At 66.6% G+C, this 55,932-nt stretch carries 61 protein-coding genes (1 of these 61 only partly in view); 46 read left to right on the forward strand and 15 right to left on the reverse strand.

The features are described 5' to 3' along the window. The 3 genes from AB4Y80_RS09485 to AB4Y80_RS09495 all read right to left on the reverse strand — a co-directional run. Positions 1-309, reverse strand: the 5' portion of a protein-coding gene (locus AB4Y80_RS09485) for an SDR family NAD(P)-dependent oxidoreductase (RefSeq protein ID WP_442213820.1). 450 nt of this gene lie to the left of the window's left edge; 309 of the gene's 759 nt are visible here — the first part of the coding sequence; the start codon lies at positions 307-309; its stop codon lies off the left edge, out of view. Between the two features lie 363 nt (positions 310-672). After that, a complete protein-coding gene (locus AB4Y80_RS09490) occupies positions 673-1,509 on the reverse strand; it encodes a coenzyme F420-0:L-glutamate ligase (protein ID WP_442213821.1) in 837 nt (278 codons plus the stop codon). 170 nt (positions 1,510-1,679) lie between these two features. Beyond that, on the reverse strand, positions 1,680-2,864 hold the full coding sequence (locus AB4Y80_RS09495) for a thiolase family protein (protein WP_442213822.1): 1,185 nt from the start codon (positions 2,862-2,864) through the stop codon (positions 1,680-1,682). Positions 2,865-3,104: 240 nt separating this feature from the next. Between AB4Y80_RS09495 and cofC the strand changes: the two genes are divergently transcribed. Continuing rightward, positions 3,105-3,854 carry a 2-phospho-L-lactate guanylyltransferase gene (cofC, locus tag AB4Y80_RS09500; protein WP_442213824.1) on the forward strand — a complete coding sequence of 250 codons (750 nt, stop codon included), beginning with the start codon at positions 3,105-3,107 and terminating at the stop codon, positions 3,852-3,854. Here cofC and cofD read toward each other — a convergent pair. Further along, positions 3,816-4,877 (reverse strand): 2-phospho-L-lactate transferase, encoded by a 1,062-nt coding sequence (gene cofD / locus AB4Y80_RS09505; protein WP_442213826.1) that lies wholly within the window; start codon positions 4,875-4,877, stop codon positions 3,816-3,818. The two genes, cofC and cofD, sit on opposite strands and share 39 nt — an antisense overlap. Positions 4,878-5,231: 354 nt before the next feature. Here cofD and AB4Y80_RS09510 point away from each other — a divergent pair, with 354 nt between their 5' ends. Next, positions 5,232-5,534, forward strand: a complete 303-nt coding sequence (locus AB4Y80_RS09510) for an acylphosphatase (protein WP_442213827.1) — start codon at positions 5,232-5,234, stop codon at positions 5,532-5,534. Between the two features lie 120 nt (positions 5,535-5,654). Continuing rightward, complete coding sequence (locus AB4Y80_RS09515; RefSeq protein WP_442213829.1) at positions 5,655-7,142, forward strand: TIGR01777 family oxidoreductase; 1,488 nt, start codon at positions 5,655-5,657, stop codon at positions 7,140-7,142. A 121-nt stretch (positions 7,143-7,263) separates the two neighbouring features. On the opposite strand, the gene AB4Y80_RS09520 is transcribed toward AB4Y80_RS09515, so the two are convergent. Both AB4Y80_RS09520 and AB4Y80_RS09525 read right to left on the reverse strand, forming a co-directional pair. Beyond that, entirely contained in the window at positions 7,264-8,589 is a 1,326-nt protein-coding gene (locus AB4Y80_RS09520; RefSeq protein ID WP_442213831.1) for an MFS transporter, read from the reverse strand. A 131-nt stretch (positions 8,590-8,720) separates the two neighbouring features. Then, positions 8,721-9,692 carry a LysR family transcriptional regulator ArgP gene (locus tag AB4Y80_RS09525; protein WP_442213833.1) on the reverse strand — a complete coding sequence of 324 codons (972 nt, stop codon included), beginning with the start codon at positions 9,690-9,692 and terminating at the stop codon, positions 8,721-8,723. Positions 9,693-9,761: 69 nt separating this feature from the next. On the opposite strand from AB4Y80_RS09525, the gene AB4Y80_RS09530 reads away from it, so the two are divergent. Beyond that, complete coding sequence (locus tag AB4Y80_RS09530) at positions 9,762-10,367, forward strand: LysE/ArgO family amino acid transporter (RefSeq protein WP_442213835.1); 606 nt, start codon at positions 9,762-9,764, stop codon at positions 10,365-10,367. Positions 10,368-10,408: 41 nt separating this feature from the next. Here AB4Y80_RS09530 and AB4Y80_RS09535 read toward each other — a convergent pair whose 3' ends face one another. The 3 genes from AB4Y80_RS09535 to AB4Y80_RS09545 all read right to left on the reverse strand — a co-directional run bounded on the left by AB4Y80_RS09535 (position 10,409) and on the right by AB4Y80_RS09545 (position 13,238). Beyond that, entirely contained in the window at positions 10,409-10,792 is a 384-nt protein-coding gene (locus AB4Y80_RS09535) for a hypothetical protein (protein WP_442213900.1), read from the reverse strand. A gap of 96 nt (positions 10,793-10,888) precedes the next feature. Then, positions 10,889-11,899 (reverse strand): GmrSD restriction endonuclease domain-containing protein, encoded by a 1,011-nt coding sequence (locus AB4Y80_RS09540; RefSeq protein WP_442213837.1) that lies wholly within the window; start codon positions 11,897-11,899, stop codon positions 10,889-10,891. A gap of 139 nt (positions 11,900-12,038) precedes the next feature. Beyond that, a complete protein-coding gene (locus AB4Y80_RS09545; RefSeq protein WP_442213839.1) occupies positions 12,039-13,238 on the reverse strand; it encodes a toxic anion resistance protein in 1,200 nt (399 codons plus the stop codon). Between the two features lie 189 nt (positions 13,239-13,427). On the opposite strand from AB4Y80_RS09545, the gene AB4Y80_RS09550 reads away from it, so the two are divergent. Then, positions 13,428-14,456: an adenosine deaminase gene (locus tag AB4Y80_RS09550; RefSeq protein ID WP_442213840.1), complete on the forward strand. Its 1,029-nt coding sequence runs from the start codon at positions 13,428-13,430 to the stop codon at positions 14,454-14,456. A 69-nt stretch (positions 14,457-14,525) separates the two neighbouring features. Here AB4Y80_RS09550 and AB4Y80_RS09555 read toward each other — a convergent pair whose 3' ends face one another. Beyond that, the gene (locus AB4Y80_RS09555; protein WP_442213841.1) at positions 14,526-15,197 is read right to left on the reverse strand and encodes a LysE family translocator; all 672 of its coding nucleotides are present in this window, start codon (positions 15,195-15,197) and stop codon (positions 14,526-14,528) included. A gap of 103 nt (positions 15,198-15,300) precedes the next feature. Between AB4Y80_RS09555 and AB4Y80_RS09560 the strand changes: the two genes are divergently transcribed. The 6 genes from AB4Y80_RS09560 (at position 15,301) to fdhA (ending at position 20,771) form a co-directional block, all read left to right on the forward strand. Then, on the forward strand, positions 15,301-15,756 hold the full coding sequence (locus AB4Y80_RS09560) for an Lrp/AsnC family transcriptional regulator (protein WP_442213843.1): 456 nt from the start codon (positions 15,301-15,303) through the stop codon (positions 15,754-15,756). A gap of 84 nt (positions 15,757-15,840) precedes the next feature. Then, on the forward strand, positions 15,841-16,638 hold the full coding sequence (locus tag AB4Y80_RS09565) for a (Fe-S)-binding protein (RefSeq protein ID WP_442213845.1): 798 nt from the start codon (positions 15,841-15,843) through the stop codon (positions 16,636-16,638). Beyond that, positions 16,635-18,146 (forward strand): lactate utilization protein B, encoded by a 1,512-nt coding sequence (locus tag AB4Y80_RS09570; protein WP_442213847.1) that lies wholly within the window; start codon positions 16,635-16,637, stop codon positions 18,144-18,146. The genes AB4Y80_RS09565 and AB4Y80_RS09570 overlap by 4 nt, the downstream gene beginning before the upstream one ends. Continuing rightward, on the forward strand, positions 18,143-18,778 hold the full coding sequence (locus AB4Y80_RS09575; protein WP_442213849.1) for a LutC/YkgG family protein: 636 nt from the start codon (positions 18,143-18,145) through the stop codon (positions 18,776-18,778). The genes AB4Y80_RS09570 and AB4Y80_RS09575 overlap by 4 nt, the downstream gene beginning before the upstream one ends. A 66-nt stretch (positions 18,779-18,844) precedes the next feature. Continuing rightward, entirely contained in the window at positions 18,845-19,363 is a 519-nt protein-coding gene (locus tag AB4Y80_RS09580; RefSeq protein WP_442213901.1) for a mycothiol transferase, read from the forward strand. Positions 19,364-19,556: 193 nt separating this feature from the next. Continuing rightward, a complete protein-coding gene (gene fdhA, locus AB4Y80_RS09585; protein ID WP_442213850.1) occupies positions 19,557-20,771 on the forward strand; it encodes a formaldehyde dehydrogenase, glutathione-independent in 1,215 nt (404 codons plus the stop codon). 60 nt (positions 20,772-20,831) lie between these two features. On the opposite strand, the gene AB4Y80_RS09590 is transcribed toward fdhA, so the two are convergent. From AB4Y80_RS09590 to AB4Y80_RS09605, 4 genes are read right to left on the reverse strand one after another with little or no spacing between them, the layout of a single operon-like run. Continuing rightward, positions 20,832-21,221 carry a flagellar assembly protein FliW gene (locus AB4Y80_RS09590; protein WP_442213851.1) on the reverse strand — a complete coding sequence of 130 codons (390 nt, stop codon included), beginning with the start codon at positions 21,219-21,221 and terminating at the stop codon, positions 20,832-20,834. Further along, positions 21,218-22,108 carry a flagellar hook-associated protein FlgL gene (gene flgL / locus AB4Y80_RS09595; protein ID WP_442213852.1) on the reverse strand — a complete coding sequence of 297 codons (891 nt, stop codon included), beginning with the start codon at positions 22,106-22,108 and terminating at the stop codon, positions 21,218-21,220. The genes AB4Y80_RS09590 and flgL overlap by 4 nt, the downstream gene beginning before the upstream one ends. A gap of 2 nt (positions 22,109-22,110) precedes the next feature. Beyond that, positions 22,111-23,532, reverse strand: a complete 1,422-nt coding sequence (flgK, locus tag AB4Y80_RS09600) for a flagellar hook-associated protein FlgK (RefSeq protein WP_442213853.1) — start codon at positions 23,530-23,532, stop codon at positions 22,111-22,113. Between the two features lie 15 nt (positions 23,533-23,547). After that, entirely contained in the window at positions 23,548-24,030 is a 483-nt protein-coding gene (locus AB4Y80_RS09605; RefSeq protein ID WP_442213854.1) for a flagellar protein FlgN, read from the reverse strand. Between the two features lie 267 nt (positions 24,031-24,297). Here AB4Y80_RS09605 and AB4Y80_RS09610 point away from each other — a divergent pair, with 267 nt between their 5' ends. The 29 genes from AB4Y80_RS09610 (at position 24,298) to csrA (ending at position 48,514) form a co-directional block, all read left to right on the forward strand. Beyond that, the gene (locus AB4Y80_RS09610) at positions 24,298-25,137 is read left to right on the forward strand and encodes a sigma-70 family RNA polymerase sigma factor (RefSeq protein WP_442213856.1); all 840 of its coding nucleotides are present in this window, start codon (positions 24,298-24,300) and stop codon (positions 25,135-25,137) included. Between the two features lie 136 nt (positions 25,138-25,273). Then, on the forward strand, positions 25,274-26,437 hold the full coding sequence (locus tag AB4Y80_RS09615; protein WP_442213857.1) for a flagellin N-terminal helical domain-containing protein: 1,164 nt from the start codon (positions 25,274-25,276) through the stop codon (positions 26,435-26,437). 157 nt (positions 26,438-26,594) lie between these two features. Continuing rightward, positions 26,595-27,986 carry a flagellar filament capping protein FliD gene (gene fliD / locus AB4Y80_RS09620; RefSeq protein WP_442213859.1) on the forward strand — a complete coding sequence of 464 codons (1,392 nt, stop codon included), beginning with the start codon at positions 26,595-26,597 and terminating at the stop codon, positions 27,984-27,986. Continuing rightward, complete coding sequence (locus AB4Y80_RS09625) at positions 27,983-28,387, forward strand: flagellar export chaperone FliS (RefSeq protein ID WP_442213860.1); 405 nt, start codon at positions 27,983-27,985, stop codon at positions 28,385-28,387. Before fliD ends, AB4Y80_RS09625 begins: the two co-directional genes overlap by 4 nt. A 41-nt stretch (positions 28,388-28,428) precedes the next feature. After that, the gene (locus AB4Y80_RS09630) at positions 28,429-28,743 is read left to right on the forward strand and encodes a hypothetical protein (protein ID WP_442213862.1); all 315 of its coding nucleotides are present in this window, start codon (positions 28,429-28,431) and stop codon (positions 28,741-28,743) included. Positions 28,744-28,879: 136 nt separating this feature from the next. Continuing rightward, positions 28,880-29,221 (forward strand): flagellar basal body rod protein FlgB, encoded by a 342-nt coding sequence (locus tag AB4Y80_RS09635; RefSeq protein ID WP_442213863.1) that lies wholly within the window; start codon positions 28,880-28,882, stop codon positions 29,219-29,221. Then, on the forward strand, positions 29,221-29,607 hold the full coding sequence (flgC, locus tag AB4Y80_RS09640) for a flagellar basal body rod protein FlgC (RefSeq protein WP_442213864.1): 387 nt from the start codon (positions 29,221-29,223) through the stop codon (positions 29,605-29,607). Before AB4Y80_RS09635 ends, flgC begins: the two co-directional genes overlap by 1 nt. Before the next feature lie 3 nt (positions 29,608-29,610). Next, complete coding sequence (locus tag AB4Y80_RS09645; RefSeq protein ID WP_442213865.1) at positions 29,611-29,919, forward strand: flagellar hook-basal body complex protein FliE; 309 nt, start codon at positions 29,611-29,613, stop codon at positions 29,917-29,919. After that, positions 29,919-31,517, forward strand: a complete 1,599-nt coding sequence (gene fliF / locus AB4Y80_RS09650; RefSeq protein ID WP_442213866.1) for a flagellar basal-body MS-ring/collar protein FliF — start codon at positions 29,919-29,921, stop codon at positions 31,515-31,517. Before AB4Y80_RS09645 ends, fliF begins: the two co-directional genes overlap by 1 nt. Then, positions 31,514-32,536, forward strand: coding sequence for a flagellar motor switch protein FliG (fliG, locus tag AB4Y80_RS09655; protein ID WP_442213867.1), 1,023 nt, complete (start codon positions 31,514-31,516; stop codon positions 32,534-32,536). Before fliF ends, fliG begins: the two co-directional genes overlap by 4 nt. After that, positions 32,526-33,164 (forward strand): FliH/SctL family protein, encoded by a 639-nt coding sequence (locus AB4Y80_RS09660; RefSeq protein ID WP_442213868.1) that lies wholly within the window; start codon positions 32,526-32,528, stop codon positions 33,162-33,164. The genes fliG and AB4Y80_RS09660 overlap by 11 nt, the downstream gene beginning before the upstream one ends. Continuing rightward, a complete protein-coding gene (locus AB4Y80_RS09665; protein WP_442213870.1) occupies positions 33,161-34,516 on the forward strand; it encodes a FliI/YscN family ATPase in 1,356 nt (451 codons plus the stop codon). Before AB4Y80_RS09660 ends, AB4Y80_RS09665 begins: the two co-directional genes overlap by 4 nt. After that, the gene (locus AB4Y80_RS09670) at positions 34,513-34,932 is read left to right on the forward strand and encodes a flagellar FliJ family protein (RefSeq protein WP_442213871.1); all 420 of its coding nucleotides are present in this window, start codon (positions 34,513-34,515) and stop codon (positions 34,930-34,932) included. The genes AB4Y80_RS09665 and AB4Y80_RS09670 overlap by 4 nt, the downstream gene beginning before the upstream one ends. Then, entirely contained in the window at positions 34,929-36,440 is a 1,512-nt protein-coding gene (locus AB4Y80_RS09675) for a flagellar hook-length control protein FliK (protein WP_442213872.1), read from the forward strand. The genes AB4Y80_RS09670 and AB4Y80_RS09675 overlap by 4 nt, the downstream gene beginning before the upstream one ends. A 95-nt stretch (positions 36,441-36,535) precedes the next feature. Then, positions 36,536-36,874 carry a flagellar hook assembly protein FlgD gene (locus AB4Y80_RS09680; protein WP_442213873.1) on the forward strand — a complete coding sequence of 113 codons (339 nt, stop codon included), beginning with the start codon at positions 36,536-36,538 and terminating at the stop codon, positions 36,872-36,874. A gap of 65 nt (positions 36,875-36,939) precedes the next feature. Next, positions 36,940-38,115 carry a flagellar hook protein FlgE gene (locus AB4Y80_RS09685; RefSeq protein WP_442213875.1) on the forward strand — a complete coding sequence of 392 codons (1,176 nt, stop codon included), beginning with the start codon at positions 36,940-36,942 and terminating at the stop codon, positions 38,113-38,115. 101 nt (positions 38,116-38,216) lie between these two features. Further along, complete coding sequence (locus AB4Y80_RS09690) at positions 38,217-38,501, forward strand: flagellar FlbD family protein (protein ID WP_442213877.1); 285 nt, start codon at positions 38,217-38,219, stop codon at positions 38,499-38,501. Between the two features lie 3 nt (positions 38,502-38,504). After that, the gene (locus AB4Y80_RS09695) at positions 38,505-39,314 is read left to right on the forward strand and encodes a motility protein A (protein ID WP_442213879.1); all 810 of its coding nucleotides are present in this window, start codon (positions 38,505-38,507) and stop codon (positions 39,312-39,314) included. Beyond that, positions 39,311-40,120, forward strand: coding sequence for an OmpA/MotB family protein (locus AB4Y80_RS09700; RefSeq protein WP_442213880.1), 810 nt, complete (start codon positions 39,311-39,313; stop codon positions 40,118-40,120). Before AB4Y80_RS09695 ends, AB4Y80_RS09700 begins: the two co-directional genes overlap by 4 nt. A 32-nt stretch (positions 40,121-40,152) precedes the next feature. Continuing rightward, on the forward strand, positions 40,153-41,061 hold the full coding sequence (locus tag AB4Y80_RS09705; protein WP_442213881.1) for a flagellar motor switch protein FliM: 909 nt from the start codon (positions 40,153-40,155) through the stop codon (positions 41,059-41,061). Then, positions 41,058-41,768 (forward strand): flagellar motor switch protein FliN, encoded by a 711-nt coding sequence (gene fliN, locus AB4Y80_RS09710; RefSeq protein ID WP_442213882.1) that lies wholly within the window; start codon positions 41,058-41,060, stop codon positions 41,766-41,768. The genes AB4Y80_RS09705 and fliN overlap by 4 nt, the downstream gene beginning before the upstream one ends. Further along, a complete protein-coding gene (locus AB4Y80_RS09715; protein ID WP_442213884.1) occupies positions 41,769-42,197 on the forward strand; it encodes a flagellar biosynthetic protein FliO in 429 nt (142 codons plus the stop codon). 2 nt (positions 42,198-42,199) lie between these two features. After that, positions 42,200-43,054 (forward strand): flagellar type III secretion system pore protein FliP, encoded by an 855-nt coding sequence (gene fliP, locus AB4Y80_RS09720; RefSeq protein WP_442213885.1) that lies wholly within the window; start codon positions 42,200-42,202, stop codon positions 43,052-43,054. Then, the gene (gene fliQ / locus AB4Y80_RS09725; RefSeq protein ID WP_442213886.1) at positions 43,051-43,323 is read left to right on the forward strand and encodes a flagellar biosynthesis protein FliQ; all 273 of its coding nucleotides are present in this window, start codon (positions 43,051-43,053) and stop codon (positions 43,321-43,323) included. Before fliP ends, fliQ begins: the two co-directional genes overlap by 4 nt. Before the next feature lie 3 nt (positions 43,324-43,326). After that, entirely contained in the window at positions 43,327-44,094 is a 768-nt protein-coding gene (locus tag AB4Y80_RS09730) for a flagellar biosynthetic protein FliR (protein WP_442213887.1), read from the forward strand. Next, entirely contained in the window at positions 44,087-45,214 is a 1,128-nt protein-coding gene (locus tag AB4Y80_RS09735; RefSeq protein WP_442213888.1) for an EscU/YscU/HrcU family type III secretion system export apparatus switch protein, read from the forward strand. Before AB4Y80_RS09730 ends, AB4Y80_RS09735 begins: the two co-directional genes overlap by 8 nt. Positions 45,215-45,243: 29 nt before the next feature. After that, entirely contained in the window at positions 45,244-47,256 is a 2,013-nt protein-coding gene (locus tag AB4Y80_RS09740) for a flagellar biosynthesis protein FlhA (RefSeq protein ID WP_442213902.1), read from the forward strand. Continuing rightward, complete coding sequence (locus AB4Y80_RS09745) at positions 47,234-48,196, forward strand: hypothetical protein (protein ID WP_442213889.1); 963 nt, start codon at positions 47,234-47,236, stop codon at positions 48,194-48,196. The genes AB4Y80_RS09740 and AB4Y80_RS09745 overlap by 23 nt, the downstream gene beginning before the upstream one ends. Before the next feature lie 45 nt (positions 48,197-48,241). Next, positions 48,242-48,514, forward strand: a complete 273-nt coding sequence (csrA, locus tag AB4Y80_RS09750; RefSeq protein ID WP_442213890.1) for a carbon storage regulator CsrA — start codon at positions 48,242-48,244, stop codon at positions 48,512-48,514. Positions 48,515-48,536: 22 nt separating this feature from the next. On the opposite strand, the gene AB4Y80_RS09755 is transcribed toward csrA, so the two are convergent. Beyond that, positions 48,537-49,250 (reverse strand): nitroreductase, encoded by a 714-nt coding sequence (locus tag AB4Y80_RS09755; protein ID WP_442213891.1) that lies wholly within the window; start codon positions 49,248-49,250, stop codon positions 48,537-48,539. A gap of 189 nt (positions 49,251-49,439) precedes the next feature. Between AB4Y80_RS09755 and AB4Y80_RS09760 the strand changes: the two genes are divergently transcribed. The 6 genes from AB4Y80_RS09760 to AB4Y80_RS09785 all read left to right on the forward strand — a co-directional run. Next, positions 49,440-50,642, forward strand: a complete 1,203-nt coding sequence (locus AB4Y80_RS09760) for a CaiB/BaiF CoA transferase family protein (RefSeq protein WP_442213892.1) — start codon at positions 49,440-49,442, stop codon at positions 50,640-50,642. Then, entirely contained in the window at positions 50,639-51,454 is an 816-nt protein-coding gene (locus AB4Y80_RS09765) for an enoyl-CoA hydratase/isomerase family protein (protein ID WP_442213894.1), read from the forward strand. Before AB4Y80_RS09760 ends, AB4Y80_RS09765 begins: the two co-directional genes overlap by 4 nt. Positions 51,455-51,460: 6 nt before the next feature. Continuing rightward, positions 51,461-52,603, forward strand: coding sequence for an acyl-CoA dehydrogenase family protein (locus AB4Y80_RS09770; RefSeq protein ID WP_442213895.1), 1,143 nt, complete (start codon positions 51,461-51,463; stop codon positions 52,601-52,603). After that, positions 52,600-53,631 carry an acyl-CoA dehydrogenase family protein gene (locus AB4Y80_RS09775; protein WP_442213896.1) on the forward strand — a complete coding sequence of 344 codons (1,032 nt, stop codon included), beginning with the start codon at positions 52,600-52,602 and terminating at the stop codon, positions 53,629-53,631. Before AB4Y80_RS09770 ends, AB4Y80_RS09775 begins: the two co-directional genes overlap by 4 nt. A gap of 183 nt (positions 53,632-53,814) precedes the next feature. After that, the gene (locus tag AB4Y80_RS09780; protein ID WP_442213898.1) at positions 53,815-55,674 is read left to right on the forward strand and encodes an AMP-dependent synthetase/ligase; all 1,860 of its coding nucleotides are present in this window, start codon (positions 53,815-53,817) and stop codon (positions 55,672-55,674) included. Between the two features lie 52 nt (positions 55,675-55,726). Next, a partial coding sequence (locus AB4Y80_RS09785) for a TetR/AcrR family transcriptional regulator (protein WP_442213899.1) occupies positions 55,727-55,932 on the forward strand: 206 nt, incomplete at its 3' end.

Genomic DNA, 55,932 nt, shown 5'->3' on the forward strand with positions numbered 1-55,932 from the left:
TTCCAGGGAACCCGGGTTGCCATCACGGTCGACCAGGCGCAGCGTACCGCCGCGTCCGGCGCAGTGCACCAGGGCGCGCAGGGGGGCGAGAGTCTCCGCGGCGTCGAGCGCCTCATTGACGGTCTCCGGATCCGTGACGTCCGCCGGCACGAAGATGGCGCCGATGTCGGCGGCGACCTGGTCGCCGGCGGAGGTGGGCAGATCCAGGATGACGACCTTGGCGCCCTCGTCCGTGAGGCGGCGGGCCGTTGCTGCGCCGAGGCCAGAGGCGCCGCCGGTAACGACGACGGATGATCCGTTAATGTTCATGGGTGTTCTCCTGCTTGGTCGTGGGAACGCTCGATGAGGGTTGCGTGGTGGCGGACAAAGACGATTCCATACTATTGCTTATCATGATTGTTATCGTAGGGCAATTGCCCTCGCCTCCGCAATGCACCGCTGCCGAACGGCGACGAATGGCGCCTCTGCGAGGTGTGTAAGCCGACGTCGCACCCACGATGGACACGCGGAAGCGGCCGTCCCAGAGCGCCGTGTGCGCTTTCTGGCGCAGGCGTCCCGAGGCGGTTCACGGGGCCGGGGGATAGGATGATGCGCTGTGGGCGGAATCGGCCCATGCCGGCGGCAGCCCCGTCACCCGGGGCCGTTGAACGGTTCGCGATTCTCGGCGCCGCCTCAGATGGGCAGGGCCGGTTGTCCGGTTGGCTGATGGGACTGGGCGAGGGCGGCCGCAGCCTGGCCGGCGGCAAATCCCTGCTCGTACGCCTCGTCGCTGCCAAGCCTGAACATGTCCTGGTCCGCCGGTCGGATGAGCGCCTTGGCGGTGTCGGCCGGTGCGTCGTCGAGCGGATCGGCGAGTACCAGATGACGCAGCCCCCGGACGAGGGCGACGGGCCGTCCGCTGGACTTTCCCTTCACGAGATCGGCCGCACCGCAAATCTCATCAGCCACGGCGGCAGCGGACGCCACGAGTATGTTGCCGTGGGCGTCGCGAGTCCCCCGATAGTCCTCGAGAACCTTCAGTCCGGCTGCCCCGATCGCGGCGTCGGTCTGCCCTTCCCGCCACGGCCGGCCCAGCGTGTCGCTAATTACCACCCCGAGGGCCACCCCGAACCGCTCGCGGAGTCCGAGGCAGAGTGCGCGAGCGGAGGCGTCCGGATCCACGGGGAGCAGGAGCACCGTGCCCTCGGGCGTGTTGCTATTGTCGACGCCGGCGGCAGCCAGTACCAGCCCCTGGCGGTTCTCAACGATGCGGGTCACGCCGCCGGCATGTGACCGGCTTGCCACGAGGCGGACCGTTTCGGCCGTAATGGCAGCCTCGCGGTCGGTTGCCTCCACATGGCGGCCTTCCGCTTTCGAGACGATCTTGCTGGTCACGACCAGAATGTCACCGTCCCGCACCCCGTTGAGGGTGGGGTCGGAAGCCAGGGCGTTGCCAATGAGAAGTTCGAGGTTGTCCCCGGCCTGGATTTCGGGAATGCCGGCAAAAGCGCTAACAAGAAGCTGGAACATGGAAACCTTTGCAAAGCGGACAAGAGGCGGGTGGCGCCGGGCGGCCGGGCGTGCCGGTCTGGGCGGCCCGAGGTGACTAAAAAACTAACATGCGGATCGCGCTCGATTGCCCCGGCCCCTAGCGCCGGAGCCGAGGACGCTGACCGTTTCAATGGAGGTAGGCGGGGTGCTCATGCTTCATACCTCCTGATGAGAGCGGCCAGCGCCTGCCCGCCGCCGATGCACATGGTGACAATGCCGTACTCCAGTCCGCGTCGCTTCAGGTCCTTGGCGGCGCGCAAGGTGAGGATGGCACCAGTCGCTCCGACCGGATGGCCCAGCGCGATGGCTCCACCGTAGGGGTTGGTTTTCTCCGGGTCCAGCTTGGCATCGCGGATGACCGCGACCGCTTGGGAAGCGAAGGCCTCGTTGAGCTCGACGGTGCCAATGTCCGCCGGGGTCAGGCTGGTTTCGTGGAAGAGCTTTTGGAGGGCCAGTGCGGGGGCGTAGCCCATCAGCGCGGGGTCGATTCCGGCGGTGGCGACATATTCCAGCGTGGCGAGGCCGTCGAGGCCGCGTGCCCTGGCGGTGCTTTCCTTCATCAGCACCAAGGCGGCGGCGCCGTCGTTGATGCCCGATGAATTTCCGGCCGTCACCGTGCCTTCCTTGTGGAATGCGGGGCGAAGGCCCTGCAGACTGCCAAGGGTGGTGTCCGGGCGGGGATGCTCATCCTCGGTGACCCGCGCGGGGTACTTGCCGGAGGTCTCCACCGGCGTGATTTCCTCTGCAAACGCGCTTCGGGATGCTGCCAGCCCGGCCCGCCGCTGGCTTTCAAGGGCGAATTCGTCCTGTTCCCGCCGGGATACACCGTACGTGGCGGCGACGTTTTCCGCTGTGACGCCCATGTGCTTGTCGCTGAAGGGATCGGTGAGCATGGCAATCGTGCCATCGATCTGAGTACGGTTTCCCAACCGGGCGTTGTCTCGGGCATTGAAATCCAGGAAGGGCATCCGGGACATCGATTCGTCCCCGCCGGCCAGGATAATGTCCGCGCCACCCCAGCGCAGCTGCTGCGCGGCGGACCACACGGCCTGCAGGCCGCTGCCGCACAGCCGATTGACGGTGAAAGCCGGAGTGGAGTCCGGCATGCCGGCCGCCAAGGCCACGCGGCGGGCGTTGTACGCGTCCGGCCCGACCTGGCCGATGCAGCCCATGATCACCTCGTCGATCTCGTTCAGGGCCACGCCGCTGCGGTCCAGGGCGGCCGCGGCGGCGATGGCGCCGAGTTCGTGCGCCGGGACCGATTTGAGGGCTCCCGCGAATTTCCCAATCGGGGTCCTCGCGCCGTCAATGATAACGATTCTGTCTTCTGACATGGGTTCCTCCACTCTCTGCGGGGCTGGCCAATCCCGGGTCGGTAGTGCTGCTGCCTTTTATCCATCATAACCAATACATACAATATACTTGTTAAAGAACGTGGGCTGGGGTGGCAGGCGTCCTGTGGTGCCGGGACGGATGGTGGCCAAGGCTCGAACAGTCCGCCGGTGGCAGGTCGTGGCATGCTTGGCGAGTGGGCCGGTGTTCGCTTGGCTGCCGGAGTGGACCAGGAGGTTTGAATGACTGCGACGACCCTGACGGTTGAATCCGGCGTCGGGCCGGCAGACCGCGACGGTGCCGCGCGCGTCGGGCCGACAAAGCAAATGACGGCTGGACAGGGCAAGTGGCGCATCCTTTTGCCCGTGCGGGGGACCATTGAATCGAAAACGCGTCTGCTGCCCGAGGATAGAGCAGGTGTGCACCGGCGCAGCCTGGCCCTGGCCTTCGCCCGCGACGCGGTGGCGGCGGTCTTTGAGAGCGCCGAAGTTGCGGAGGTGACTGTCATTACCGCAGACCGTCACGCCGCAACCGAGTTTGCCGCGATGGGCGTGAGGATTCTCCATGAGACGGGCCGCGACGGCCTGAATGCGGCGATCCGCAGAGGCCTTAGATATATGGAAGACGCGCATCCCGCCAGCCCGCGCGCGGTGCTGCTGGCCGATCTTCCGGCCCTGACCGGCGCAGACGTCGACGCCGCGCTGGCATGGGCAGCGCTCTCGGGAACGGCGGTGGTGCCGGATGCCGACGGAACCGGGACCACCATGATCACGGCCCTTCCCGGACATGCCTTGGACCCCGCATTTGGTCCCGGCTCCTTGGCTCGCCATCGGGCGGCGGGCCTGCGCACACTCCCGTTGGACCAACGATCCACCATTCGCAGGGATGTGGACACCTGGTCGGATCTTGAGCAGGCGGCCCGGCTGGGCGTGGGCTCCCACACCCGCCAGACGTTAAGCGAGCTCGGCCTGCTGGCGGGATTCAGGCCGTAGGCTACTCCCGCTGCGGCGGCGCCGGATCCTCCCGGCTGCTCCCAGGGCGTCAGCGGCCAACGCGGCGCTCGTGACGGCATCCCGCATCCACAACGGCGCAACAGTCGTGTGAATTCCAGCTGACTCGATGCTTTCGGCCAGCCCCGCATCGGCTTCATCGATGAGCCAGCCGTCGAGAATCCCTCCGTTGAGGCGCGATCCGTAGTGGGCTGCGACCGCGTCGGCGCGTGTGGCCACGCCGACGGCGGCCAGACAGGCATCCGCCATCCCCCTGACGGGAGCCCCCGAAATGATGGGCGAAATGCCGACGACTGTTGCCGCCGTCGTGCGGATCGCTTCGCGGATTCCCGGCACATTGATGATCATCCCGATGGAGACGACGGGGTTCGAGGGGGCCAACAGCACCACGTCCGCTTCGGCGATGGCTTCCAGCACGCCCGGTGCCGGCACGGCGGCGCCCAAACCCTCCTGGACGAACTCCCGGACCGGCAGCGCCGCCCGGTGCTTGACCCACCATTGCTCGAAATGCATCGTGGTTTGACAGCCGGGGGTGTCCGGATCATCGACCACCACGTGCGTTTCGACCGATTGATCGCTCATGGGCAGCAGCTCAACGCCAAGATCCCATCGCGCCGCCAGCCGCGACGTCGCCTCGCTCAGCGTCAGGCCCTCGCGCAGAAGATGCGAGCGCGCGATGTGGGTGCCGAGGTCCAAGTCACCCAACGTAAACCAGGGCCAGCCGACGCCGTAGGAGGCCAGCTCCGCGCTGACCCGCTCGCTTTCACCGACGCGTCCCCAGCCGCGCGCCTCATCGTTGACCCCGGCCAAGGTGTACATGACCGAATCGAGGTCCGGACAGATCCGCAGGCCGGTCAGCCACATGTCGTCTCCGGTGTTGACCACCGCCGTGATGCGGGCCGCGGCGCCGACGTCGGCATCAGGCGGGGAAACCTGCAGGTGCTCCCGCAGACCTCGCAGGAAGCGGGCTCCGCCAACGCCTCCGGCCAGCACTGTGACCCTCATGGAATGACCACCGCGGCCTGGGCCGATCCGGTCATTTCAGGCTCAGTCAGTTCAGGGCGACCCGGCCCTGGCAATAAGACGTGCCGACTCGTTTCCGGATTTCTGCAGGTCCTGATGAACTGGCCGCATCCAGCGTTGGACGTTGCGATGCGCGGATGATCGAAAAGCTCCATCGTCCAAGTCTTGCGCATAGAGTTTCGGAAGGCCCGGTTAGACACACGGTGTGGAGATCTTGCACCAGCCTTTCCGTCTGCGTGTCCCCGCCCCGGACGAGTTGCGCCGGGCCATCCCCGCCGGCCCCGATCCGTGGGACCATATGGCCAAGGCAAGGGTGACCCGCGGACGGGAGAAAGCATGAGGGATGAGGAGGCGGCGGGCCCCGCAGCGGCGGTCCGGCTCACCGCCGTCGTGCACGGGACGGTCCAGGGCGTCGGCTTCCGCTACTTGGCCGCGCGCAAGGCACGGGAGCTGTCCCTGGCCGGCAGTGCCGTCAACCGGAACGACGGCACCGTTGAGGTCATCGCGGAAGGCCCGCCGGAGTCGGTCCGGGCACTGCTCGACTGGCTGGAATCGCCCGAGGCGCCGGGCGTCGTCACGACCGTGGAGGCGGCCGTCGGCCCCGCAGGCGGGCATCGGCCCGGCTTTCAGACCGGCTAGCCGCGACCATGAGTGCACTCCGTCGGGCCAGCGCGCTACAGTGGCGATGAGGGCCCCGGTCCGCGGGCGCCGTTGTTGGGCCGCCTTCGTGATCGGTGGTCGATCGACTGGAGGAATGCCATGCCAACGTTCGTTCACACCACCGCTGTGCCCTACCCGCGAGCGGACGTTTTCGCCTGGTTCGAACGCCCGGGCGCATTTGTCCGGCTCACCCCGCCGTTCACCGGATCCGTCCTGCAGGAGCCCAGCAACGGGATTGAGCCGGGCTCGACGGCGGCGCTGGGGATGGGTGCCCCGGGCGGGGTCGGGCTGTGGCTGGGGGCCGTGTCCGGCACCGTGAGCGGCGTACTGCCGGAACGGCTGCGCGGGCTGAACGTGATGCGCCCGCAGCTGCGCTGGGAGGCCCTGCACACGGAGCTCACGCCCGGGCGGGCGTTCACCGACGTCATGACCAGCGGGCCGCTGACCAGCTGGACCCATCAGCACACGTTCACGGACGGCCCGCAACCCGGCAGCACCGTCCTGAAGGACACCGTCAGTTACGAGCTGCCGCCGCCCACCGGCCGCCACTGGGTGCTGCGCCGCTTTGAGGCGGAGCTGGAGCGGGTCTTCGCGTTCCGGGAACGCCAGCTCCTGGGAGACCTGCGCTTTCATCACCAACACCCCGGGCAGCCGCGCACGGTTGCCGTGACCGGGGCGTCGGGGATGATTGGCACGCAACTGTGCGCGTTGCTGGGCGGCGGCGGCCACCGCGTGCTGCGGCTGGTCCGCAGGGCTCCGGGGCGCGAAGGGGAGATCTTTTGGGACCCGTCCACCGGGACACTGGACGCACAGTCCCTGGCCGGGTGCGACGTCGTCATCAACCTGGCCGGCCACACCATAGGAGGCCGGTTCACGGCCAAGACCAGGGACCTCATCTATCGCAGCCGGATCCCGGGCACGCAGCTGCTTGCCGAAAAACTGGCCGCCCTGGCGTCCGACGGCGTGCCGCGCACTCTGGTCAGCGGCTCCGCGGTCGGATACTACGGGGCCAGCCCGCACCGTGCGGCGGACCACCACGGCCAGCGCGACTCGCGGGCCCTGGTGGAAACCGATCCCGCCGGAAACGACTTCTTGGCACACGTGTGCCGCTACTGGGAGGCGGCATGCCGGCCGGCCGCGGAGGCAGGGGTCCGCGTGGTCAACATCCGCACCGGGCTCGTCCAGACCCCGTCCGGCGGCGTACTGCAAATGCTCCTGCCGCTGTATTTGGCGGGCGTCGGCGGGCCGGTGGGCAAGGCACAGTGGCAAAGCTGGATCGGCCTCGATGACATTGCCGGCATTTTCGCCCACGCCGCCCTCACCGGTTCCCCGACCGGTCCCGTCAATGGCGTGGCGCCTCACCCGGTGACGGCCGAACAATATGCCCGGACGCTGGGCGCGGTGCTGCACCGGCCGTCCGCCATGAAGGTTCCCGCAGCCGGTCCCCGGCTGCTTCTGGGCAGGCAGGGCGCACGGGAGCTGGCGCTCGCCGACCAACGGGTCTCCTCCGACAAGGTCGAGGCCAGCGGCTACGAGTTCCGGCACCGCTCGCTGGAGGAGGCGCTGCGGCACGTGCTCGGGCGGTGAGCCGCGGCGCCGGAAACTCACGTCCGGCATGCGTAGAACCCGCCGCAGGTTCGACGCCACTGAAGACGCTGCGCACAACCCGGAGCGAGTTCCGCGCATAAGGGAAGCCGGCCGGGGGCGCTTACCGGCGGTGCTTGTCGGCGGCCTGCGCCGGGGTGGCGAGTGCCGGCGTCACACGGGCGGCCCTCAGCCCCAGGATCACCATGGGGACCAGGACGGCCAGGGCCATCATGTTGACCCAGAAGAAGCCGCCGCCGGCCAGCATCGGCCCGGCGAGGGCGGCCATGGCGGCGGCACCGAAGTTCATCAGCATGTCGTTCGCGCCCTGGAGCGGGATGCGGATTTCCTCCGCGGCCGCCGTGCTGAGCAGGGACGAGCCGCCGATCAGGCACGCCGACCAGCCCAGCCCCAGCGTGGTGAGCGCGACCGACATCAGCACGGGGTCGCCGCTGTCGGAGACGGTCGCGCCGAGCGTGATGGCCGCCAGGAAGGTGGCGAGGCCCAGCCACACCACGCGGGCGGCGCCGACCCTGTCCACCAGCCAGCCAAACAACGGGCTGGCGGCGTACATGCCCAGGATGTGCAAGCTGATGACAATCCCGATGATCTCCAGCGAATGTCCGTTATGGTCCATGGCCACGGGAGTCATGACCATCACGCCCACCATGATCATGTGCCCGCCCGTCACCGCGGCCAGCGCAAACAAGGCGCGCGGATTGCGGCCCGCCAGGCGCAGCGCGGTCCAGGCGCCGTGCGTCCTGGCCGCCCCGGGTGGTGTGGGATGGTCGACGCCGGCACCGGCCGCGGCGGGTCCGTCACCTTGGGCGTGCGGTGTCTGGACGGTGCCCCGCGGGGACCTGGCGGCGCCCAGGAAGAACGTGGCGATGACCAGTGAGGCGGTAAGGAAGGCGACCAGGGAGAACACAAACGGCCCGGCGAGGGGGACAATGTCGAGGCTGATGCCCAGGCGGCGGCCCGGTTCCGACAGGTTTGGCCCCGCCACCGATCCCACGGTGGTGGCCCAGATGACGATCGCCATGGCCCGCCCGGCCGTTTCGGGCGGGGCGCCGTCCACGGCCGCGTATCTGGCCTGCAGCCCGGCCGCGCTCGCCGAGCCGAAGAACAGCATGCCGGCGGCCATGAGCCAGAACTGTCCCAGGCTCGCGGAGAGCAGGACAAGCGCGGCGCCCACCGCGCCGAGGGCAAAGCCGGCGCTCAGGGCCGCGCCACGGCCGGCGCGGACGGCCAGGTTGGCCAGGGGGACGGCCACCAGCCCGGCGCCCAGCGTGGAGGCGGTCTGGACAAAGCCGGACGCGGCCGTGGTTCCGGCCAGCTCGGCGGCCAGGATGCCGCCCACCGAAATGCCGGAGGCCACACCCACGCCGGAGAGCAGCTGGCCAACCACCAGGACCAGTTGGTTGCGGCGCTGCCGGGCTGGGTTGGTCATGCTGGTGGATCCTTCGGTCGGGGATGGTGTGGTGGGCGGCTTCAGACCAGTTTGGCAGACGGAAGGCCATATGGCAGGGCGGCGGGGACTCGCTTAAACGCTGCGGAGCCCCTCAAGCGCTGCGGAGCCGCTCAAGCGCTGTTGCCCGACGGCGTCTGAGCGGGTCCCCAGCGCTTGAGGCGTGTCCGGGCCTCGACGGGCGCTTCGGGCTGCCCGAGCGCGGCAGACGCCGTCGTGCCGACCGCCGAACTGAGCAGGTCCAAGGCCGCGGATTGGATCTTCCAGCGCTGCCAATACAGGGGGATGGCCGTGACGCGGCCGGGGACGAGTTCCGCGAGGCGTCCGCTGCGCAGCCCCTCACGGCAGTGCGCCTCCGGCAGGAGCCCCCAGCCCAGGCCTGCGCGCACCGCGGCCGCGAACTGCACGGTGTCCGGGATGAAGTGCTGCCCGCCCGTGGCGCCCGGGCCGGCGACCGAGGCGAGGAAGTTGGTCTGCAGGGTGTCGGTGCGGTCGAACTGGATGATGGGGGCGGCCCTCAGCAGCGCCGGATCGAAGCCGCCGGGGAACCAGCGGCGCAGAAAGCCGGCTGACGCCACGGCCCGGTAGCGCATGGACCCCAGCGCCGCGACGGAGCAGCCCTGCACGGGATCGGCCGACGCCGTGACGGCCGCCATGACGGAACCGGAACGCAACATGGCCACGGAATGCTGCTCGTCCTCGCGCAGCACCTCAAACGTCAGCCCGGCCTCCTCGGGGACGGCGGCCAGCGCGTCGACAAACCAGGTGGCCAGGGAATCGGCGTTGACCACCACCGGGATGGCCGTGCCGCCCCCGGGGCGCCCCCCGATGCCGAGCTCCGCGGCGGCGTCGGCCTCGAGCTGGCGCAACTGCAGCGCCAGCTTCAGCACAATGACACCGGCCGGCGTCGCCGCAACCGGCGTGCTGCGCTGCAACAGGACCTGCCCCGCCGCCTGCTCCATGGCCTTGATGCGCTGGGACACGGCGGAGGCCGTGACGTGCAGTTGGCCCGCCGCCGCGTCAAACGTCCCGGCCTCCAGCACGGCGACAAACGTGCGCAGCTGCTCGGTCTGAAAATTCAACATTAGATTTCCTTAGGCAGCGACAGAATACTTAGCTGTACCGAGAGTGCCCAGCCTAGTAGCTTCGAAGCTGTGATACCACTGGACATTCTCGCCGCGGCAGCCACCGGACTCGGCGCCGGGCTGGCCCTGATCGTCGCCATCGGCGCACAAAACGCGTTTGTGCTCCGCCAAGGCATCCACGGGGAGCACGTGTGGCTGGTCGTATTGGTGTGCATGGCCAGCGACGTCGTCCTCATCGCCGGCGGGATCTTCGGCATCGGCGAGGTGGTGCGGGCCGTGCCGATCGTCGTCGTGGCGATCCGCGTGGCCGGGGCCCTGTTTCTGTTCGCCTACGGCGTGCTGGCCGCCAAGCGCGCCTTCCGGCCCGGTCGCCTTGTCGCCGGCCGGCAGCTGGGGACACTGAGCCGGGGGGCCGTCCTGGCCACCGTGTTGACCCTGACCTGGCTGAACCCGCACGTCTACCTGGATACGGTGTTGTTGCTGGGCACGCTCGCCAACCAGCACGGGGAGCTGCGCTGGTGGTTTGGCGCGGGCGCGGCGCTGGGCAGCGTGATCTGGTTCAGCGCCCTGGGCTTCGGCGCCCGCCTGCTCCGCCCCGTCTTTGCCAGGCCCGCGTCGTCTTTGCCAGGCCCGCGTCCTGGCGCGTGCTCGACGCGCTCATCGCCGCCGTCATGATCCTGCTGGCCGTGCGGATGGCGGTGGGGGCATAGCCGGCGCTAGATGAAATCCATCTCCACCTGCAAGAAGGCCTCCGCGGACGCAATGGCCGCGTCAAACGCCTCCCGCTCCGTGGGCGACTTTTGCGGAGTCCGGGTGAACCACTCGTGGTTGTCCATGTGGACCTTGGTAAAGCCGCTGCCGGGCGGGGCATAAAAGACCGCAAATCGCTGGACGGGCCACTCCGGGCCGGTCTCGATCGCCACGAGCAGGGCCGCACGCAGCGCCGGATTGACCCATTGGGCGATGGGCCGGCGGCGGTCCTCGCGAAAGAGCCCGGCCGCGTACCGGGCCGCGGATTGCGGGCCCATCTCCGCGCACAGCCGATCCCACCACATCGGCAGTATCTCGGTGTCGTGGCGGATCCATTCGGCCGGAAGCATCGGCCCGTCCTGGCGCGGGGTCACGCTTTAATTTTAGCGATTGTTCGTGTAGTTGCCAGAGGTTCGCGCGGGGGACCGTGGCCCGGTCACGGGCGCCTATTCGCAGCCGACGCCGTCCCCGTCGCGGTCGAATTTGGGCTCGAAGCCGGGCTGGCCCGCCCGGATGGGCGCGGCACCGGCAGCCCGGACCGCGGCGCAATTTTGATAGTGCACGGAGGCGCCCGGCGGCTGCATCAGGGGAGCGGGGGCGGGCGGAGCGGGGGCGGGTGCCACGGGCGCAGCCGGCGCCGGGGCCGGGGGTGCCGGGGCGGGCGCCGGGGCCGGTGCTTCCACCCCGGCGCAATCGTTGAGGATGCGTGCCATTGCGTCATGTTCGGCCCGGGTGACCCACAGGCCGTAGGCGGCCTTCACGGAGATTTGCCGCGCCACGTAGGGGCAGCGGTAGTCCTTGTGCGGCGGCAGCCAGGTCGCGGCATCCCCGTCGCTCTTTTGCTGGTTCGTGGGGCCGTCCACGGCCAGCAGGTTCAGGGGATCGTTGGCAAAGGCGGTGCGCCGCTCGGCGGAGAGCTGCTGGGCGCCCTTCTGCCAGGCGTCGCTCAGGGCCACCACGTGGTCGATCTGCACGGCCGTGCTGGTTGTCTGGCCGCGCACAAAGGAAATGGTCCGGGCCGTGTAGGGGTCCGCCAGCACGCCGGTGAGGACCAGGCAATCCCGCGTCCCGGGCCTGAACGTCTTGGCTGTCAGGTCGCGGCCCAGAATGTCGTTGCGGGTGTCGCAGCCGTTCCGGTCCACATCCGCCCACGCGTGGCCGAATTCGGCGCGGCTGTATCCCGTTTTTGGCGCACGGCCCTTCACGGGCAGCGTAGCCAAGAGGTCCAGGGCCGTCGCCGCCAGTGCGGGCCGCGCATTTCCGGCCAGGTCGGCGGCCAGGTCGGCCGTTTCCGTCGGGGCCTGGGACTGGGAGCTTGGGGCGGCGGTTTCCGTCGGGGCCTGTGCCGCCGCGGGCGCCGGGGCGCCGCCGCACGCCGTCGTGATGAACAGGAGGGACGCCAGTGCGGGGGCAAGGATGAAATCGGAGCGGGAGCGGGAGGCGCGCAGGAGCTTCACGGGGACTTTCTGGAGGCGTTGGGGTACGAGGGGAAGGAGCGGAGGCGGGTTCGACTACGCCTTTCGTGTCATTTGGTCATTTAAACACAGCAGGTGCACGGCCCCGAACCTTCCGTGGCCGGGACCGGCGCAAGCCGGCCTATTTCTGATCGCCCTCCGCTGTCCGCGACCGCTCCAAATACGGCTTGGCGTGCTCCAGCCCGGACTCCAGGGCATGCACCGTCCCGTCCATGGTCGCCGCGGCCGTGGCCCGAAAGGTGTCGATCGCATCCATGGTGGCGAAGACGTTGTCGAAGGCCTTTTGGAGCGTCTCGACGTTGACCCCGGAGCCGGCGGCCTGCTGGTGGATGCGCACGGTCTGGTCCTTGAGCATCTCGGAGGTCTTGAGGATCATGGTGTTGGTGGTGGCGTTGATGGCATCGATCTGGTCCAGGACCATTTTCTGGTTGGCCAGCGCCTGGGCCACGATCACGGCCGTGCGCAGTGCGGAAATGGTGGTGGTGCGGGCCCGGTCCACGCCCTTGATCAGTTCCTGGTTGTTCTTGCGCGTCAGGTCCATGGCCAGGTAGCCCTGGACCGAAACGGCCAGCTGGGTCAGGACGTCCTGGTGGCGCTGGCGGATGGGGAACAGCACGTCCGCCTCAAGCTGCCGGGCCGCCTCCGTCCGCCCCGCCGCCTGCAGCTGCGCCACCGTGTCGACGCACGCGTCGTCGAGCGCCTTCGCATAGACGGCGGTCTCGCTCAGGCCCTGCATGGTCTCCCACAGCCTGACCTTTTCCCCCGCCAAGTCCGCGTTGTCGGCGCGCAATTCGTCCTGGCCCGCCAAAAGAGACTTGATGATCGCGTCCAACTGGCCCTGGGCGGACTCATAGCGCTGGAAATACTTGGCCACCTTGTTGCCCCGGGGGATGAAGCCCAGGAGCTTGCGGCCCGTACCCAGGTCGGCGTTGTTGGGGGTCAGCTCCTCCACGGCGCCGCGCAGCTCGTTCAGCGTCTCCGCCACGTGCGCCTGGGCGCTGCTGCCGCTGCGCTTGGCCCCGGAAACCGAGGTGGTGGAGCGCTCCAATATGCGCCTGGACGCGTCGGCGGAGGACGTCATGTGCGGGGCGGCCAGCCGGGAGATGCCTTCGACCTTGCGGGCAAACTCGGGGCTGCGCGCGTCCATTCCGGCGATCCCGGCAATAAAGTCCTTCGCCTGCCGGCTGATTTCAGCCTGGCGTTCTTCGGGGACGGGAATCATGCCGGGCACCTGCTCGGCAGTGACGATCTCCGGCGCGTCCGGGGCGTTCAGGATCAGCGCGTTGTCATCGCCGGTGGGGGGAAGCAACGGAGAAGTCATGATCAACGAGCCTTTCCTTCAGTGGACTCGGGCGGGGCGTCGCGCGTGACGGCGACCCGGTGCCCGGCAATCACTGACAATGCTATTGCCTTGCGGGCCCCACCTGGCGGCGGCGCCCCGACCCCTTTTGGTTCCGGCCCGCGGACGCCGGGGCCATCGATTGCGCGGGCCCCGCATAGAATGGCCGCCATGACTGCCATCGCCGCAACGCACACCTTGCCCAAGGCCGAACTTCACCTGCATATCGAGGGTACGCTCGAGCCCGAACTGATCCTGGAGCTGGCCGCGCGCAACCACATAGTCCTGCCGCATCCCACGTTGGAGGGGCTGCGCGCACAGTATGAGTTCACGGACCTGCAGTCCTTCCTCGACCTCTACTACGCCAACATGGCCGTCCTGGTCACCGAGGCCGACTTCACCGACATGACCCGGGCCTACCTGCGGCGCGCCCAGGCCGCCGGCGTGCGGCATGCGGAGATCATGTTCGACCCCCAGGCGCACCTGGCGCGCGGCGTCCCGCTGACGACGACGGTCGCCGGCATCACGGCCGCGCTCGCCGGCAGCGAGGCGGAGTTTGGCATCACGACCGGGCTGATCGCCGCGTTCCTCCGGGATGAATCCGAGGACTCCGCGCTGGATGTCCTGGAACGGCTGCTGGCGATGGCCGCGCCCATCATCGGGATCGGGCTGGACTCCGCGGAGGTGGGCAATCCGCCGTCGAAGTTCATCAGATTGTTTCGGCGGGCCAAGGAGGCCGGACTGCACCTGGTGGCGCACGCCGGGGAGGAGGGGCCGCCCAGCTATGTGTGGGGTGCCCTGGACCTGCTCGGGGCCGAGCGGATCGACCACGGCATCCGGAGTGTGGAGGACGCCGTGCTGATCACCCGCCTGGCCGCCGAGCAGGTGCCGCTGACCGTCTGCCCGCTCTCCAATGTCCGGCTGCGCGCCGTGGACACCCTGGCCGCCCATCCCCTGCCGCACATGCTCGACGCCGGCCTGAACGTGTGCGTGAATTCCGACGATCCGGCCTACTTTGGCGGGTACGCGGGCCGGAACCTGGACGCCGTGGCGGAGGCGTTTGGCTTTGGCGCGGACACGCTGGAACGGCTGGCCGGAAATTCGATCCGCTCCTCCTTTGCGGCGGCGGAACGCAAGGCAGAGCTGCTCGCAGAGCTGGCCACGTGGCGGGCGGGGCAGGGGTACCCTTCGCCGAAGTAGCCGGCGCCCGCCGAGACTCGCCGGCATGTGGACGGGTTTCGACGCGGGGCGGCTACCTCGGCGCGGGGGTCAGCCGAGCGCGAGCAGCTGCCCCGCGGCCGTGGCCACCGCGCCGGCCTGCTCCACGAGCAGCACCGCACCCAGGGCGCACATGATGATGCCGCTGCCAAGCGTGATGCCGCGGGCGGCGCCGGGCCGGGAGCGCAGCAGGCGCCGCGATCCGGCCGCCACAGCTGTGTAGATGACCGCGGCCGACGCCACAAACGTCAGCCCCAGGATGATCGACTGGACCGGGACGGAAAAGCCGGCGTCACGCCGAATGAACTGCGGGGTCAGGGCCACGAAGAACAGCAGCCCCTTGGGATTGATGCTGCTGGTGCCCACGCCCTGGAGGTAGGCGCGCAGGCGCGTGGCGGCGCCGTCGGGCCCCACGACGGTGCCGGCCGCCCTGAAGCCGGCGCCGCGCCAGGACTTGGCGGTGACAAAACCGAGCCACAGCAGGTAAAGCGCCCCGGCGACGGTCAGCCCGAGCAGGAGGCCCGGCAGCGCGGCCATGAGCGCGGCGATCCCGGCCGCCAGGAGCAGCGTGTGCAAAACGTAGCCGCTGCACAGCCCGGCCACCGCGGGAACAAAGCTGCGCCGGCCCAGCCCGGCGGCAATGGAATAGGCCCAGTCGGGTCCCGGCGTGCAGGTCAGGGCCACGGCGACGATGAGAAATCCGATGAGTGCCTGCGGGTCCATGGTGCTCCTGGGAAGTRGTGTTGGGAGCAAGTTTAGGGAAAATCGAGGCAGAAGTGCTTATCAATTCCTGCCCTGAAGCGCCCAAATGAGATAAAATCATTAGGTGATTGATCGCATTGACAGAGAAATTTTGCGCCGTCTTCAGGATGACGGGCGCATGACGGCCACCGCGCTCGCAACGGAGGTGGGCCTGACCGTTGCCCCGTGCCATCGCCGGCTCAAGGACCTGGAGGCGTCCGGGGCCATCAGCGGCTACCGTGCCGTCATCGACCCGGCCGCCGTCGGCCTGGGTTTCGAGGCATTGGTGTTTGTCACGCTGGCGCAGGTGGACCGGGCCACGATCGACGAATTTGAGGCGATGGTGGCCGAGATCGGGCACATCACCTCGGCCCAGCGCCTCTTTGGGGACCCCGACTACATCTTGACGATCGTGGCCCGGGACCTCCCCGCCTACCAGGAGTTTTACGACACCCGCCTGACGAGCCTGCCCGGCGTGCTGCGGCTGCGCTCCACCCTGGTCATGAAGAACCTCAAGCCGGGCGCCGGACTGCCGCTATAGCCATTGCCTGAGCAGCCGTACGGGATTGATCGGCCGCTCATGTGGTCAGTCCACAGGGGATGTGACGTGCCCTACAGTGGGTCTATGAAAATCGCGCTCTTTGCCACCTGCATCGTGGACGCCATGTATCCGCGCACCGCACGGGCCACCGTCGCCATCCTGGAGCGGTTGGGGCACGAGGTGATCTTCCCGGCCGGCCAGGCCTGTTGCGGGCAGATGCACATCAACTCCGGCTACTTCCAAGAGGCCCTGCCCGTGGTGGCCAACCATGTGCGGGCCTTTGACACGGAGGACTACGACGTCGCCGTGGCACCTTCGGGGTCGTGCGTCGCCAGTGTGAAGCACCAGCAGGCCATGGTGGCCCGGCGCTGCGGCGATGACGCCCTGGCGGCCCGGGCCGCCGCCGTCGGCGCCAAAACCTACGAGCTGTCCCAGCTGTTGACCGACGTCCTGGGAGTCACGGACGCGGCCGGGCAGCTGGGCTCGCACTTCCCGCACAAGGTGACCTACCATCCCAGCTGCCACGGCATGCGGTTGCTTCACCTCGGGGACCGGCAGCTGAACCTGCTGGCCAGCGTGGGCGGGATCGAACTGGTGGTGCTGCCCGAAGCCGAGCAGTGCTGCGGCTTTGGCGGCACCTTCGCCCTGAAAAACGCCGACGTCTCCAGCGCCATGCTGGCGGACAAGACGGCCAACATTCGCGGCACCGGCGCGGAACTGTGTACCGGCGGGGATGCCAGCTGCCTGATGCACATCGGCGGCGGACTCTCCCGGCAGGGCAGCGACGCGGGCACGCTGCATTTTGCCGAAATCCTGGCCAGCACGCTGGAAAATCCCGTCTCCGCCACCGGCGACGTGCAACTGGCGGGGAGCACGCGATGAGCAACACATTTCTGGGCATGCCGAGCCTGCCGGTCTTTGGCGGCGGCAACCTGCACGCGAGCGAACCGTTCCCGGCGGCCGCGCACCGCGAACTCGGCAACACCTCGCTGCGCGCCAACCTCGGCCACGCCACCCACACCATCCGGGACAAGCGCCTGCGCGTGGTGGCCGAGGTTCCCGACTGGGAGGCGATGCGCAGCGCCGGGGCGGCCATCAAGGAATCCGTCATGGCGAGGCTGCCGGAGTTGCTGGAGCAGTTTGAGGCGAACTTCACCGCCCGTGGCGGCATGATCCACTGGGCCCGCGACGCCCAGGAGGCCAACGAGATCATCACCGGGCTGATCCGTGCCACCGGCGAGACGGAGGTGGTGAAGGTCAAGTCGATGGCCACACAGGAGATCGGGCTCAATGAATATCTGCAGGGACAGGGCATTGCCGCGGTGGAGACGGACCTGGCCGAGCTCATCGTGCAGCTGGACCACGATCGGCCCAGCCACATCCTGGTCCCCGCCATCCACAAGAACCGCGGCCAGATCCGCGAGATCTTCCTGCGCGAGATGGACGACGTCGACCCCGCCCTCACGGACGACCCCGCCCGGCTGGCCGAGGCCGCCCGCAAGCACCTGCGCCGCAAATTCCTCGCCGCCAAGGTGGCCGTCTCCGGCGCGAACTTTGGCCTGGCGGACACCGGCACGCTGACCGTCGTGGAGTCCGAGGGCAACGGGCGCATGTGCCTGACCCTGCCGGAGACCCTCATCACCGTCATGGGGATTGAAAAGCTGCTGCCCCGCTTCGAAGACCTCGGGGTGTTCATGCAGCTGCTGCCGCGCTCCTCCACGGGGGAGCGGATGAACCCGTACACGTCCCTGTGGACCGGCGTCACCCCCGGGGACGGACCGCAAAACGTTCACCTGGTGATGCTGGACAACGGCCGCACCGCCGCGCTCGCCGACATCCAGGGCCGCTCGGCGCTGCACTGCATCCGGTGCTCGGCCTGCATGAACGTGTGCCCGGTGTACGAGCGTACGGGCGGGCACGCCTATGGCTCCACCTACCCCGGACCCATCGGCGCCATCTTGTCGCCGCTGATGACGGGCATCAAGAGCGAGGAGAACAACTCGCTGCCCTACGCGTCGTCGCTGTGCGGCGCCTGCTTCGATGCGTGCCCGGTGAAGATCAACATCCCGGAGATCCTGGTGCACCTGCGCGGGGTGGACGTCGATTCCCGGCGCGCCAAGATCAAGGTGCCGTCCCAGCTGGAGATGATGATGAAGGGCGCCGAGTGGGCCTTCTCCTCGGGGCAAAAGCTGAACATAGTGGAAAAGGGCCTGCCGCTCGGAAGGCTGGCCGCCGGACCGGACAAGGTGATCAGGAAGCTGCCCGGATTGGCCGGGAAGTGGACGCAAAGCCGAGACATCCCCGCCCCGCCCAGCCAGTCCTTCAGGCAATGGTGGGCCCGGGACCACGTTGCCCCCGAGTCCTCACCGAGCGCGGGAGAGCAGGCATGAGCGCCCGGGAAGACGTCTTGAGCCGGATCAGGTCCGCCCTGCGCGACTCCCCGGCCGCGCCGGAGATCCCGCGCAACTACCGCCGTGAGTCGTCCATGACGCCCGAACAGCGGCTGGAGCAGCTGGTGGAGCGACTGATGGACTACAAGGCCACCGTGTTTGCCGTGCCGGCCGCCGGCGCCGCCGCCAAGCTCGCCGAGCTGCTGGCCGGCAGCGCCTCCATTGTGGTGCCGCACGGCCTGCCGCGGGAGTGGCTTTCGGCCCTGCCGTCCGACGGCGGTGCGCCGGTCCGGCACGTCGACTCGCCCGGGCAGCCCCTCACCGTGGCAGAGCTGGACGCCGTGGACGCCGTGGTGACCGGCGCAGCCGTCGCGGTGTCCGAAACGGGCACCATCATGCTGGACGGGAGCCCGTCGCAGGGCCGGCGCATCATCTCCCTGGTGCCAGACCGGCACATCGTGGTGTTGCGGGCCGCGGACATCGTCGAGGTCCTGCCCGAGGCGATCGCCCTATTGGACGCCACCCGCCCGCAGACCTGGATCAGCGGCCCCAGCGCCACCAGCGACATCGAGCTCGAACGCGTCGAAGGCGTGCACGGGCCGCGGACCCTCGACGTGCTGATCCTGCGGTAGTTGAGCTGGCAGCTCCTGCGGGTGCGGGCGACGCCACGTACCGCCGGCGGTGGAAGCATGGCAGCCATGGATCCCTCGGAGCTGTTGGGCGACGCGTTTGGCCGGATCGGGCCCATCGTGAACGGGGCGTTGGAGGGCCTGGACGCCGACATGATGAATTGGCGCCCGGACGGGAGAGGCAACTCGATCACCTGGCTGGTGTGGCACCTGTGCCGAACCCAGGACCGGCAGGTGGCGGACGTGGCCGGGATCGACTCCGTGTGGAAGGCCGGAGGGTATGCCGCACGGTTTGGCTTCGACCTCGACCCCGCGGACACCGGCTACGGGCACACGCCGGAACAGGTGGCCGTCGTGCGGGTTGAATCCGCGGATTTGCTCCTGGAGTACCACGGCGCCGTCCTGCGGCAGAGCCTTGCCTACGTGCGGGGGCTTGCCGACACGGACCTGGACAAAGTCGTGGACCGGCGCTGGAGCCCGGCGGTCACCCTGGGCGTGCGGCTGGTGAGCATTCTCGCGGACTGCCTCCAGTACGGGGGCCAGGCAGCCTACGTCCGCGGCCTGGCCCTCAACGACCACCGCCATTAAATACGGACTATCCCTTACTTAATGGAGCATTCGAGCATACACTGGGCGCAACCCCGCTCCTTCGGCAAAATTCGTGCGCACTCTCCATTGGCCACCTAATTTGTTCGCCTGGAAGCTGCGCGGGCGGGGCGTGTTCTTATATGTTGCCGGGCGGCATTTTTCGATGTCGCCCGATTACGAGAGAGGCACAATCATGTCAGGAAACAAGGCCGTCGCCTACAAGGGCCCCGGAGTGGTTGAAGTCATCGACATCGACTACCCGAGCTTTGAACTCAAGGACGGACCCGGCGTCAACCCGGCCAACGTGGGCCGCAAGGTGCCCCACGGAGTCATTCTCAAGACCGTCGCCACCAACATCTGCGGATCGGACCAGCACATGGTGCGCGGGCGCACCACGGCACCGTCCAACCTGGTGCTGGGCCACGAAATCACCGGCGAGGTGGTCGAGGTGGGCCCGGACGTGGAGTTCATCAAGGTCGGAGACATCTGCTCGGTGCCATTCAACATTTCCTGCGGACGGTGTCGAAATTGCAAGGAGCGAAAAACCGGCATTTGCCTGAACGTCAATCCGGACCGCCCGGGCAGTGCCTACGGGTACGTGGACATGGGCGGCTGGGTCGGCGGGCAGGCCGAATACGTCCTGGTGCCCTACGCGGACTGGAACCTGCTCAAGTTCCCGGATCGGGACCAGGCGCTGGAGAAGATCATGGACTTGACCATGCTCTCGGACATCTTCCCGACCGGCTACCACGGTGCCGTGTCGGCCGGGGTGGGCGTCGGCTCCACGGTCTACATTGCCGGGGCCGGTCCCGTGGGCCTGGCCGCGGCGACCAGCGCACACCTGCTCGGTGCCGCCGTCGTCATTGTCGGGGACATGAACGCCGACCGCTTGAAGCAGGCGCGGACGTTTGGCTGCGAAACCATCGACCTGACCAAGGGCGATCCGGGCGATCAGATCGAGGCGCTGCTCGGCGTGCCCGAGGTCGACTGCGCCGTGGATGCGGTGGGCTTTGAGGCCAAGGGACACGGTGCCGATGCGGGTCATGAGGCGCCGGCCACGGTGCTGAACTCACTCATGGACGTCACGACCGCCGGCGGAGCCCTCGGGATCCCGGGACTCTACGTGACCGGGGACCCGGGCGGCATCGACGCCGCAGCGCAGAAGGGGTCACTGTCGCTGAGCCTGGGGACGGGCTGGGCGAAGTCCCTGTCCTTCACCACGGGGCAGTGCCCGGTGATGAAGTACAACCGCCAGTTGATGATGGCGATCCTGCATGAGAAGGTCCACATCGCCAAGAACGTCAACGCCAAGAGCATTCCGCTGGTGGATGCGCCGCGCGGCTATGCCGAGTTCGACGCCGGTGCCGCCACCAAGTACGTGCTCAATCCGAACGGGTACCTGAACTAGGACCGCCCTCCCAATCCGGCTCGCTGGGGACCGGATTGGGGCCCACTGGCCTTAAGTGGTTCAGGCGGGGTTCAGCGGGGCCCGCAAGGGCCACTCGGATCCCTCCAGGATGACTTGGGCGCAGGCCCCCGTTTCACTGTTCACCAGGATGGGTGCCGCGAGGTTCACGGTGCTGCGTGTGCCGGGGTTCACCACCACCAATACGGTGGCCCCGGTCCGATCCGTGCCGATGCCGGCCAGATCCGCCGCGGCCAGGCGGGGAGTGTAGTCGGGCAGGTGGATGGCCGCGTCCAGGACATACAGGCGGGCGGCGCCGTCCGCGGCCGTGATGGAAAACAGCCCCGTGGCGTTCTCGATGGCCGCCAGGGAGAAGTCAACCCTTGGTTCCAAGCCGGGCGGAGGCGCCGTGAAGAGCAGGTCCGCGGGCAGCTGCAGAGTCGCAGGACTCATCGGAGAAAGTCCATCAGGGTCGGCTGCAGGACTTTCGCCGTCACGCCGAGGGACGCCTGGTAAGCCAGCTCCTGTGTTTTCAGGTCAAGGATGGCCTTACCGATGTCCAGGTCCTCGATGCCTGAACGCTGGTTTTCCAGGTCCACGACGGCATTGGCGTTGGCGTCCTTGGCCCGCAACAACTCCGCGTGCCTGGCGCCGACCTCGGCCCGCCCGCCAATCACCTTGTCGAGGGCGGCGTCGACGGAGTCCAGGTGGGTGGACACGTCGGTCCCGGAACGCAGGTCATCGGCAATCTTCGTAATAAGCGCAAACACGGAAGTCGCAGCGTCCCCAAAGATCGCCGCACCGTCGGCATCCACGCGGATGGTCGCATCGGGGCTAATCCGCCGCTGTACGCTGCTGCCGGCCGCCCCGGTGAACGTGAAAGCGGTCGGCGTGTCAATAAAGGCGCCCGCAGCATCTGAGTTTCCGGCAAAAATATTTCGGCCCGTGAAGCGCGCGTTGGCTTGGTTGAGGAGATCCGCCTTGAGGGAATCCAGCTCAGTGGCAATCGCGTTCTTGGCGGCTTGGTTTATGGCCCCATTTGCCCCCTGGATGGTGGCATCCTTGACTTTTTGGAGCAGCGTGGTCGCATTTGCCAAGGCGCTGTCGGCGACCGTCATCCAGTCGTCGCCGTTGCCGATATTGCGCCCGTATTGGACGGCGGCGGCCTGTGCGGCGCGGACCGCCATGGAGTCGGCGGTGCCTGCGGGATCGTCCGAGGGCCGGGAGATTTTCTTTAAGTCCTGTGCACCCTGCTGCAGCTGCGCCAGCTTGGCGGCATTGGCCTGCATGCCGCGCTGGGCGGCCGCGGCCGTGGTTTGTGTGGTGACGCGGTTCAACATGATCAGCGGCCTACCCGTCCGGTCTGGTTAATTAAGACATCCAAGGCTTCATCGATCGCCGTCATGACCCGGGCGGCAGCCTGATAAGCGTGCTGGTACGACAGCAGGTTGACGTTTTCCTCGTCTATGTCCACTGAGGCGTTTGACCGCTGGCCGGCGACGGCATTGTTCAGGGTCGCATCCGCCATGGCCGCCTGTTGGAGGCCCGCCTTGATGTCGACACCAAGGCGCACCACGGTATTCGTCCAGAGGGTGTCCGGCGAGGCCGGGCCGTTGCCTAATTGGGAGATGGCATCGGCGACGGAGCCGTCCTTGCCCCCTGCGCTCGGTGCCCCGGCTGCAATGCCACTGGCGCCGGTGGGCACGACGGTAAGTCCCATTGCCGGCGGCACGCCCGGACTGAAGCTGAAGAAAGACAGGCCAGTTGTGCCGTCGGCGGTAACGCCAGCCACATGTTGGCCGTTGACAACACCGGCCAACTTTACCGCGAGGCTGTCGTAGGCGGCGGCGGCCTGGGCGATTGCGCCGCCGGTGCCGTCAGCGGCCGCGGGCGCCAGCACCGAGAGCGCACCGGCGAGCTGCCCACCGTCCAGATCGATCGAAATCCCAGGGCGCCTGGCCCACTCAAGGGTGACTGCGCCGCCGTCGCCCATCCGGACCGGAACGCTGGCGAGCTTCATCGTGCTGGCCTGGTTGCCCGAGACCAGGGCGCTGCCTCCGACCAGAATTTCGTTGGTTCCATCGGGCAGGTCCCGGACAGTGCCGCCGGCGAGTTCAGCAATGCGGGCGGTCAGGGCATTGCGCTGGTCGATCAACTCGTTGGCGGGAAGGCCCGCCGCGCCGGCCGCGCGGATGTGGTCATTCAGGGAAGCCACCTGGACGGCTGTCGCATTCAACTCCCCGGCAAGGGATTCGGCCTTGCCGCGGGTCTGTGACCATTGGGAGTCGAGTGCCCGGTATCCGTCTGCGATGGCGTGGAGCAGCGTGGCCGACTTTTGCAGCAATACCGCCGACTGGGCGGTTGCGCCGGGGTTGTTGGCCAAATCCTGCCAACCGGCCCAAAATCCCTGCAACTGGCTGGAGAGACCGTTGGCCCCGGGCTCATTGAGCGAGCTTTCAATGCCGGTCAGCGCATCCGCCCGCACATTCGCGTAGCCGGATGTGGAAAATGCGGCCCGGACACGAGCGTCCAGGAAAGCGTCGCCCAACCGGGCAATCCCGGTCACGCCCACACCCTGTCCTGTCTTCACACCCAGATCGCTGAGGGCGCCGCGGGCCGGAGCGCCGATGGCGGTGAAATCAACGCGCTGCCGCGTGTACCCGGCGGTGTTGACGTTGGTCAAGTTTTGTCCAACAGTGTTCAGCCCGGTCCTGGCAGCGTTCAACCCGGCGAGGGCTGTGTTCAATCCGCTAAAAGTACTCACAATGTCCTTACAAAATTAAACGCTCTTGTCCAGGAACCGGGACCCGGGATCCTGGCTGGTGTGTCCGCGGTGGTCGTAGGTGCCGGTATCGGGCACCAGTCCCGCCACAGTGTCCTGGGCTGACCGCAGTCCCGCGCGCAGGAATTGCAGGTTTGTGTCCCGCAAGCCGCGGATCTGTTCCACCTGGGCGCTCATTGCCTGCTGGTGGGACTCCAATATTTCCTGCCACGGGCCGTCAGGAGCCCCGTCTGCCATTTCCAGCAGGCTGGCGTCGTCAGCCAGCCCCCAGTCGACGGATACGGACGACGCCAACGCAGTTCGCTCCAACGACGTGGCCCGGAGGCGGCTTAAGACATGTTCAACTTCTCGAGTGGCGTGGTCCAGCCAGCGGCTTTTGCCGGAAGTGAGAATCAAGTGCTCCTCCTCCAACTTGAAGACCAAAAGGTCGAGCAGCTCCCGCTCACGCCACAGCAAGGTGGTCAATTCCTCGGGGCCCATGGGATGTGTCCTTTCATCGGGCCGGGGCGGTGTCACAGGATACTATCGGCGTACATTGCCCGTTCGTAATGTGTTAATTCCCTCACGTCCGCTGACCGCGGCGTCTGCGCAGTGGAAAATTAACCAAATTGATATAAATACCTGGCGAATCACCCGCCGTGGTGGCTCGATCTGACTTAGAGTGAAGTGTCACTTGTGCTTGATAGCTGGTGGCACACCTGGGGGGGTGTCGGTTGCGACGTTGAGTCACAAGTTGCAAGGGGGGCAGTGCCGTTGAATCGCGAAGAACGCGACCGACTTGTTGTGCAAAATTTGCCGTTGGTGGGCTACTTGGTCACGGAAATTTGCATGCGAGCCAGTCACTTGTCCCGGCCCGACCTCACACAGGTGGGAGCCATAGCCCTCATCCAATGTGCGGAGGCCTTTGACGCCAGCTTGGGCGTCCCGTTTGGCGCCTATGCCCGGCGGCGCATCAAAGGCGCGTTCGCGGATGAATTGCGCCGCGAGGACTGGGCCACCCGCGGCGCCCGAACTCGCATGAGCGAGCACGCCGTCATGGCCGAAACCCTCTCCGCCGCCCTTGGCCGCATGCCCTCGACCGAGGAATTGGCGGCCGCGCTGGGCGTGGACCGGGCGACGGTTGAAGCGGCCAGGCTTGATGCCGCGCGCAGCGTCACGCCCTTGACCGATGTGATCGCGGACATGGTGGCGGCAACGTCGCAAAGCCCCGAGGAAACGCTGTTGGCGGCCGAGCATGAGGATTTTCTGGGTGAGGCCGTGGCGGCGCTGCCCGAGAAGATGCGCTACATCGTCGAGCAGATCTACTATGGTGACCGCTCCGTGAAGGAGCTGGCGGAGGAATTGGGCTCAAGCCACTCGGCGGTCTCCCAGCAGCGCGCCGAGGCCATGCGGCTCCTGCGGGACGGCATGGAGCGGCACTATCTGGCAACGGCCGACGCCAAGTCCGCACCGCATTCGCGGATATCCGCCTCGCGCCGGGAGGAGTACCTGGCCGACCTTGGCGCCAGGACCCTGGGCGGCGCCACCCGAATGCTGGGGGCCCTGACCGGCGACCGCACGGCAAATACCATGCCGGCACTGGGATGACCACCGGGTGTGGGCCGCGGATGCGGAACTCCCGCCGGTAAGTTCCTAACCGGTAAGGAGGAAGTGCCGACAGTTGGTCGTAGCTGCCCACGGACGGGCGGCCCGGCACTACCCAAATCTCACGGAGGATTTACTCATGGGCATGCAAGTCAACACCAACCTCGCGGCAAACAATGCTTACCGCAACCTCAACAACACCCAGAACGCGATGTCCAAGTCGATGGAGAAGCTATCCAGCGGCCTGCGCATCAACCGTGCGGCGGACGACGCCGCCGGCCTGGCCATCTCCGAAGGCCTTAAGTCCCAGGTCAACGGCTACGCCGTTGCCGCCCGCAACGCCCAGGACGGCACCTCGGTCCTGCAGACCGCGGAAGGCGCACTGACCCAGGTCCACTCGATCCTGCAGCGCATGCGCGATCTTGCGGTCCAGGCCGGTAACGACTCCAACAACGCCGATTCCCGTGGCGCGATCACCAAGGAGGCCACCCAGCTGACCAACGAGCTAACGCGGATCTCCGACGCAACGAACTTCAATGGCATCAAGCTGCTCGATGGCTCCCACGCGTCCCTGAGCTTCCAGGTGGGTGCGAACGGTGACGCCAGCAGCCAGATCGCGGTTAACTTGAGCGGCGCCAACGTCAAGAACATCGCCACGGCCCTGAGCAGTGCCGCCGGCGGCACCAAGGTTGACGTCCTTACCCCGACGGACGTCACGGGCGCCATGTCTTTCTCGATCACCGAGGCTGACGCCAGCACGAGCACCGTGACCACGGCGAGCCTCGGTGCGGCCGGCTCCTTCACCACCGTTCAGCAGGTAGCCGACAAGCTCAACTCGGATACCAGCTTCAGCGGCAAGCTGGTTGCGACGGTCAACGATACCAACCAGCTTGTTGTCCGGGCGTTCAGCGGCGGAGATGTGGTAGGTGGCGCCACCGCCGGGACCGATGCCTCGGCCGGTACCGGCTTTGCAGTCAGCGCGCCGAACGGAGGCGCCGCGGGCCTGGACTTCTCAAGCGCGACCGGCGCCTCTGCCGCCGTCACGCTGCTCGACAGCAAGATCACCACGATCTCTGCCGCCCGTGCCGACCTCGGTGCCGTGCAGAACCGCTTCGAGTCGGCGATCAACAGCCTGAACGTTGGCAAGGAAAACCTGACGGYCGCCCAGTCCCGCATCACGGACGTCGACATGGCGTCGGAAATGGTGAACTTCACCCGTTCCAACATCCTGTCACAGGCCGGCACCGCGATGCTGGCCCAGGCCAACCAGTCCAACCAGGGCGTTCTGAAGCTGCTCGGCTAAACCGACTGACCAAGCGGTACGGCAGCCAACCGGAAACCGGTGGTGGCCGCGGGAGTCCACGCGACCCTCACGGCCACCACCGGGCCGGTGGTGCCGACAGCATCATCGCCCCAATAATCGTCGTCCCTGAATCAGCACCGTCGAGAGGAACCGCCACATGGGCATGGGAATCGATGGGATGGTCTCCGGCCTGGACACCACCGCCATCATCAACGCGCTCATCGCGGCCGAGGCCGGCCCGCAAACGCTGATGAAGTCCAAGGTCACTACGGACACGGCCCTGGTCACCGCCTTCCGGTCGCTGAACACCAAGTTCGCGGCCCTTGCCACCCAGGCCGGCGGCCTGGCCAAAATCGGCGGACTGGACATGTACCTGGCGACCTCATCGTCGGATGTCGTCACCGCCACCGCATCCTCAAGCGCCCGCACGACCAGGCTGGACCTGACGGTCAACCAGCTGGCCCAGAGTCACTCCGTGGTTAGTGCCGCCATGACCGCTTGGCCTGCCACGCCCCCCGTGCTGACCTTCGTCAAACCTGACGGGACCAAGACAGAGGTCACCGCCGCATCTACCTCCCTGGATGACATGGTTGCCGCCATCAACTCGTCGTCCGCCGGTGTCTCCGCCGTCAAAATGGCCTCCGGCGTGGACGGCTCCGGAACCACGCAGTACAGGCTGCAACTGACCGCCACGGGAACTGGGGCCGCCAACGTCTTCACGGCCTACCAGGGGGGTGCTGCCGAGGTTGGCGCCGGCACCGCCCCGGAGCTGATGGCCGCACCGGGCGCCGCCGTGCTGCGCACCGGCCAGGATGCCCGCGTCACACTGTGGGCCGGTACCGCTGCGGAGACCGCGATCACGTCCGCCGGCAACACTTTCACCGCCATCGCTCCCGGCGTTGACGTCACCGTCAACAAGACCTCCACCGACCCTGTGACGGTCTCGGTCATGCGGGACGCGGGAAAGGTCGGCGCCGCCGCCAAGGACCTGGCAAGCAGTGTCAACATCATCCTCGGTTCCATTTACACCCAGTCCACTGTCTCTGCCGGCACCAGTTCCGCCGGTGCGGCCACCATGACGGCAGGCCTGTTTACCAGCGAAAGCACCACCGCCGCCGCAAAGACGCGGCTATTCAACGCCGTCGCCGACCCCATCGACGGGCAATCCCCGGCAACCATCGGCATCAATACGACGAAGATTGGCGACCTGTCCTTTGACGCGGATGCCTTCGCCGCCGCTTACGCCAAGGATCCCACGGCCGTGGAGCACGTGCTGGCGACAATCGCCGGCCGGGTCGCGGCGGCGGCCACGGCGGTCTCCGACCCGTACACAGGGACCCTAACGCAAAGGATCACGGGGCAGCAAAACGTGGTCGACGACCTCAACGCCCAGATCCTCGACTGGGACGGCCGGCTGGCCGCCCGCCGCGCGTCCCTGCAGGGCATCTACACGTCCCTGGAGGTGCAGTTGAGCAAGATGCAATCGCAACAGAGCTGGCTGACCGCCCAACTTGGGTCCCTCGATACCGGAAGCAGCCAGAAGAAGTGACGGCAATACCGAACATCAACCGCTCCCTGAACGCCTTCCAGCGCGAGGCGATCCTGTCCGCCTCCCCGGCACGGCTGCTGGTGATGCTTTACGACCGGCTCCTGCTTGACTTGGCCCGGGCCGAGACCGCCCAGGTCGCGGAGTCGTGGGATGTCGCCCGAGACCAGTTGATGCATGCCCAGGAGATCATCGGCGAGCTGTCCGGCTCCCTGGATCTGGGCGCCTGGGTGGGGGCGGAGAACCTGCTGGGCATCTACAACTACGCCGGCACGGCCATGATGAACGCCAACCTCTTCCGAAACGTTGACTTGACCCGCGAATGCATCGCACTTTTGGAGCCGTTGCGCCAGTCCTGGCACGACGCCGCCGCGCAGCCCGGGCCCTCGGGGGTCATGGGATGACCAAATGGCCGATTACGGAACCAACGGGAGAGGGCTTGCCGGTGGATGCCGAGCCCCTGCTGCGCTGGCAAGAGGCATTGGACCAGCTGCAGCAACACGCGGAACGGGCAATTGAAATGGCGCGTAATCGCAGGAACCTGGCTGCTACCGACGGCATGGAAGGTGACTGGGCTCCGCCGGCCGACCTTGGTGCGCTCCCTGCGGCCCTGGCCCGGCGGGCGCGGCAACTGGTGACTCTCCAGGAGCAGGCGGCGGGCCTGGTCCGCAAGTCCAGATCCGCCGTCGAACACGAACTGGCGGCACTCACCGAGTCACGCACGGAGGTCCAACCGATATACGTGGACGTCATCGGCTAGGACCGTTGCAGGAACGGAAAAAAATTGTGGGGCCGCCGCCTTACGAACTCTCCCGGAGCGCCGATAGATACGAGGGAGCACGGATCGCTCACCCCAGGCCACGGACCGGCCCCATTTTTCGTCGAGGAAGAGCGCTGTGCTGGATTCCGTGGTCACCGTGGCGCTTACGAGCGCATTAAATTCTCTCTCCGAGCGCCAAAAGGCGATCGCCAACAACGTTGCCAACGTCAACACCCCCGGCTACACGGCCAAGCGCGTCATGTTTGAGGACGCCCTGGCCGCGTCGGTGCGCGCCGGAGACGGCCATGTCACGGCAACCACGGCACGCTCCCTGGAACCCACCAGGCTCGACGGCAACAACGTCAACCTTGACACCGAGACGCTCTCGAATGTGGAGACCACACTTCGCTACCAATTTGCCGCACAGGCCGTCAACGGCGAATTCACGGCCATGCGCACAGCATTGAAGACCCAGTAATGGCCGACGCCATTGGAATCGCCGCAACGGCCCTGACCGTGCACCGCAAATGGCTGGACGCGGTCTCGGACAACCTGGCCAACGTCAACACCGCCACGGCCACCAGCGGCGACGCGTTCCGCGCCCGCTACGTCCTGGCCGAGGCCGGCGCCGGGAACTCGGGCGTCTACGTGGCCGGAGCCGCATACGGCGACGCGCAAGGCCGGCTGGTCTATGAACCCGACCATCCCCTGGCCGACGCCGAGGGCTACGTCCGGTACCCGGACATCGACGTGGCCTCGCAGATGGGGCAGCTCATCATGGCCCAGCGCGGCTACCAGGCCAATGCGGCGGTCGTGGACCGCGCGAAGACAATGTATGAAGCCGGACTTCAGATTGGAAAATAACCCATGAGTCCCACACCCATCGTTGGCGTCCAGGCGACCGCCCCGACCACGTATTTGCCCGCATCCGGCATGGGTGCCGGAGCCACCGACGGTGCCGGCTTCGGCGCGGCCCTGACCGGGGCGCTGGACAACGCGCAGGCATTGTCCTCGGACGCCCAGACCCTGGCCGTGCAGGCGGTGACCGGAAACCTTGACGACATCCACAACGCCACCATTGCCGCCGCCCGCGCCCAGGTGACGCTCGAACTTGTCGCCGCCATCCGCAATAAGGGCGTTGACGCGTTTACAGAGATCATGAGGATGCAGGCCTGATGCCCCCCGTCGTCACACAACTTTTCGGCCGCCTGGCCGGAACCCTCAAGGGTTTCAGCACGGCCCAGCGCACGCTGGCCGTCATTGGCGTTGCCGTGCTGGTACTGGGCACGGTGGCCTTGGGCACCTGGCTGACCAAGCCCACTTACTCCCCGTTGTTTTCCGGCATCGCGGCCGCCGACGCCAGCGCCATCGTCACCCAGCTCAAGACGGACAACGTCCCGTACCAGCTGACAAACGGCGGCTCCACCATTCTGGTCCCGGACGCCAACGTGTACGATGAACGGCTCAAGGCCGCCTCGGCCGGCCTTCCGGCCGCAACCACGGGCGGCTATTCCCTGCTGKACAACATGGGCGTGACGTCCTCGGAATTCCAGCAAAATGTCACCTACAAGCGGGCCATGGAAGGCGAGCTGGCCAAGACGATCATGGCCATGAACGGCGTGCAAAACGCGTCGGTCAAGCTGGCCATCCCGGAAAAGACCGTCTTCACCGCCACGAAAACCGACCCCACCGCGTCCGTGTTCGTGCAATCGGGGGGTTCGGCGCAATTGTCCTCGGACCAGATCGACGCCGTCGTCCACCTGGTCTCCTCCGCGGTGGAGGGGCTGACGCCAGCCAACGTGTCGGTGGTGGACGCCAAGGGCAACGTTCTCTCCGCCGCAGGTGCGGCCCTGGGCGGCGGCGCCGACAAGCAGGCCTCCGAGTACGAGAAGCGGACTGGCGCTGCCGTTCAGGCCATGCTGGACCGCGTGCTGGGCCCCGGCAACGCGACCGTCTCACTGACCGCGGCCATGGACAAGTCCTCCTCCGAGGTGGTGAAGGAGTCGTTTGCCTCACCCACCGGCGCCCCGGCCCTGAACGAATCCACCAGTTCCAACAAGTCCACCAACGGCACCGGCTCCGGTGCCGGGGTGCTTGGGCCGGACAACATTGCCGTGCCCAGTGGGACGGGGGCGGGGGCCGGCAACACCGAATCCACCACGACCACCAAGAACAATGCCGTCGACAAGACCACGGCAAACACCAGCATCCCCGCGGGCACGTTGCAGCGGCAGTCCCTGGCCGTGGCGGTGGACACCGCGGCCGCCAAGCGGGTGGATGCGGCCACGCTGACGGACATGGTGGTCGCGGCGGCGGGGATCGACCGGGCCCGCGGGGACGTCGTGAGCGTGAAAGTAGTGCCCTTCTCCACCGCCGCGGCCGACGCCGCCAAGTCCGCCCTGGACGCCGCCAAGGCCGACGCCGATTCCGCAGCGGCGGCCTCGACGTGGCGGACCATTCTCATCAGCGCCCTGGCCGTCCTGGTGCTCCTGCTGGCACTTGTGCTGTACGCGCGCAAGAACCGCCGCCAGGTGCGCCAGTTGGTGGACCTGGGCGAACGCAAGGACACGCTGGCCGAGCTCGGGGCACTGACGGTCTCCGGGACGACGGAGACCACTGCCCTGCCGGCCATCCCGGAACCGGTGGCCCTGCCGGTGACGGAACGGAGTGAATCCGCCTCGCGACGGGCCTCCCTGGACGCCCTGGCCGCCGCCGACCCGGAGGGAACCGCCGCATTGCTGCGCTCCTTCATGGACGACAAGGTGAGCATATGAACGACGGCACCAACCTGAACGGCCTGCAAAAGGCCGCGGCGTTGCTCATGCAGCTCTCCCAGACCTCGGCCGCCTCCGTCATGGCATACCTAAGTGAACCCGAGGCCGAGGCAGTCGCCTCCGAAATCGTCAAGATGCGACGGGTTCACCCGGACATAGCCGACGCGGTCATTGACGAATTCCATGACCTGGTTGTCAGCGGCCGACACGCCGCCTTGGGGGGCCGCGACTTCGCCGCCGGATTGCTGGAGGCCTCCTTTGGCGCCGAGCGTGCGGCGGGCGTCATGAACCGGCTGTCCACCAAATTGGCCGGCAAGCCCTTTGAATTCCTGGACGACGCCGACGCCGGCCAATTGGTCTCCCTGTTGGACGGCGAAATGCCCACGACCATCGCCCTGGTGCTGGCGCACATGCGCCCCGACCGGGCGTCGGAGGCGCTGACGGGCCTCGCCGGAGACGTGCGTACGGATGTTGCCCAGGCCATCGCGACCATGGGGCCGGCCACGCCCGAGTCCGTAGTCATCCTGGCCGAGACCTTGAAGCAGCGCGCGTTGACGGTGGTGGGTCCGCGCGACAAGGTGGCGGTGATTGGTGGAATCCAACCCCTGGTGGACATCATCAATCGCTCCGATGCCGCCACCGAACGGGCCATCCTGGAGGACCTTGAGCTGCGTGACCCGGACCTGGCCGAGGAAGTGCGCTCCCGCATGCTCACGTTCATGGACCTGGTGAAGCTGGACGCCCAGGACGTCCAGAAGGTCTTGCGTGGCAAGGAAGCCGGCATCCTGGCCCTGGCCATGAAGGGCGCCCCCGTCACTGTCCAGGATGTGATTCGGGCCAATATTTCCGAGCGCAACAGGGACCTCCTTGACTTTGAGATCGAATCGGTAGGACCGGTGCGTGCCTCGGACGTGGAGCAGGCCCAGGCGGATATTGGGCGGATCATTCGCGAGCTCGAGGAAGCCGGCGAAATTTCGGTGCGCCGCGGGGATGCCGAGGATGACGCCTATGTCTACTAATGGCAAGGCCGGTGTTGCCCCGGTGATCACGCCGGCGGTCTATCCGGCCGTGGCCACGGTGAAGGAATCCGAGTTGCACGCGGAGGCGGAGGCCCGCGGGTACCGGCACGGGCATACCCTCGGTTACGCCGCGGGCCTGCAGGATGCCAAGGCTGAAACGACGCTCATGCGCGAGGCCATGGAGTCGGAGCACGATGCGCTGCTGGTCGAGTTGAGGGCCAGGGTCGATGCCGAGATCGCCGTGCTGGCCGCGGCCGCGGCCGCCCTGGCCGCCCGCACGAAGCCCGTGCTGGCCGAAGCGGAACAGACGCTGATGTCGTGCGCCCTGGCCTTGGCCGAGGCCGTCGTCGGAAAGGAACTGGACGACGGCGAGACCTCCTCGCGCGCCGTCCTCGCCAGGGTCCTGGCTCGCCAGGACGACGCCGACCCGCCCGTGCTGCGGGTGCATCCCCGCGATTTGGCCGCCCTCAGTGCGGACGCCCGTACCGCCGGCGTCCCGGACATCATTGCCGATCCCCATCTTGCCCGGGGGGACGCCGTGGCGGAATACCCGGACGGTTTCCTGGACGCCCGCATCTCCACCGCCCTCGAGCGGGCCCGCCGTGCACTGCTGGAACCGCGGGCATGAGCCCCGCCTGGCCCGGCAACCTCACGGAGCGCAGTTCCGGCCGGTTTGCGGCCGCCCTGCGCGCCGCCGCACCCGAACGCGTCGGCATTGTGTCCGCCGTCGTGGGGTTGACCGCCCAAGTGAGCGGACTGCGATGCGCGGTGGGCGATCTGGTCAGCATTGCCCGCGCCCACTCCGGGGCGACCGGCACGGCGGCCGAGGTGGTGGCCGTTGGCCGGGACACCCTGAAGATCATGCCGCTGGGGCCGATGGAAGGGCTGGCACAAGGTGACCTGGTCCGGGCCAGGACCGAACCTTTGCTGGTGCCCACCGGACGGGGCCTGCTGGGCCGGGTCATAGACGGCCTGGGCCGCCCCCTGGATGGGAAGGGGCCCCTGGCCACTGGCCCGGGCGTGCCGCTGGCCAACAATTCGCCGAATTCCATGGAGCGGGCGCGCATTCGCGTGCCCCTGAGTACCGGGGTCCGGGTCGTGGACACGCTCACGACCGTGGGCCGCGGACAGCGCATGGGGCTGTTTGCCGGTTCCGGCGTGGGCAAGTCGTCGCTGCTGTCCATGATCGCCCGAGGCACCGAGGCGGACGTCTCGGTGATCGCCCTGGTGGGGGAGCGCGGGCGCGAAGTCCGCGAATTCCTCGAAGACGACCTGGGCCCGGAGGGCCTGGCCCGCTCCGTTGTGGTGGTGGCGACCAGCGACGAACCCGCGCTTGTCCGGTTGCGGGCCGCGTTCACGGCCACCAGGATCGCCGAGTCCTTCCGGGATGCCGGTGACGACGTCGTGTTGATGATGGATTCGCTCACCAGGGTGGCGATGGCGCAGCGTGAGATTGGGCTCTCCGTCGGCGAGCCGCCGGCCACCCGCGGCTATCCGCCGTCGACGTTTTCCGTGCTGGCTCGACTCCTGGAACGGGCCGGGACGGACAAAACGGGCTCGGTGACCGGCATCTACACCGTCCTGGTGGACGGCGACGACCACAACGAACCCATCGCCGACGCCGTGCGCTCCATCCTGGACGGGCACATCGTCCTGGACCGGAAACTCGCCGTGACCGGGCACTTTCCCTCGATCGACGCCCTGGGCTCCATCTCCCGGGTGGCGTCAAAGGTGTGCACACCCGAGCAAAAGCATGACGCCGCAACCCTGCGCCGGGTCATGGCCGCCCGCCGCGGCGTGCAGGACTTGATCGACGTCGGCGCGTACCAGTCCGGCTCAAACCCGATGGTCGATGCCGCCCTGAACCATGCCGAGGCCATCAATCGATTCCTGCGCCAGGAGCTTGACGACCAGGTGCCGGGAGATGGTTCCTGGGCCGAGTTGCGTTCCCTTGTCACCTTGTTTGGAGGGCTTCAATGACCAAGACGTTTCGACTTGCCGGCCTGCTGCGCTACCGCAAGCTGCAGGAGGACCAGGCGTCCGCCGGACTGGCGCGCGCCAATGACAGACGCAACTCCCACGGCCGGCGCGTGGCCGGTGCGCGGCGAGACCTTGCTGAAACTGCGGCCGAGGTCAGTTCCGCGGCGGCGTTGACGGCCGCGGCCGCCGCCAGGTCTGCCTCGCGCAGCCTGCTGCTCGAGCTGCAGTCGCTTGCCACCTCGCTGGACGCGGAGGCGGCCTGCGCGCAGGCGGCACTGGTCGAGGCCAAGACCGCCGCCAACTCCTTGGAAAAACTGGCCGAGCGGCACGAGCTGGCGTCCAACGCCGCGGAGCTGCTCGACGAACAAAAATTCCTGGATGAATTGGCGTTGGCACAACGAAAGGGCCTGGAGTGAACGCCGTGGGCGCCGGTGCCGGCCCGTTGCCGGGCACCGTGAACGCCTCGCCCCCGCGGGGCCCTGCCGGCGGACCGGCCAGGCCCGGCTCAGATGCCGGCAGTTTTTCCGATCGCCTCGAAGGCGCCATGGACCAGGCAGGCCGTGACGGGCGTGTGGCGTCAAAGTCACCCGCACCGTTGCAGGGCCGTGAATCCGCAGCTTCGACCGGCCAGGCAGCGTCCGCGCTGAACCCCGCGGCCGACGCCGCACCGTCCGCCGTGGGTGACGCCGTGCCGAACGCCGGGGGTGACGCCGTGCCAAACGCCGGGGGCGGTGCCGGTCCGAACGCCGGGGGCGACATCGCCGCCATGCTTTCCGTGGCCGCGGGGCTTTCCATGGCCGCCGGACCGGCACCGGCCGCGGCTTCCCCTGGCGCTGCCTTGGGAACTGCAACCGCCACGGGACTTGCCGTCGTGGGAGAGCAGGCAGCGCCGGGCCGGTCCGCAGCGGCCAGCCCGGCCGCGGCGACGCCCGCCCAGGGCGCCGCTGCGCCGGATCCCCTTCCCGTGACGCCGCCGGCTGTGGCCGGCCCGCCGGGAGCGGTTGCGGCAACCGCAGGCGCGGCGGCGTCAGCAGTGGTGGCGGCCTCCGGGCCGACCATACATGCGGCCGCGGCGGCTGCGGCGGCCGGAACGCTGCCAACCAAGGTCACCGCGGCGCCCAGCGACGCCGGGACGATGCCCGCCCCGGTGTCGACGACCGCGGCCGCGGCAGCTGTGGCACCGGTGGCCGTCCCGACGGCCGGTGCCGCGTCCCCGCAACCGGTGCCGGGCACTCCAGGCTTCGCCGCTGCTGCCCCAGCTGTCGCTGGGGCGGCACCCGGCGCAACACCCGGCGCAACATCCGAGGCGGGGCCGGAGCGCGCCGCCAGTGACGGCGTCGTGCTTCCGAAGGGCATGGACGCCGCGGCGGGCACGCCCGACGCCCTCCACCAGCAGGGGGTACCCTCGGTCGGAACCGCCACGGTGGCGTCCGCGACGCCCACCCAGGCGCCCGCGCCGGCAGCTGCGGCCGCCCCCCAAGGAGCGTATCCGGCGTTGACGGAACAGCTGGCCCGCCCCATTTTCCAGCTCGCCACCGGGCAGGCCGGAGCGCAGGTGATGACGGTCCACGTGGTGCCGGACACGCTCGGGCCCGTCACCGTCAGCGCCCACATGGGCGCCGATGGCGTCCGCATTGAACTGCTCGCCGCCACCGAGGCCGGACGCGACGGGCTGCGGCTGATCCTGGCCGACCTCAAGCGGGACCTGGCCGGGCAGGGGCTGTCGTCCTCGCTGAGCCTGAACCAGGGCTTGGGCGGCGGTACGGCCGGCCAAGACCACTCCCCGCGCGGGAACGGTGCGCCGCCGCCGGGGGCACAGGCCTGGCGGCAGGAACCCGGCACCGAACGCGCCGGTTCCATGGCGGGGCAGCGGGCCCCATACCGCGGCTCATCGGGCACCACATCACTGGACATCACGGTTTAGACAGGAGCGCCACCATCAGCACCGAACCCATCTCCCCGGCCACCGCCGTCAACGGTGTCTACAGCACCACCCCGGCGCGCGCGCCCAAACAGGCCATGGACGCGGACATGTTCATGTCCTTGCTGGTGACCCAGCTGCGCAACCAGGACCCCTCCTCGCCCATGGACACCAACCAGATGATTTCCCAAACCACCCAGCTGGCCACCATGGAGAAGCTCACCAACATGGACAAGACCGCCACGGAGAACTTCTCGCTCCAAATGCGCTCGGCCGCGGCCGCCATGATCGGCCAAAGCATCTCCTGGCACGGCGAGGACGGCACCGCACACACCGGCGTGGCCGAGTCGGTGTCGTTTGCGCTGGGCATTCCGCAGGTCAAGGTGGGCGAGCTCACCGTCCCGCTGGACGTCATATCCGGCATTACCGCACCGTAGACAGCACTCTTCAACTCTTCAACTCTTCAACAGGCACAGACCAACCGCACAGAAAGGCTCCATCCATGCTTCGTTCACTGTATTCAGGCATTTCCGGCCTCCGCGCACACCAGACCATGCTCGATGTCACCGGCAACAACATTGCCAACGTCAACACCGCCGGCTACAAGGGCTCGAGCGTGCAATTTCAGGACACACTGTCGCAGGTGGCCCGCTCGGGGTCGTCGGCGCAGGCCCAGACCGGCGGCACCAACGCGGCGCAGGTGGGACTCGGTGTCCAGGTCGCCGCCATTTCGACGAACTTCTCCCAGGGCTCGGCCCAGGCGACCGGCCGCTCCACGGACATGATGATCTCCGGCGACGGCTTCTTTATCACCAGCAAGGGCGGCCAGCAGTCCTACGCCCGCGCCGGGGCCTTCGACTTCGACTCCCGCGGCCGGCTGGTCTCCCCCGACGGCGCCCTGGTGCAGGGCTGGCCGGCAGTCAAGGGTGTGGTCAATGCCGGCGGCGCCCTGGGCAACATTCGGATTTCCAAGGACATGGTGGCTCCGCCCGCCGACACGAAGTCGGCCGTGCTGGGCGGCAACCTGCCCTCGGACGCCGTCAATGGCGACGTGGTGGCCCGCGACGTCCGCGTGTTTGACGCCACGGGCGCGGCGCGCAACCTGGCCCTGACCTTCACGAAGACGGCCGGCGGGTGGGATGCGAGTGCCGCCGATGACAATGGCGCCACCGCCGGACCGTTGGGCCTGGTTTTCACCGCCGGCGCGCTCCCTCCCGGCACCTCCCTGGGTGTTGGTACCATCACGGTGGATCTGGCCGCCCTGACGGGCAACGCCGGGTCAACGACGGTGGCGGTGACCAGCCATGACGGCAACGCGGCCGGCACGCTGGAGTCCTTCACCATGGGCACCGACGGGACGCTGACCGGAACGTTCACCAACGGGGAGAACATGGTGATCGGCCGGGTGGCGCTGGCCAACTTCACCAACCCCGGCGGGCTGGAAAAGATCGGCTCCTCCAGCTACCGGGCCACGGCCTCCTCCGGCGCCGCAACACTCGGCACGGCCGGCTCCGGCGGTTTCGGCGAACTGACCAGCGGCTACGTGGAAATGTCCAATGTGGACCTGTCCCAGGAATTTACCAACCTGATCGTGGCCCAGCGTGGATTCCAGGCGAACGCGCGCATCATCACCACCTCCGATGAGGTCTTGCAGGAACTGACGCAGCTCAAGCGGTAGCATGCCTTCGCCCCGTCCCACTCCTAACGGATGGGGCGGGGCGGCCGACAGTGACGGCTGTACGTGGTTGATGCCATGCAAGCCGTGAGAAGGATGCGCCGATGATAATTGTGACCCGCCTTGACGGCCGGCACTTTGCGGTGAATCCGGACCTCATTGGACGTATCTTCGAATCTCCCGACACCATACTTGTCATGGCGGACGGTGCCCGGTTCATCGTCACCGAATCCATGGCCGAGGTCATCGAAAAGATCGCCCATTTCCGGGCGCAGGTCATTTCCATCGCCTACTACGACGACGGCGGCCCGGCAAAGCATCCGTCCCCGCGACTAAGTGTCATTCATCCGACGGGGCCACCCGAGGGAATTAGCGCGGGCGGGCGGTAGGCCATGGATCCGGCAACTCTTATTGGCATAGTGATCGCCTTCGGTTCACTGGTGGCCATGATCAATTTGGAAGGCTCAAGCGTCGGCAGCGTGCTGTTGATGCCGCCGATGCTGCTGGTCTTCGTCGGCACCATCTCCGTCGGCTTGGCCGGGTCCACGTTCAAGGACTTCCTGCATTCGGTCAAGTCGCTTCCCAAGGCGTTTACCGCCAAGCCGTCCCCGCCGGCCGAAAGCATTGACACGGTGGTCAATCTGGCGGAGAAGGCCCGGCGCCAGGGCCTGCTGTCGCTGGAGGAGGATGCCGGCAAGACGCAGGACACTTTTCTTCGCGACGCCCTGCAGAACATCGCGGACGGCACCGACGGCGACGAACTGCGGGAAATGCTCGACGACGCCATCGACACCAAGATGAAGACCGACAACATCGCCTCACGGTTCTTCCAGCAATTGGGCGGCTATGCGCCCACCGTCGGCATCATCGGCACCGTCGTCTCACTGACCCACGTGCTCGAAAACCTCTCCACCCCCAGCACCCTGGGCCCCATGATCGCCAGTGCCTTCGTCGCGACGCTATGGGGACTGTTGTCAGCGAACTTCATGTGGCTGCCCATCTCCAACCGCCTGGCCCGGCTTTCCGAGCTCGAGGTGGACAGGATGACCCTGTTGATGGAGGGCGTCCTCGCCGTCCAGGCCGGTTCCCAGCCCATCCTCCTGCGTGAACGGCTCACCGCCCTGGTACCCGAACACAACCGGGGAACGGCAAAAGCGGCCCGCAAACCCGGAAGCGACGACCACCTAAAGTCGGCGGCGTGAGCCCGCGACGGGGTCGGCGCGGCAAACGCAGTGGCCTCTCCGCCAACCACCCGGACGAACGGTGGATGGCCTCCTACATGGACATGGTCACCGTGCTGATGTGCCTATTCATTGTCCTTTATGCCATGTCCTCGGTGGACAACGCGAAATTCTCCCAATTGAAGGAGTCCCTGGCCACCGGGTTCGGCCAGGTCAACGTCGGCAAGATCGACACCGCCTCCGGCATCGTGGTTCCACCGAAGGAAGTGGGAAAGGAAGGAGCCTTCACCAAGGACGAAAAGGCCCTGGCCGTGGCCGAGGCGGAAAAGCTCACCGCCCTGCGCGATGCCATGCATGCACGGTTGTTGGCCATCGGACTGGCCGCCAACGTCGAATTCCAAATTGACCAGCGCGGACTGACAGTGAAGCTGGTTGGCTCGCAGACGTTCTTCCTGCCGGACAGCCCGGCCCTGTCCACGACGGCGGTCCGCGTCCTCGGGGCGATAGCGCCCGTGCTCAAGAGTGCCAAGTTGGAAATTTCCGTGGAGGGGCACGCGGCCAACGCCGTCACCAACTATCCCTCCGTGTGGGAACTCTCCTCCGAGCGCGCGGTCGGGGTGCTGCGCTACCTGGTGGAGCGGGGCCGCATCCCCGCCCCAACAGTCGGTGCCGTCGGATACGGCTCCGCCCGGCAGGTCAACGACGACTCCACCGAGGCCCTGCGGGAACTCAATCGCAGGGTCGACATCGTGGTGCTGTCCAGTCAAAAAGAGGACGTGCGGGCCCTGATCCCCGCGGCCCTCAAAGTAAAAGTGAACCAGCCCTAACGCGGATTCGACAGCTGCCGATAGTAGCTGATGTGTCAGCACCTTCAGTGAGTCCAGTCCTGCCCGGAAGCGGGCTGGGCCGTGCCGTGGAAGTGTACGACTTCCGGCGCCCCACAACGTTGGCACGAGAGCACAGCCGGGTCCTGGAGCTGGCGTTTGAGACATTCGCCCGGCAGTGGGGCACGTTGTTGACAACCAATATTCGGGCCGGTTCGGCCGTGGTTGCCGAAAACGTCAAGATGGTCACGTACGACGAGTACGCCGCTTCCCTGCCGGCCGCAACGGCGATGGTGTTGTGCGAAGTTGAGGGACAAGAAGCGAAGGGCGTCATTCAGTTTCCCACCGAGGCGGCCTTGTTTTGGATCACCCGCATGCTCGGTGGAAGTCCGGTCGTCCCCCTGCCCAACCGCAAGTTCACCCTGATCGAACAGTCGTTGGTGAAACGGCTGATGGATGATGCGTTGGAGGATCTGCAGTACTCTTTTGGGTCCCTGCTCTCCGCCGCGCCGACCGTCCACGGAATTCACTTCAATTCACAATTCGCCCAGGCCGCCGCAACGAACACGTTGATGATTGTGGCGGACCTCAGTGTCACCGTGGGCGAACATACCTGGGCGGCCACCGTCGCCTTGCCGGCGGAGTCGCTGCTGAAGCAAATGGGATCCAACAGCCCCAGGAGCGACCGTGCCGCGGCGCCGGCACAGATGCGGGCCCAGGTGTCCCGCGTCCCCGTGGATGTGGAATTGAGCATCGGCCCGGTCGCGGTCAGGCCCCGGGTCATCTTGAATTTGGCCGTGGGCGATGTGGTGTTGTTGGAACACGCCGTCGGGCGGCCCTTTGAATTGGCCCTGGCGGGCGAGTCCGTGGCCCGGGCCGTCGGCGTGACCCATGGATCCAGGCAGGCCGGGCAAATAGTTTCAATCGAGGAGAGCGCCCCGTGACAATCACCCCCACCCAACAGGTGACGGCCGTAGCCGCCCTGGCGGCCCTGTTGCCCGCCTCAACGCCGCTGGAATCGGTGCATTGGACGGTCACCTCCGGTGAAATCCCGGCCGTCGGCATGTCCACCCTCACCGTTGACTATCTGGGCGCCATCTCCGCGGAACTGGCCATCGCCCTGCCGCGCAGCACCGAGGAAATCATCAAGATGGCCGCGGTCTCGGCCGCCGTCTCAGCCCGGGACGTCCTGCGGCCCGCGCTGGAAGCCGCTGCGGAAACCCTGGGCTCAGGAGTTTTGGGCGACGTTGCCGAAGGCGCCTCCACCGATCTCTTCGCCGATCCTGAAGCGGCCGTCTACAGGCTTTCCGAGCCGGGCAGCACCGAACCTTTCGCCTGGTTCGCCATCCGGACCCAAAACAGTGAAAAACACCCGTCCCGTGGCAACGCGGTGGTGACCGCCCAGAAGATGGGGCGCATTCACGGCGTCGAAATGGCGCTGTCGGTCGTCATCGGCCGGACCAGGATGACAGTGGCCAACGTGTTGGGCCTGGAGCCGGGGGACGTGGTGGATCTCGACCGGCCGGCGGGATCGCCGGCCGACATCTTGCTCAACGGCCGTCTGATCGCCCACGGCGAGGTGGTGGTGGTGGACCAGGAGTACGCCGTGCGGATTACCAAGATCCTCGATGCTGCGGAGACGATCCGTTAGGTGGACACGCTCCTGCTGGTGCTGCGGGTGGCGCTGTCTCTGGGTGTGGTGGTTGTCCTGCTGTGGATGGCCCAAAAACGCTGGGTCAAGGGGAACCGTTCGCCGGTCGAGGCGGACCTGCAGGTGGTCAGCCGGCGCAGCGTGGGGCAAAAGGCGTCGGTGGTGGTGGTTGACTCGGACGGCCAACGCTTCCTGCTTGGCGTCACCGAGAACACCATCAACGTCCTGCATTCGGGGCCGGCCCCCGAGCCCGCCCCCGAGCCGGCGTTTTCCCATGCCCTGCGGCAGGCCGGGACGGAAGCGGACGGCCTCCGCCCGGTGCGGGGCCGGCGTCAACGCCCGGAACCGGCGGGGCTCTCCGGATCCATCCTCTCGCCCAAGACCTGGCAACAGGCCGGCGCCGCGGTGCGCAAGGGCCTGAATCTGTGAATATGGACACTCCCTCCGTCACCTTGCGCCGGTGGGGCCGGGCGGCGGTGATCCTGGGCCTGGTCCTGGCGGTGCTGGTGGCGCTCCAGCTGGTCTTTTCCTCCTCCGCGCATGCCCTCTCCGTCATGGCGCCCGGGGATCCCATCCCGCCGACGCCGCCCACCGCGCCAACGGTCCCGGGGACCGGAGGCGTCAACGTCACGGTAAACGGCCTCAACGGCGAACCCAGTTCGGCGATCGTGACCCTGCTGGGCATCACCCTGCTGTCCGTGGCGCCCGCCTTGCTGTTGATGATGACCTCCTTCACCAAGATCTTCGTGGTCCTGGCCATGGCCCGGAACGCCCTGGGCCTGCCGTCGATCCCGCCCAACCAGGTCCTGGCCGGCCTGGCCCTGTTCCTGTCGCTGTTCATCATGTCGCCAACGCTGATCGACATCAACAATGCGGCCGTCCAGCCGTACCTGAACGGTCATCTGGACGTCAACGGCGCCTTTGACGCCGCGTCCGCCCCGCTGCGCCACTTCATGCTGCCGCAGACACGGGAAGAGGACATCGCCCTCATGACGCGCTCCGCCGGCCGGGAAAATCCGGCAACTCCGGATGCGGTGCCGATGCTGACGCTCATTCCGGCGTTCATGATCTCCGAACTCCGCAGCGCCTTCATCATCGGATTTGTCATCTTCATCCCGTTCCTGATCATCGACATCGTGGTCGCCTCGGCCCTGATGTCGATGGGCATGATGATGCTCCCGCCGGTCATGATCTCCCTGCCGTTCAAAATCCTGCTGTTCGTCCTGGTCGACGGCTGGGGCCTGATCGTCACCGCACTCGTCAAAAGTTATGGGGGTGGGACGTGAATACCTCCGAGGTACTCAATATCGCCGTCCAGGCGCTCTGGGTCGCGGCCAAGCTCTGTGCGCCGATCTTGCTGACCGCACTGATCGTCGGCTTCGCGGTCTCCTTGCTCCAATCCATCACCCAGGTGCAGGAGGCAACGCTGTCCTTCGTGCCCAAGGCGGTGGGCGTGGCCCTGGCGTTGCTAGTCTCCGGGCATTGGATGATCACCGAGATTGTCACGTTCACCAACGAGCTCTTTGACAAGATCCCCGCACTGTTGAGGGGCTGAGCCGTGAACATTCCGATCAACCTCGGCTGGATGGAGACCTGCCTGCTTGCCGCCGTGCGGATCACGGCATTCATCGTCATTGCGCCGCCTTTTTCCTACAATGCCATTCCCTTGCGCATCAAGGCGATGCTGTCCCTGGGCCTGGCCGTGGCGATGGCCGGCCGGCTACCGGCCGCCGGGACCGTCAGCGACACCGGTCCCTTCATCGTCTCCCTGCTGCTGGAGGTGGTCACGGGCGCGGCGCTTGGTTTTCTGGTGTACCTGGTGTTCGCCGCAATCCAGACGGCCGGCGCCCTGGTCGACACCTTTGGCGGCTTTGCCATGGCCCAGGCCTTTGACCCGCAGTCCCTGGTCAACGGCGCGCAGTTCACCCGGCTCTTCCAGATGACGGCCGTGGCACTGCTCTTCGTCTCGGACGGCTACCAACTGATCATCGGCGGCCTGGCCCGTTCCTTCGACGCCATCCCCATGGGCGGCGGCTTCGATCTGGCACATCCGGCACAAGTCATCGCGACGGCCACCACGGGCATGTTCCTGGCCGCCGTCCAGATCGCCGGGCCCTTGCTGGTGGTGTTGTTCCTGGCCGATGCCGGACTGGGCCTGCTCACCCGGGTGGCGCCGGCCCTGAACGCGTTTGCCATGGGTTTCCCATTGAAGATCATGCTCACCCTGGCCCTGGGCGGCCTGCTCGTCATCGGCCTGGGCCATGTGGTGCCGGGCATGGTGGACACGGTCATGGGCTACCTGGCGAGGGTGGTGGCTCGTGGCTGAAACCGGCGAAAGAACCGAGCGGGCCACCGAAAAGAGAATGAAGGAGGTCCGTGAAAAGGGGCAGCTGTCCCGGTCACAGGACCTCACGGCGTGGGTTGGTGTGGGCGCGGCCGTCATCATGCTTCCCGGAGTGATCCGGCGGGGCTCAGACGCCCTGGCGGACCAGATGTTCACGGCCGCGTCGATGGCCGCGCACCCGGACCCGTTGGTTGCGTTGCGGGCCCTGGAAAAGGCGCTCGGCGCGCTGGCCGAGATCCTGGGCCCCATGTTCCTGGCGGTGGTGGCGTCGGTGGCGGCGGCCGCGGCCATCCAGGGCGGCATCCGCTTCAAGAAGTTCGAGGGCAAGTTTGAACAGTTCAATCTTTTGAAGGGACTCAAGAACGTGGTGGGCACCCAGGCCCTCTGGAACGGTGCGAAGGCGCTCCTCAAAACGGCCGTCGTGGGCCTGGTGCTCTATGTCGTCGTCCAGGGCATGGTCCCGATCCTGCTTCAGGCCGGCGGCCTGCAGATTTCCGAGCTCCTGGCCGCGGCCGGGCGGGGAGTGATCGAACTGGTGCAATTTGCCGTGGCGGCCGGCATGCTGCTGGCCCTGGCCGACGTGTTCGTGGTCTCGCGGCGCAACCGCAAGAAGACGCGGATGACCAAGAAGGAAGTGCGGGATGAGAACAAGAACAGCGACGGCGACCCCATGATCAAGGCGGCACGCCGGCAACGCCAACTCAGCATGGCGCGCAGCCGCATGATGAGCGCGGTGGCGACGGCCGACGTCGTCCTCATCAACCCGGTGCACGTGGCGGTGGCGCTGCGATACGAGCCCGGCAAGTCCGCCCCCCGGGTCGTGGCCAAGGGCGCGGACCGGGTGGCCGCCCGCATCCGCGCCGAGGCCGAAGCCAAGAAGGTGCCCATGGTCAGGGACATTCCCCTGGCCCGGGCCCTGCACGGCGCCTGCGACCTCGGCGCCGAAATCCCGGTGGAGCTGTACAGTCAGGTGGCGGCCGTGCTGGCATTCGTCATCGCCTTGAAGAAGCGCGGGGCCGCGGCCGGAACCCACCAGATCCTGCCCGCCGGCTCCACCATCCCGCCCCGCCCGTCCCTGATGACCAAAGGACTTCCCGCGTGAACCATAATGTGTCCAAGCTGGCCATCCCCATGGGTGTGGTGGGCATCGTGCTGCTCCTGGTGGTGCCGATCCCGGCCATGCTGCTGGACGTGCTGATCATCATCAACATCGTCTTTGCCCTGCTGGTGCTGATGAACAGCATGTTCGTGAAGAAGCCGCTCGACTTTTCCGTCTTTCCGTCGCTGCTGCTCGTGGCCACCCTGTTCAGGCTCGGGCTTAACGTCGCCTCCACCCGCCTGGTGCTGGGGCAGGCGCACGCCGGGCAGGTGATCCAGGCGTTTGGCGAGGTGACCGTCAGCGGGAACCTGATCATCGGCGGGGTGATCTTCCTGATCCTGGTGGTCATCCAGTTCGTGGTGGTGACCAAGGGTGCCGAACGGGTCGCCGAGGTCGGCGCCCGCTTCACCCTGGACGCCATGCCGGGCAAGCAGATGGCCATCGACGCGGACCTCAACGCCGGCCTGATCAGCGACGTCGAGGCCAAGGAGCGCCGGGTCGAGGTCTCCGCCGAGGCCGACTTCTACGGCGCCATGGACGGGGCCTCGAAGTTCGTCAAGGGCGACGCGATCGTCGGCATCATCATCATCATCATCAACCTGGTCGGCGGCATCGCCATCGGCATGCTCCAGCGCGGCATGGACATCGCCGATGCCGTGAACACGTACTCGCTGCTCTCCGTCGGCGACGGCCTGGTCTCGCAGATTCCGGCGCTGCTGATGGCCGTGGCCACGGGCATGATCGTCACCCGCTCCAACGCCTCCTCCGACATGGGCTCGACGGCGGCGCTGCAGCTGACGCAGTCACGCTCGGCCCTGCTCGTGGCCGGGACCGCGGCCATCATCATGTCCATCATTCCGGGCATGCCGGTGTTCTTGTTCCTGGCCGTCGGGGCGGTCCTGCTGTTCATCGGCCAGCGCGTGAAGGAGGCGGAGATCTCGGCCGCCAGGACGGCCGCATTGGAGGCGACGGCGCTGGCGCCGCAGGCCGAAACCACGGAGGACATCCTGGAGCAGATGCGGGTGCAGCCGCTGGAGATCCAGCTGTCCACCGATCTGGTGGACCTGGTCTCCGGCTCCGCGGACGACCTGCTGGCCCGGATCCGGGCGCTGCGGCACAAGGTGGCCATGGAGATGGGCGTGGTGGTGCCCCCGGTGCGCACCCGCGACCATGTGGAATTGCCGCAGTCCACCTACGTGATCCGGATCGCCGGCGTCGAGGCCGGGCGGGGGAGCGCGCCCGCCGGGCGGGTCTTGGCCCTGGGCGACCACCTGTCCGCGCTGCCCGGCACGCCCACCGTGGAACCGGTGTTTGGGCTGGCCGGCAAGTGGATTCCCGCCGAGATGCGGCACAGCGCCGAAATGTCCGGGGCCACCGTCATTGACCGGGTGTCCGTGCTCATCACCCATCTGTCCTCCATTGTCAGCGCCAATGCCGCCCGCCTGCTCAGCCGGGAGGACGTCCGCGTGCTCACCGAAGGGGTCAAGGAGATCTCCCCGTCAATCGTTGACGAACTGGTTCCGGGCATGCTGTCCCTGGGCGAGGTCCAGCGGGTCCTGCAGGGCCTGCTGGGCGAGCAGGTGCCCATCAATGACCTCCCGCGGATCTACGAGGCCCTGTCCCTGCACGCGAAAAAGAGCACGGAGCCCGAGGCGCTGATCGAGGCCGCCCGGACCGCGCTGGGCCCTGTCATCGCCGACAAGTACCTCGACGGCGGCTCGCTGGCGGTGCTGATGATCGACCCCGGCCTGGAACAGGCCTTGCTGGAGGGGCTGCGCCCCTCGGAACTTGGCACCCAGATTGTCCTTGATGCGAGCCGGATCGAGGCGTTCCTGGTGGCCGTGACGGAAACCAATGCGGCGGCCGAAAATGCCGGGCGCAGTCCGGTCCTGGTCTGCGCCCCCGCCCTGCGCCCCGCAATATGGCGGCTGGTGTCCGGGCGCGTCAAGGGACTTCCCGTGGTGTCCTACACGGAGGCGACGGCCGGCAACCCAACGATCGAAACGGTAGGAGTTGTGCGCGGTGCCCAGTCAATTTCAGCTTAGGGGACACAGCCTGGAGAGCCTGCGCTGGCAGCTCTTCGACACGTACGGATCCAGGGCCCGCATCATCCGGGCCGAACGCGTCCAAACGGGCGGCCTGTTCGGCCTGGGGGCCATCACATCCTTTGAGGTGACGGTCGAGGTGGACGGCCGTCCGGCGTCGAACGACGACGACCCTGCGCCCCGGGGTTTGTCCCGCGAGAGAGGCTCCCGCGGGCGGCCCAGCACGCGGCGCGGCTTGGCCAACCTGCTGGCCGACGCCGACGACGCCGACCGCGTCATCGCGCCCAGGCAAAAGACCGTCTCCACGCAGAAACCCGACTTCGACGCGATCCTGGACCGGATGACGGAACGGATCGGCGCTGTTGCGCCGGGCGAATCGGTGGCCGGGCGGGTGGCGGACCTGGTGGCCGAGCCGGACGGGGCGGGTGCGGCGATGCCCGGGGGCGACCCGGACGTCCCCCGGCCCTCCACGCAGCCCGGGGACCTGATCGTGCTCGTGGGACTGCGCGACCAGCCGCTGCGCACGGCGTGGAGCATGATGCGCGCGCTCGAATCCGGGGCGGAACTGCGCACCGCGGGCGACTACCGCCAGGAAGGCTTCGACCACGTCATCATCGACAGCGGTGAAGTGAAGAAGGTCCAGGCGCTGGCGGCCGTCGACGGCAAGCCGCTGTTGATCGCCTTCAGCATTGGACAGCGCCGGTCCTCCAATCCGTCAATCCTCTCCTCGGTCCGCCCGGACCAGGTGTGGCTCGTGGTGGACGCGGCACACAAGCCGGCGGACACGCAGGCCTGGGTGCGTCAGGCGTCCTGGTTCTCCGTTCCCGAGGCCCTGGCCGTGCTGGGTTCTGCCGACACGGCCACCCCGGAAACCGTCAACGAGCTCGGATATCCGGTGGGCTGGGTGGACGGCTACCAGGCAACCTCGCCTGTGCTTTAAGCCACGCTAGACTGGGCCTAGCAGCACATCCATGGAAGGAACTGCATGCTGGTATTGACCCGCAAGATCGGCGAGAAGATCATCATTGGCGAGAACATCACGGTAACCATCCTCGATGGCGGCCGCGGTGAAGGCGTCCGCATCGGCATTGAGGCGCCCCGCGATGTGAGCATTCACCGCAGTGAGGTGGTGGAGGCCGTGTCCGCGAACAACCGGGAGGCCGCGCAAAGTTCGGTCGGTTCCGCCGTGGCCGGCCCCGACGGGGCAAGCCCGGAGGCGTTGATCATGGCGGCGCTGGGGCTGGGGCCCGCCGACTAGGGGGACGCACGCCTGGGGAGCCTTAATCGTCACAAGTCTCCCATCTGACCGTGTCCTCCAAACTGGCCCGCGACGTGCGGAAGTGGTTGACGGGGTCGGTCATGTCGGGGTGTCCGAAAGAGATGCCCAGAAGAATGCGCTCGTTTTTGGGGATGTTGAAATGCTTTCGCACGAGGGGGGAATGCATCGCCAGCGCTGCTTGAGGAATCCCGCCCAGCCCCTCGGCTTCTATGGCCAGCAGGAATGAACCCACATATACGCCGACATCGAGGGCGCCGTATACCCCCATGCTGTCCTCGACGGTGACTATAGCCACGTGGGGTGCCCCGAAGAGGTCAAAGTTCTTGGCTGCCTGCGCCAGCGACGCGGCGCGATCTCCTGGGGAAATGCCCGCGGCTTCGTAGAGTTGTTGGCCGCTCTTCTTACGCCTTTCCCGATGAATTCCGGTGTAGAAGCCGGGAAAGGAGAAATCCGTTTCCGGGGCATGGGAGCGGGCGTGCTCCGAAAGCGCCTTGCGGAATCCGTCTGTGCCCGCCTTTTCAGTTACAATGACTCGCCACGGTTGGGTGTTGCACCAGGAGGCCGAACGCTGGGCGATGCGCAGGACCCGTTCCACCGTTTCGCGGGGAACTGCGTGGGGCGTGAACGCCCGACAGCTCCAGCGATGGGAGAGTAGGTCTTCCAGCGTCCCGCTGCTGCCAGTGTCACGGTGCGGGTTGGAGCGTCCAGTGTCCATCAAAATCTCCTTGGCCTCTCCCGGGCAGTGGCTCGCGGCGGCCAAGCGACCCAGGATGTGTCCGCGCCGCTGGCTTGACGGTCCCACTCACACCGGTATATTTTGTGATCAAGCGTCTCATAAATAATAGACCCGAATCAGAACATTACCAATGCTGTTCCATGAGCATTAACAAGCAAAGAGGGCACGATGGCTGCATTACCACATTTCTCGGGGCCTCTCAAGGGCCTTAAGGTTCTGGAATTATCGGGGTTGGGTCCCGGACCGTTCGCTGCCATGCTCCTGGGCGACCTCGGCGCCAATGTGCTCCAAATTGAGCGCCCGGGCGGCGCAGCGAGCCTGATGCAGCCTGGCAACGATCCAATGCGACGCAACAAGCAAGCAGTGACGATTGACGTTCGCACTCCTGAGGGTCTCGAGATGGTCCTCGACCTCGCTGAGAGCGCCGATGTGATTATCGAAGGGAACCGTCCCGGAGTCACCGAGCGTCTGGGGCTTGGGCCGGAAGACTGCTGGAAACGCAACCCCGGGCTAGTCTATGGGCGAATGACGGGCTGGGGGCAGGACGGTCCGCTGGCCAGGACGGCCGGACACGACATTTCCTACCTCGCTATTACAGGCGCGCTGCACGCCATCGGTCAGAAGGACCGTCCACCCACGATTCCCCTCAACTTGCTTGGCGACTTCGGCGGGGGCTCGCTCTACTTTGCATTCGGCCTTCTCGCGGCGGTGTTCGAAGCGCGCACGTCAGGTCGGGGCCAGGTGATCGACGCCGCGATTGTCGACGGTGTAATCTCGCTGTTGCTCCCCATCCACGGGATGATGGACATCGACCAGTGGAAGGATGAACGAGGAACGAATTTGCTTGACTCGGGACGCCCTTGGTATGACGTCTATCCCACGTCGGATGAGAAATATATTGCAGTAGGGGCGATCGAGCCCAAGTTCTATGCCGAGTTCATGAGTGTTCTCGGTCTTGACGCTGACGAGGAAGAGCGAGCCCGACCAGAGGCATGGCCTTCTCTGCGGGAGCGGATCGCATCGGTTATCGCACAGCGCACTCGCCAACACTGGGAGTCGGCATTTGAAGGGACGGACGCGTGCTTCGCGCCTGTCTTGAGCTTGGAGGAAGCCAAGCGGTATCCGCCTAATATTGCCCGAGGCACCTTCGTGGAGGTTGGTGGCGTCTTGCAGCCCTCCCCGGCCCCCCGCTTCAGCCGCACCCCGCCGGGCCGGCCGCGTGCTCCCCTCTCAGCCGACGCCGACCCACACCTGTCGCTGGAGGCATGGGGAATCGGTGACACCGAGGCTTTTCTTGCTGGGCGCCGACTCCAGGGCTCCGCCGAATTGACCAACGGTGGGACCGCGAGACGACGGGAGGCACAAGTATGAGCAAGACAGAAAACGCAGCCGATCTGTCGATGATGGGCGACGGTGAAGTCACCGTGACGCTCGCGGCGCCCTATGTGGCTTGCGTTCAGATCCAACGCCCGCCTGCGAACTACTTCGACGTTTCCCTACTTGAGTCTCTCGGTAGCATCTATCGCCGGCTCGAGCTGGAAACCGATATCCGCGCAATCGTCTTAAGCTCCAATGGAAAGCACTTCTGTGCCGGGGCCGACTTCACCGGATCCAGTGATGCAGAACCCGTATCCGCTGACGAGGGGGCGACGAAACTGTACTCGGCCGCGGCCGTACTGTTTCAAACAAGTCTGCCCGTCGTTGCAGCAATCCAGGGAGCGGCCATCGGCGGTGGCACGGGGCTGGCCCTCTCGGCCGACTTCCGTGTCGTGTCGAGGACTGCGCGCATTTCTGCAAACTTCTCGCGGCTCGGATTCCATCAGGGTTTCGGCCTGTCGGTCACCTTGCCGATGGTGGTGGGCCGGCAGAAGGCTGCAGACCTCCTATTTACTGGGCGAAGTGTGGGTGGGCAAGAGGCAGTCGACATCGGACTCTGTGACCGGCTGGCCGAGCCCGAAGAGCTCCTCAGTTCCGCGATCGCATTCGCGGTGGAAATAGCGGCCGCGGCGCCGCTGGCCGTGCGAAGCATCCGCGCTACGCTGCGCGGAGATCTCGCTTCTGAAGTCGTCGAAGCGATGCGACATGAGTTGGCCGAGCAGGCGCAGCTCAGGGCGACGGAGGATTTTGCCGAAGGAATTGCCGCGTCGAAAGAGCGACGTCAACCCCGTTTCAACGGGGCGTAGAAGGAGATGACGCAAATGGCAGAATCGCAGACAAGTCACGCGCTGGTTGATGGCCCCAGAAGTGCCGGCGAGCTACGGTGGCAGGTGCGCGAGCTCGTGGAAGAGTGGCGTGCAGACGGTCGATACCGTCCTCGTCCCGATGCCTGGCTGAGATCGTTTGACCTTGACTTCAGCAAGGCACTTGCCGGTCGGGGCCTCATAGGCATGACCTGGCCGAAGTCGTTCGGTGGTGGCGAATGCACCGCCGTGGACCGGTTCGTCGTCACGGAGGAACTTCTTCGGGCAGGTGCGCCGGTTGCCGCTCACTGGATCGGGGACCGACAGATCGGGCCATCGATCCTGCGCCACGGCAACCCCCGGCTCCAGGAAGAAATCCTCCCTCGAATCACCTCGGGGGAACTCGTGTTCTGCCTGGGAATGAGCGAACCTACTGCGGGGTCCGATCTTGCTGCGGTAAAGACCAGCGCCCGGAAGGTCCAAGGTGGGTGGCGGGTTTCTGGCCGCAAGACCTGGACCAGCAACGCCCACAAGGCATCGCACGCCTATCTGCTGGCGCGCACGAGCGTTGAAGGTCGGAAGCATCGTGGGCTCAGCGAGTTTATTGTCGACATGCAGGAACCCGGGGTCACCGTTTCGCCCATAGTCGACATGTCCGGGGAGCACCACTTCAACGAGTTTACTCTTGAAGACGTCTTCGTTCCTGATCACTACTTGATCGGCGAATGCGGGAATGGTTGGTCACAGGTTGTGGAGCAACTATCATTCGAACGCGGTGGACCAGAGCGCGTGCTGACGACCTATCCACTGCTCGCTTCGGCCTTGGCTGCCCTCGCAGGCTCCGAGGATCGGGGCCTGCATAGGGAGTTGGGGATGCTTGTGGCCCGGCTTGCAACCCTTCGCCGCCTCGGCATGGAAATCGCCCGCTCCCTCGATGAGGGCATGCCCTCGATTGCCCGTGCCGCAACGCTTAAGCTCCTCGGCAACGCGTTCGAGACGGATGTCATTGACTTCGCCCGAAAGGTGGTCGGTGATCCGGAGGGTGAGCGCCTTTACCGTGAGTCTCTTCTTGCCTCGCCCGGTTTCAGTATCCGCGGGGGCGCATCCGACGTTCTTCTCTCGATTATCGCGAAACAGGTGGCATCAGCATGACCGAACTCGTAGACGAACTGACCGGCGTGATCGGCAGCCTCGCTTCCAATGGAGTAAGGCCGCGGGAAGGGGGCCTCCCTGACGTCTGGGAGACGATCGTTGAGCTTGGCTTGCTTCATATCGGCATCGCGGAGGAACGCGGAGGCTCTGGCGGAGAGCTGGAGGACCTCCTGGTTGTGTGCACCGAGCTTGCCCGAAAGGGTATTACGACACCCTTCGCGGAAGCGTCCACGGCGGCCTGGGTCTCACAGCGGGTTGAAGGGGAGCGAGGTGACTTCGAGACGATCCTGGTGTCCCCCGGCTCGCTCACATTCGAGAACGGATGCGTGAGCGGGGAGATCAAGCACGTGCCCTGGGCTCCCAGTGCGCGAGGGGTGGTTCTCCTGACTGAGGAGTCCGACCCGGTTCTCGTTGATCTGCGTTCCGATGCGGTTCTTGCGGACGCAGGAGGTGACATTGCAGGAATCCCAGGAAGCCGGATCGTGTTTACGAACGCCACATTCCGGCGGATTCCTGATGCCCCGTCGGGAGATGAAATCAGGTTGAGGTTGGGAATCTTGCGCGCCAGTGAACTGATCGGTGTCGCTCAAGGGGCCTTTGATTTGACCCGTGAATACGTTTCCACTCGGGAGCAGTTTGATGCACCCCTACTCAATGTCCCAGCTGTCGCGTCAAGTCTGGCGCTGATGTCCACATACATCGAGCAGGCGCTTGCCGCGCGGAGCAGGGCACTGGCCTGTCTTGGTGGCMCGATGGCAAACCCCGAGGCGGGCCGTACTGCTGGGGCAATTGCGCGTGTCATGGCCTCGACAATGGCAAGTGCGGTCGCCGGCAGGGCACACCAGCTGCACGGCGCCATGGGCGTGACCGATGAGTACCCGCTCCACCACTTCACCCGAAAACTCTGGACGCTGCGTGACCGGGATGAGTCCGAGTTTGATTCGATTGAGTACCTGGGCAACCGTGCGTTGGCTTGCGGCGAAGCGGCCTTGTGGGATGAGATGACTTCCTCGCCGCAGGAGGTGTAGCTCGCATTATTTTGAGATTACTTATGCCATAATCAATTCCATTGAGGATTGGTCCATACAAAGATGCCGGAGGTGGAACATGGATGATTGGCGAGACATGAGACCGGTCACGATCGGTGGAAGGCTGATGGAATTAGCCGCCGAGCGGCCAGCGGACATGCCTATCCACGGAAAGGGACGTCGATGACACCCGTAACAACCAGGGCGGTACTGCCGCCCACAGAGCGCCACTCATTAACCAACCCGGAATCGAAGTCCATCCAGGCTGCCACAGCGTGCGAGGCGTTCCAGGCAATCGTAAAACAGTATCCGGAGAAGGTCGCGCTGCAGAGCATCGACCGGTCCTTCCAACTCACATGGCGCCAGCTCAATGAGAGGATTCGTACGATCGCCGGGGGACTTCGGGCGATCGGTGTACACCGCGGCGACTCCGTCGCATTCTTGGCCACCAACCTGCCTGAGAACCACATGCTTGACTATGCGACCGCTCACTTGGGTGCACTTGCGTTTGGCATCTTCACCACTTCCTCCGCCGAGCAGATCCGGCATCAGTTGAGGAGCTCCGGTGCCAGAGTGGTTGTGACGCAACGGGACCTTCTTCCGTCCTTGTTGGCTGCAATTCCCTCACTCGATGACCAGGTGTCCCACATCATCGTCATCGATGACGTGGAGGCCTGCGATGATCGCATTCTTACCCTCGCGGACCTGGAAGCCAGCTGTGCCGAAGACTTCCCTTTCGATGAGGTGTGGGGCGCTGTCCAGCCCACGGACCTATTGACAATCATTTTCACTTCCGGCACCACCGGGCCGCCCAAAGGAGTCGAGTACACCCACGGGCGGGTGATGGCCCAGCTGCGTGCCCTTCATGCCGGCATTCCCGTCTCCGTCGAAAATCTTGTTTCGTTCCTGCCTCTCGCCCACATGGGCGGGAGGATGAGCGTGCACTATCTGGCGCTGATTCACGGGGCGTCGATCACTGCCTGTCCGGAGATGCGCCAAGCCGCCGACGCACTCAAGGCGTCGAGCCCGGACACGATGATGGCTGTGCCGCGCGTATTCGAGAAATTCCAGGCCTCCATCCTGGCCGCTGTCGCCGCCATGCCAGACGAAGCCGCTCGTGACCTCGTGGGCAAGGGGCTCGAGAGCGGCATGATGCTTGCGAAATCTCAGGAGAGAGGCAAGGATATCGATGCTGCCCTGGCTCATCGACTAGAGAGCGCGCGGGACGCGGCTCGGGTTGTTCTGGGCCCCATTTTGGATGACCATGGTCTGGGCAAGCTTGTCTCTGCCTACACGGGGGGCGCACCCTGTTCTCCCGAACTCACCTATTTCTTCCGGGCGGCAGGCGTCCCCTTGCTCGAATCGTACGGCTCGAGCGAAACGGCTCTTTCAATCTTCAACCGGGTAGATAATTTCAAATGCTCGACGGCCGGCCAGGCACTGCCCGGTGTCGAGATGAAGCTTGGCCCCGACGGTGAGTTGCTGGTGAGATCACCCTTCAACATGGAAGGGTATCGAAACCTCCCCGAAGAGACCGCTGCGGCGTTCGATGGGGATGGCTGGTTCGGAACGGGCGACATTGCGCAGATCGACGACGAGGGCTTCATCACCTTCATAGACAGGAAGAAGGAGGTGTTGATCAACTCCGCCGGCAAGACCATGTCGCCGCTCACTATCGAAGCCGCCATTAAAGACGAGTCCTCCTTGATCGGCTTCGTGGTGGCGATTGGTGACCGGCGCGGCTATAACACCGCTTTGATATCCCTCAACGCCGAGACGCTTGCCGGCTACGCTGCCGAATTTCAGCTCGACCCCACGGACATTCAGGGCTGGGCCCGGGACGAGTGCGTGCGCGATTCGATTCAGGCTGCCGTGAATCGTGGAAACGCCCGCCTTTCCCGCCCCGAACAGATCAAGAAATTCACGGTCCTCCCGCTACTGTGGGGGCCGGGCTCTGAGGAGCTGACGCTGACGCTGAAGATGAAGCGGAAGGTCATTTACGAGAAGTATGCACATGAAATTGAGTCAATGTACGCGCGTTAGCGTGCGAGGGTGCTGGTGTGCGGCGGCTGCGTCGAGGAGAGGGTGAGGTGTCATGACGGTTGATTCTGCCCCGTCCAAGCGGGAGAAGAATGCTGTGGGGCGGCCACGTCTGGAGATTGACTTTAATGCCGTTGCGGAGGCCGCCGCGGCGGTGTTTGCGGAGAACGGCTATGAGGGCGTCTCCATTGACGCGGTGGCCGAAAAGCTCGATATTTCCCGGGCGACGCTGTACCGCACGGTTCCCACCAAGTCGCATCT

Origin of the sequence: Specibacter sp. RAF43, assembly GCF_052114065.1 — a bacterium.
Lineage (GTDB): Bacteria > Actinomycetota > Actinomycetes > Actinomycetales > Micrococcaceae > Specibacter.

Coding starts and splice junctions, on each gene's coding strand:
- AB4Y80_RS09770 (WP_442213895.1), top strand. CDS start 51,461: ATGACGCAAATGGCAGAATCGCAGACAAGTCACGCGCTGGTTGATGGC.
- AB4Y80_RS09535 (WP_442213900.1), bottom strand. CDS start 10,792: ATGCTTCCGGCCGAATGGATCCGCCACGACACCGAGATACTGCCGATG.
- AB4Y80_RS09645 (WP_442213865.1), top strand. CDS start 29,611: ATGAGTCCCACACCCATCGTTGGCGTCCAGGCGACCGCCCCGACCACG.
- AB4Y80_RS09740 (WP_442213902.1), top strand. CDS start 45,244: ATGGGTGTGGTGGGCATCGTGCTGCTCCTGGTGGTGCCGATCCCGGCC.
- AB4Y80_RS09525 (WP_442213833.1), bottom strand. CDS start 9,692: ATGTTGAATTTTCAGACCGAGCAGCTGCGCACGTTTGTCGCCGTGCTG.
- csrA (WP_442213890.1), top strand. CDS start 48,242: ATGCTGGTATTGACCCGCAAGATCGGCGAGAAGATCATCATTGGCGAG.
- AB4Y80_RS09490 (WP_442213821.1), bottom strand. CDS start 1,509: ATGTTCCAGCTTCTTGTTAGCGCTTTTGCCGGCATTCCCGAAATCCAG.
- fliD (WP_442213859.1), top strand. CDS start 26,595: ATGGGCATGGGAATCGATGGGATGGTCTCCGGCCTGGACACCACCGCC.
- AB4Y80_RS09565 (WP_442213845.1), top strand. CDS start 15,841: ATGAAAATCGCGCTCTTTGCCACCTGCATCGTGGACGCCATGTATCCG.
- AB4Y80_RS09755 (WP_442213891.1), bottom strand. CDS start 49,250: ATGGACACTGGACGCTCCAACCCGCACCGTGACACTGGCAGCAGCGGG.
- AB4Y80_RS09765 (WP_442213894.1), top strand. CDS start 50,639: ATGAGCAAGACAGAAAACGCAGCCGATCTGTCGATGATGGGCGACGGT.
- AB4Y80_RS09550 (WP_442213840.1), top strand. CDS start 13,428: ATGACTGCCATCGCCGCAACGCACACCTTGCCCAAGGCCGAACTTCAC.
- AB4Y80_RS09590 (WP_442213851.1), bottom strand. CDS start 21,221: ATGAGTCCTGCGACTCTGCAGCTGCCCGCGGACCTGCTCTTCACGGCG.
- AB4Y80_RS09690 (WP_442213877.1), top strand. CDS start 38,217: ATGATAATTGTGACCCGCCTTGACGGCCGGCACTTTGCGGTGAATCCG.
- AB4Y80_RS09570 (WP_442213847.1), top strand. CDS start 16,635: ATGAGCAACACATTTCTGGGCATGCCGAGCCTGCCGGTCTTTGGCGGC.
- fliP (WP_442213885.1), top strand. CDS start 42,200: ATGGACACTCCCTCCGTCACCTTGCGCCGGTGGGGCCGGGCGGCGGTG.
- AB4Y80_RS09660 (WP_442213868.1), top strand. CDS start 32,526: ATGTCTACTAATGGCAAGGCCGGTGTTGCCCCGGTGATCACGCCGGCG.
- AB4Y80_RS09695 (WP_442213879.1), top strand. CDS start 38,505: ATGGATCCGGCAACTCTTATTGGCATAGTGATCGCCTTCGGTTCACTG.
- AB4Y80_RS09760 (WP_442213892.1), top strand. CDS start 49,440: ATGGCTGCATTACCACATTTCTCGGGGCCTCTCAAGGGCCTTAAGGTT.
- fdhA (WP_442213850.1), top strand. CDS start 19,557: ATGTCAGGAAACAAGGCCGTCGCCTACAAGGGCCCCGGAGTGGTTGAA.
- AB4Y80_RS09670 (WP_442213871.1), top strand. CDS start 34,513: ATGACCAAGACGTTTCGACTTGCCGGCCTGCTGCGCTACCGCAAGCTG.
- AB4Y80_RS09520 (WP_442213831.1), bottom strand. CDS start 8,589: ATGACCAACCCAGCCCGGCAGCGCCGCAACCAACTGGTCCTGGTGGTT.
- AB4Y80_RS09680 (WP_442213873.1), top strand. CDS start 36,536: ATGGACGCGGACATGTTCATGTCCTTGCTGGTGACCCAGCTGCGCAAC.
- AB4Y80_RS09545 (WP_442213839.1), bottom strand. CDS start 13,238: ATGACTTCTCCGTTGCTTCCCCCCACCGGCGATGACAACGCGCTGATC.
- AB4Y80_RS09575 (WP_442213849.1), top strand. CDS start 18,143: ATGAGCGCCCGGGAAGACGTCTTGAGCCGGATCAGGTCCGCCCTGCGC.
- AB4Y80_RS09685 (WP_442213875.1), top strand. CDS start 36,940: ATGCTTCGTTCACTGTATTCAGGCATTTCCGGCCTCCGCGCACACCAG.
- cofD (WP_442213826.1), bottom strand. CDS start 4,877: ATGAGGGTCACAGTGCTGGCCGGAGGCGTTGGCGGAGCCCGCTTCCTG.
- fliG (WP_442213867.1), top strand. CDS start 31,514: ATGAACGACGGCACCAACCTGAACGGCCTGCAAAAGGCCGCGGCGTTG.
- AB4Y80_RS09580 (WP_442213901.1), top strand. CDS start 18,845: ATGGATCCCTCGGAGCTGTTGGGCGACGCGTTTGGCCGGATCGGGCCC.
- flgL (WP_442213852.1), bottom strand. CDS start 22,108: ATGTTGAACCGCGTCACCACACAAACCACGGCCGCGGCCGCCCAGCGC.
- AB4Y80_RS09515 (WP_442213829.1), top strand. CDS start 5,655: ATGCCAACGTTCGTTCACACCACCGCTGTGCCCTACCCGCGAGCGGAC.
- AB4Y80_RS09555 (WP_442213841.1), bottom strand. CDS start 15,197: ATGGACCCGCAGGCACTCATCGGATTTCTCATCGTCGCCGTGGCCCTG.
- AB4Y80_RS09495 (WP_442213822.1), bottom strand. CDS start 2,864: ATGTCAGAAGACAGAATCGTTATCATTGACGGCGCGAGGACCCCGATT.
- AB4Y80_RS09605 (WP_442213854.1), bottom strand. CDS start 24,030: ATGGGCCCCGAGGAATTGACCACCTTGCTGTGGCGTGAGCGGGAGCTG.
- flgC (WP_442213864.1), top strand. CDS start 29,221: ATGGCCGACGCCATTGGAATCGCCGCAACGGCCCTGACCGTGCACCGC.
- AB4Y80_RS09510 (WP_442213827.1), top strand. CDS start 5,232: ATGAGGGATGAGGAGGCGGCGGGCCCCGCAGCGGCGGTCCGGCTCACC.
- cofC (WP_442213824.1), top strand. CDS start 3,105: ATGACTGCGACGACCCTGACGGTTGAATCCGGCGTCGGGCCGGCAGAC.
- AB4Y80_RS09665 (WP_442213870.1), top strand. CDS start 33,161: ATGAGCCCCGCCTGGCCCGGCAACCTCACGGAGCGCAGTTCCGGCCGG.
- AB4Y80_RS09780 (WP_442213898.1), top strand. CDS start 53,815: ATGACACCCGTAACAACCAGGGCGGTACTGCCGCCCACAGAGCGCCAC.